Here is a 47,507-nt window from a genome sequence, read left to right on the forward strand (position 1 = left end):
TCACCGCACTGGCACGCCTTGGGATCGGCCACCCGCACCCCCGGTACGGCGAAGCGCACCTCGGCGTCGTACGCCGCGTAGGCCTCCCGCATCCGCAGCGCGGAGTGCGCGATGAACCCCAGCCCGCGCCACTCGAAGTGTGGCCGCAGCTCCATCACCCGCGAGATCGCCGACAGCGCCCGCGGGTTCCCCTCCCACGGCACCACCCGCGTGTACTGGTTCTCCACCTCGGCCCGCCCCTCGGCGAGCTGGCGGAGCAGCATGTAGACGGACTGCAGGACGTCCAGCGGCTCGAACCCGGCGCACACCAGCGGCTTGCCGTAGTCGCGGGCGATGAAGGAGTAGGGCGTGCAGCCGATGACGGTGGAGACGTGGCCGGGCCCGATGAACCCGTCGATCCGCTGGTCGGGCGAGTCGAGGATGGCCTTGATCGCCGGGATGATCGTGACGTGGTTGCAGAAGACGGCGAAGTTCGGGATGTTCTCGGCGGCGGCCCGCAGCACGGTCATCGCCGTGGACGGGGCCGTGGTCTCGAAGCCGATGGCCATGAAGACGACCGTGCGGTCGGGGTGCTGCCGGGCGATCTTGAGCGCGTCCAGCGGCGAGTACACCATGCGGATGTCCGCGCCCGCGGCCTTGGCGTCGTAGAACGAGCCCTGGCCGCCGGGGACCCGCATCATGTCGCCGAACGACGTCAAGATCACGCCGGGCTCGCGGGCGATGGCGATGGCGTCGTCCACCCGCCCCATCGGGATGACGCAGACCGGGCAGCCGGGGCCGTGCACCAGCGACACCGGCTCGGGCAGATGGTCCTCAAGGCCGTGCTTGTAGATGGTGTGCGTGTGGCCGCCGCACACCTCCATGAACGTGTAGCGCCGCCCTGGCTCGCACAGGTCGCTGATCCGCGCCGCCAGCCGCCTGGCCTCGCCCGCGTCGCGGTACTCATCGACGAACCGCACTGTCCCGCCTCTCAGGTGATGTCGGATTCCGCGAGCGCTTCGAGCTCGTCGGTGTACGCCTGCCCGAGACCGCGCAGGAGCGCGAGCGTGGCCGCCGCCTCCCGCTCGTCGATCTTGGACATGGCGAAGCCGACGTGCACGAGCACCCAGTCGCCAGGACGGATGCCGTCCTGGTCGACCAGCCCGACGTTGATGACCCGCCGCACGCCCGCCACCTCGACCTTGGCGAGTTCGGGCTGTCCGGGGATGAGTTCGACGATCTCGCCGGGAATGCCCAGGCACATCGGCCGCCTCGCTCCTCTCACATTCGTCGCATGGTGATGTAGCGCTTCAGGGCGGGCAGTTCCCGCCAGATCATCGCGATGACCGCGGCCCCCGCGAACAGGGCCAGCAACTTGCCTAGCTGCCGCATGTCGGCTTTCACCTCCTCTCGTGTCTCAGCTGGGAGACAGGTTCGGCATGGTCCGCGCGATCGGGTTCGCGTGACGGGGACGTACGCCGGTCGAGCGCCGCGCGTCGGCGGTGCCGTCCTTGTGGTGGCCCCGCTGACGGCGGTAGGAGCCCTTCGCGTTGCCCTGGGGCACGCCCTTGACGTGCGAAGGCGTGTCGGGCACCACGTCGGGTACGCCTACGCGAATCCGTGCCATGTCGTCCTCCTCATCGGTCGAGTTCGGCGAAGAAGGCCGCGATCCGGTCCCAGAGCTGGGGACCGCCGGACATGCCCGTCCATTCCTGGCGTACCAGGGCGACGAGCCGGTGACAGTCGTCGATCGGGACGACCCAGCGCTCGTCCAGGCCGCGCACGACGGCGACCAGGAACGCCTCCACCGCCGGCCGCATCGACGCCAGTTCCGCGTAGTGGCCGGCGAGCCGCTCCCATGCGTCGGTGTCCACGTCCCAGCGGGTGGCGCCCACCGGGCTCGGATAGTGCGCCACGACCGTGCCGTCGGAGCGGCGGACGAAGAACGCCAGGCCCACGGGCACGCCCAGCTCGGACGGCGGCGGCCCGGTGAGGCGCAGCCGCCGGTCGGGCACCAGCAGGAACCTGCCGGGACCGTTCGTCCCGTGCTCGAACAGCAGCGCGCAGGCGCGGCAGGCGCACAGCACCAGGTCCTTGCGCTCCTCCAGCAGATGGGCGTGCGTGTCTCGCAGCGGCTCCCCGCACAGCTCACACGGCTCGGCCGCCCGCCGCCCACCGACCGGCCGCCTGACCACCCGCCCAAGCGCCCCCGCCCCGACCGCAGGGCCGGTCACAGCACCGGTCGCAGCGCCGGTCACAGCACCGGTCACAGCACCGGTCACAGCACCGGTTGCGCGGCTGGTCACGGGGCCGGGCGCGGCGCCCGTCCCGGAGGCGGTCATGGGGCCGCCCTTGAGGTGGCGGGGCGGCGGGTGAGCGCGTCGAGCGGGATGAACGCCGCACGACCGGCAGCCGCCGCACTCCCCTGGGCGGCGGCGCCGCTTCCCTGAGCCGCGCCGACGGACACCCCGTGCAGCACGAACAGGTGCGCCAGCAGGACGTCGTCCGCCAGCGCCGCACCCACCTCGGGTGCGGCGGCGACGACCCGCTCGGCGATGCGGGCGAGCGCCTCCCCGTACACCCCGGCGAGCGTGGCGAGCGCGTCGAGCGCCAGGTCGGCCGTGGGCCCGGAGGCCGACTCCAGCTCGCTCAGCAGCTCGTCGAGCAGTTCCAGATGCCCGGCGACGGCCCGCTCGTCCAGCCTCGGCCGGCCGTCAGTCATGGCCGCCGCCGAACATCGGCGAGTGCAGCTTCCGCACCGTACGCCCCTTACCGACGTACATGTGGACGCCACACGGCAGGCAGGGGTCGAAGCTGCGCACGGCGCGCATGATGTCGACGCCCTTGAAGTTCTCCGGCCCGTTCTCCTCGAAGATCGGCATGTCCTGGACGGCGTCCTCGTACGGCCCAGGAGTGCCGTAGCGGTCACGCGGGCTGCCGTTCCACGGCGTCGGCGGGTACGGGTGATAGTTGGCGATCTTCCCCTTCTCGATCACCAGGTGGTGCGACAGCACGCCGCGCACCGCCTCGTGGAACCCGACCCCGATCGCCTGCTCGGGCACGTCGAAGTCCTGGAACACCTTGGTGTCCCCGCCGCGCACCCGCTCCAGCGCCCGCTCGATGAACCACACCGCCATGGCGGCCGCGTAGGCCACGAAGTACACGCGGGCCCGGTTGCGCTCGAGGGCGTTGGACCACTGCGGGATCCGCCACTCCAGCGTCACCTCGGGCAGCTCGGGCCCCTTGGGCAGGTTGATCTGCACGCTCGACCCGGTGGACTTCACGTACGGCGTGTCCACGAGCCCGGCCAGCGCGGTGGTGTAGAGGCGCGCGAACGGGCCGCCGCCGGTGTCCAGCGCCAGGTGGTCGCCGGTGCGCGGGTCGAGCCAGCGCGGGCTCATCACCCAGCTGTAGTTGCCGTCGAAGTCGCGCTTCTGCGGGGCGGGCAGCGTGGTCTGGTTCCACGGGTGGCGCATGTCCACCGGGTTGCCGAGCGGGTCGTGGGTGACGAACGGCTCCTCGTTCACCCAGTCCTCGTAGTAGGAGCTGCCGAGCAGGATGCGGATGCCGAGGTTGATGTCCACCAGGTTCGTCGTGATGAGCTCGCCGTCCACGACGATGCCGGGGGTGACGTACATCGCCCTGCCCCACTCGTTCATCGTCTGGTAGCGGTAGTCGACCACCTCGGGGTCCTGGAACGCGCCCCAGCAGCCGAGCAGCACCCTGCGCCGGCCGACCTCCTCGTAGCCGGGCAGCGCCTGGTAGAAGAAGTCGAAGACGTCGTCGTTGAGCGCGACGGCCTTCTTGACGAAGTCGATGATGTTCATCAGCCGCGACAGGTAGTCGGTGAAGACCGACGGCGACGGCATCGTGCCGACGCCTCCCGGATAGATCGTCGAGGGGTGCACGTGCCTGCCCTCCATCAGGCAGAACATCTCCCGCGTGACCCGGCTGACGGTCAGCGCCTCCTTGTAGGCGTCCCCCTCGAACGGGTTGAACGCCTGCATGATGTCGGCGATCGTGCGCTTGCCGTGGATGGCGGCGTTCGGCGCCTCGGTGGTGGTGGCCCGCTTGAGCACGCTCGGGTTGGTGCCCTTGACCATCGCCTCGCAGAAGTCGACGAACACCAGGTTGTCCTGGAAGAGGGTGTGGTCGAACATGTACTCGGCGGCCTCGCCGAGGTTGATGATCCACTCGGCGAGCTTCGGGGTCTTGATCCCGTACGCCATGTTCTGCGCGTAGACCGAGCATGTCGTGTGGTTGTCGCCGCAGATGCCGCAGATGCGGCTGGTGATGAAGCCGGCGTCGCGTGGGTCCTTGCCCTTCATGAAGACCGAGTAGCCGCGAAACAGCGAGGACGTGCTGTGGCACTCCACCACGCGCTGGTTCTCGAAGTCGATCTTGGTGTAGATGCCGAGGTTGCCGATGATCCTGGTGATCGGGTCCCAGGACATGTCGACGAGCTGGCCCTTCGTGGGCGCCGCTTTCTCCTGCTGTTCGATGGCCATCGGCCGTGCTTTCCTCTCTCGTCGGAGCCGACGGCTCTACGGGCGCCAGCGCGGGTCGTAGCCGGTGGTCAGCGCCTCACGGTTGTGCCGCCACCGGGGTTCCCTGTTGACGGTGTGGTTGGTGATGCCGCGCATCCGGCGGATGAACGCGCCGTACGGCTTGATGAGCATCGAGGACAGGCCACCGCCGGGCGGCATGTCCATGAACGGCATGAACTTGTCGGGGAAGCCCGGCATGGTGCAGGCGATGCAGATGCCGCCCACGTTCGGGCAGCCGCCGATGCCGCGCATCCACCCGCGCTTGGGCACGTTGCAGTTCACCACCGGGCCCCAGCAGCCCACCTTCACCTGGCACTTCGGCGAGTTGTAGTCATGCGCGAAGTCGCCCTGCTCGTAGTACGAGCCCCGGTCGCACCCCTCGTGGACCGTCTTGCCGAACAGCCACTGGGGACGCAGCAGCTCGTCCAGCGGAGGCGGCGGCGCGCTGCCCGCGGCGTGATGGAGCACCCAGGTCAGGGTCTCCATGAAGTTGTCCGGCTGGACCGGGCAGCCGGGCACGTTCACGATCGGTAGCCCGCCGGTCGAGCGGAAGTCCCAGCCGAGGTAGTCGGCCAGGCCCATGCAGCCGGTCGGGTTGCCGGCCATCGCGTGGATGCCGCCGTACGTGGCGCACGTGCCGATGGCGACGACCGCCCACGCCCTCGGCGCGAGCCGGTCGATCCAGGAGTTCAGGGTCAGCGGCTGCCCGGTGCTCGGGTCGTTGCCGAACGACGTCCAGTAGCCGTCGCCGTTGATGTTCTCGTTGGGCACCGAGCCCTCGATGACGAGGATGAACGGCTCCAGTTCCCCGCGCGCGGCGGCCCTGAACGGCGCCAGGTAGTCCTCGCCGCCGAGGCTGGGCGAGAGCACCTTGTTGTGCAGGTGCACCTTGGGCAGGCCGGGGATGGTGCCGGCGACGACGTCCTCGATCGCGGGCTGGGTCGCCGCGGTGATGGACACGGTGTCGCCGTCGCAGCTCATGCCCTCGGATATCCACAGGATGTGCATCTCGTCGTAGCCGGCGGCCTGACCGCTCTTCTGCTCCGTCTGCGTCATGCGCGCACCTCGTCCTGCTGGTAGGTGATCGACTCGACGACGACCCCGGTGTCGGGCGCGAGCTCGACGTCCACGCCGCCGCAGCGCGGGCAGGCGACGAGCGCGAGCGCGTCGGTCGCGGGTGTCCGCGCGCCGCAGCCGCCGCAGCTCACCGCGGGCGGCTCGGCGACCAGCTCGACCCGCGCGTCCTCGGCCGGGGTGCCGGCCGCGGCCACGCGGAAACCCTGCTCGACGACCGCCGGATCGGGCCGGTGCCCGGCGAAGGGGGCGCGGACGCGTACCGCGGCCACCTGCCGTCCCTCCGCTTCGCGCAGGACCGCCTCCACGATCTCGTCGCACATCCCTGTCTCATGCATCGGCGCGCTCCCTGTCGGTTCGTCGGTACGCCTCGTCACGCGCCAGCGCCGTCACCGCCGCCACCGCGCCTTCGACGGCTGCGGCCACCGGCTCCGACAGGCCCATGACCTCGTCGACGGTCTGGGGCCTGCAGCCCACCAGCAGCACCCTGGGCACCCGGCCGCCCAGCCGGGCGAGCAGGTCGAGGACGGCCTGGGGATGCATGCCGTGCCCGTCGACCTGGGCCACGTCCACCGGCTCGTCGTCGATCTCCAGCACCGCGACGGTGCCCGGCGGGCCGTCGATCTCGACCGCGTCCACCATGATCAGCGTGTCGTACGCGCCGCCGAGCAGCTCGTACGCCAGGTGCACGCCGCGGATCCCGTAGTCCGACACCGACACCGAGCCGGGCAGCGCGGCGGCGTCCATCCGCCTGACCACCTCGACGCCGAACCCGTCGTCGCCCAGGAACACGTTCCCGATCCCGGCCACCAGCACCCTGTTCATGCGGGCTCACCCTCCAATGGCTCGGTCTCCTCGGGGGCGAAGTAGCGGTAGCGGCCGTACCACTGGTTCAGCTCGGCCGCCGGGTCGTCCTCCAGGGTCACGGCGAGGTGGCGGGCGCCGTCCACGTCGAGCAGCACCGCCTCCACCACGGCCGTCCTGCCGTCGAGGAACATGTCCTGCGGGTCGGTGCCGCGCAGCCGGGGCCGCAGCCGCACCCTGCTGCCCTTGCGGACCAGCGTCCCCGCCACCTCGACGACGTCCGTGCCCGCTTCCGTGTCCTGATCCCTGATCGTGCCGTGCAGGCGGGCGAGGTCCTCAGCGGTCATCGCCTCGACCCGGTCGATGATGTCGGCGGCGCGCGGGTCCGTGGCGCGCGCCTCGCGCTTCTCCGCGTCGGTGAGCGTCAGCGTCCGCAGCGACAGGATCTCGTCGATCTCCGCCGCGTCGTGCAGGTCGCCGTGGCTCTCCGGGGCCACGCGCGGGTTGTCGTAGAGCAGGATCGGCGACGACAGCACCACCTGGTCGCCGCTCAGCACCGGGTACGTGTGCGCGTTCACGCACTCGGCCGCCGCCTTCTCCGCCCAGTCAGGCGGGTCGAGCAGCGAGACGAACCGGCCGCCCGGCACGGTCAGCAGGGTGTGGCAGGCGATCAGGGCGTGCCGGAGCGCCTCATCCCTGGACGTGTCCGGCGACGGCTCCCGCGCGGCGTTCTCCGTGCGTACGCGGAGCCTGAACAGCGACTCGTCCTCGCACGGGGTCAGCGACAGCGTCACCCGGGCGGTCAGCGGCCACGTGCGGCGGCGCGTCCGGCCGGCCGAGCCGGGCAGCGGGGTGACCGTGTCGGAGCCGGGAACCCGCAGGTCGAGCCGCTTCTCACCGGACAGGAGCTCCGCCACCGACGCCTGGACGTCCAGCTCGCACGGCACCCCCTCGTCGAAGCTCAACGCCTCACCGACCCGATCCGCCGCGCGGTGACCGCCGTCGGGCAGCCGCTCCTCGGGCGTACGGCGGCGCAGCTGCAGGAAGCGGAGCCTTCCGCTGACGACGGCGTCGGAGGGCGCGACGAGCAGGCACTCGGTCTGCTGCCACCACGACTCGGCGGAGCCCGCGACCCCGCCGCCCTCCAGCCCGTGCGCCCTGGCCCACCGCTCCGGCAGCAGCACCCCGAACTGCCACCTGACCTGGTTCTTCGGCGAAGATCGCCGGTAGGGGTAGAGCAGGTAGCCCTCGTACAGGACGGAGTCAGCCACCGCCAGCGCCGCGCGGAAACCGGGCGCGGCGTCGATGCCGTTCGCGTCCACGGCGAGTGGCCCCCTTGCTGCCCTGGTCGTACGTGACCCTTTCGGTATAGCCACGCCGTCCCAGGCCAAGTAGGTGGGCCACTCCCCTAGGTGCGGACCGCACTTAGCGGCTCTTGGTGCTCCACCCGGGCGGGCACCGGCACTCGCGCCGCCAAGCCCCGCTCAACCCCAACAGGATTTGAACGTCGCCTTGCCGAGACCGGCTCACAACCACGTACGCAGGTCGTCGATGTCGACCAGGGGCAGGCCCCAGCGGAGCGCGGAAGCCTCCAGATCGGCCGCGCCGGCCATCGTGCCGTCGCGGCGCATCACCTCGCAGCACACGCCCACCGGCGGCAGGCCCGCGGCCAGGCACAGGGCGACGGTCGACTCCGTGTGACCGGCGCGCTCCTGGAGCAGGCCCGGGCGGGAGGCGATCGGGATGACGTGGCCGGGTGCGGTGAAGTCGGCGGGGGTGGAGTCGGGGCGGGCGAGGTGGCGTACGGTGGCGGCGCGCTCTGCGGCGCTGACCCCGGTACCGGTGGCGGCGGCCAGGTCGACGGGCGTGTGGAAGGCCGTGCCGTGGCGGTCTCCCGTGCCCTGCAGTGCCGGGATCTCCAGCCGGTCGAGGACCTCGGGCGCGCACGGGACGCACGGGTAGCCGTACACCTCGGTCAGCAGGAACGTGAACGCGGCGGGACGCAGGTCCGCGCCGGCGAAGATGACGTCGCCCTCGGCCTCGCGCGCCGGGTCCCACACCATGACACCGCCGCCGGCGGCGAGCTGGCGTACCACCTTCTCCACCCCGACCCGGCCCGGCAGATGCCCGGCCCAGCCCAGCGCGGCGACCGCCTTGGCGACGTGCGCGCTCGCGGAGGCGGGGCCGCCCGCCGCCAGCCGGCTCACCAGGTCGGACTCCAGGTTGACGCGGTCGCCCACGGACAGCGCGGCCAGGGTCGTCCCGGCGAGCGTGGACGGGATCAGCGCCACCGAGAAGCGGTCCTTGACGACCTCGGCCACGGTCAGGCTCACGCCGTCGACCGCGATGGAGCCCTTGGCCATGACCTTGCCGATGAACCGGTCAGGCGGCCTGATCCACAGCCGCCGCCCCAGCCCTGGGTCGTCGTCGACGCGCACGACCTTGCCGACCCCGTCGACGTACCCCTGGACCAGGTGCCCGTCGAGCGGGTCGCCGACGGCGAGCGGCGTCTCCAGGTTCACCCGCCGTCCCGGCTCCCGCATCTCGTCGAACGTGGTGTCGAACGTGGTGCGGCGCCGGGTCTCGGTGCTGACCGACACCCTGATGAGGTCGTCCTCGACGTGCTCGGCGGTCAGCTGGACGCCCGCGACGTTCAGCGAGCCGCCCTTCGCCAGCCGTTCCGCGCTCTTGGCCGCCCGGATCTCGACGGCGTTCGCGCCGACGGACTCGATCAGGCCGATCTCGTGGATTCTGCCGGTGAACATGCCCTTCCCCTTCGCACAAGTGGCTGATGGCGTCAGGGACCCGGTCTTCGGAGTCCGAGAAGGGGCGGGGTATCACCGCATGGCTCCGGAATCGCACCGGATCGTTCCTCCGCGGGGAGGAACCGGCGGGCTGTCACCGCCGCACCTGGCTTCGCACCACCGTCCACGATAACCGCCCCGGCCGTACTGAGGAAGGGGCCTCTTCCACGCCGGGAAATGTCCGCTGAATGCCCTGCTTATTACCTGACATTATTTCGCGGCGCCCATTAGCGTTTCCAGAACAACGACGAGAGGATGTGCGAAATGAAACGGAAAGTCGCCGGAAGAATCGCCGTAGCCGCGGTCGGCGGGCTCGCGGCCCTCGTGGTCTCCGTCAGCCCCGCGCAGGCCAAGGAGGCGGCGGGCCACTGGTACGGGCCCTACTCCACGCAGGGCATCTGCGAATACTGGAGAAACGGCGTGCAGGCGGGCGGGACACAGACCCATCCCTGCTTCTATGACATCGGCTGGTATTTCTGGGCCGCGGCCTGATTCCGGCATCTCCGCGCTCGCCCCCCGGCTCCTGGTGCTCGTGCTCGGGCGGATCGTGATGGGGGTGGGCGCCGCCGGGTACTCGGACGCGTTCCTGGCCAGGACCGCGGTCGTCGTCCTGGCGACGATCGCCGCGTCGAGAATGCGGGTCAAGGCGCTTTTGTAGCATGGCCGGATGTTGCGCTTCCCGGTTGTGGCGGCCTTCTTACTGGTGCTCGCCACGGGTTGCACCACGGCCGCCGACCGACGGGCTCTGGTGTGGGTAGCGGCGCCGAGCTGCCCGGCTGGAAGTTGACCGGCGTCATCCGTGCGCTCTCCGGTGCGGGCGACGACCGTCACCTCGTCCTGAAGCGTCTCGATGCGCTCGCCGAGGTGGAGGACATGAAGGTGACGGTGGTCGTCGGCTTCAGGAAGCCGATGCAGGAGGACGACGTACGTCGATTGTGGGAGAAGGTCCCCGACGTGGCGCTGTTCTCACCGCCCGAGCCTGACGGCCTGCCGACGTCATGGGATTACTCCGGCTATTGCCACGCCCGCGGCTTCGACGACTGCGATCCCGATGTCCGTTCCTCCCTCACCTCGTCGTTCCGCCTGTGGACGAGCCTGCTGCGGGAATCCGACAGAGAGGCGCTGGCCGCGTTCGGCGTCGACCTGGACGACGTCCGCATGAGGGCGGAACAGGGTCTCTGGTACGGGATGATCACCACCGCGTGGCCCGAGGACGCGAAGGAGATCGTCGAGGACCCGCGGGTGGGCTTCTTCGCGATCGGGCAGGTGGCGCTCTGAGCTGACCCGCCTCAAGAGGCCGGCAGGCGCTGGACGACGACCTTGCCCTTGGCATGGCCCGCAGCGACGTGGTCGTACGCGGCGGCGGCGTCCGTCAGCGGGACGACGCGGTCGACGACGACCTCCAGGCCCGCCGCGGCCACCTTGGCGAGGCGGGCGGCGTCCGTCTCGTGGTGCACGAACGCGGCGCGCAGGCCGTGGGCGGCGGCGCGGTCCGCGTCCGGGGGGACGTTCAGGGCGAGCAGCAGGCCGCCGGGGACGAGGACGTCGAGGGAGGCGGTCTCCACGTCGCCGCCGATCGGGTCGATGACCACGTCCACCCGCGAGGCGCGCTCGCGGAAGTCGGTCGCGGTGTAGTCGATCACCTCGTGGGCGCCCAGCTTCCCAGCGAGCGAGGCGCCCGCCGGCGAGGTGGTGGTGAGGACGTGGGCGCCCGCCTTCCTGGCCAGTTGCAGGGCGAAGCCGCCCACTCCCCCGGCGCCGCCGTGGATCAGCACCCTCTGGCCGGGCCGGAGCCCGGCCACCTCGTGCACCGCCTGCCAGGCCGTCGCGGCGGCGGTCGCGAGCCCTGCGGCGAGGCCGAGCGGGAGCGCCGGCGGCGCGGCGGTGAGATGGGTGACGGGGACGGCGGCGTACTCGGCGACGGCCCCGCCCGCCGTCGGATCCGTACGGGCGAGCACCGCGTCGCCGACGCGCGGGCCGGTGACGCCCGGCCCGAGCCGGACGACGGTGCCGGCGAGGTCGGTGCCCACCACAGAGGGGAAGGTGACCGGGAAGAAGTCCTTGACGAGGCCGTGGCCGATCTTGACGTCCAGCGGGTTGAGCGCCGCCCCGGCGATCTCGACCAGGACCTCGCCTGGGCCGGGCTCCGGCCGGTGGATCTCGGTGACGACCGGGCGGACGCCGTACGCGGTGTACTGCAGTGCTTTCATGCGACTCACGCTCGCCTGGCCAGGGTCCTTACGGGAAGGCGGAGCTCACACTGGTGATGACGGCGCCTGTCTCCACCCCGGCCGTGGAGCGACAATGAAGGCATGGATCTGCAGGAGTTCGGGGCGTTCCTGAGGTCGCGGCGCGACCGCATCAAGCCGGGCGAGGTGGGGCTGCCGCCGGGGACGCGGCGCCGGGTGCCCGGGCTGCGCAGGGACGAGGTGGCGGTGCTGGCGGGGGCGTCCACCGACTACTACAACCAGCTGGAGCAGGGGCGCGGCGCGCAGCCGTCCGAGCAGATGGTGGCGGCGCTGGCCCGCGCGCTCCGGCTCACCGCCGACGAGCGCTCCCACCTCTACTTCCTCGCGGGACGCCCGGTGCCGCCGCGGCACAGCCTGTCCGCCCACGTGCACCCCGGCATGCTCGACCTCCTGGAACGCCTGCCCGCGACGCCCGCCGCGGTGATCACCGACCTGCACGCCGTCCTCGTCCAGAACCGCCTGGCCACCGCGCTCCTCGGCCCGATCCCGCCCGTTCAGGGCCGCGCGGCCAGCTTCGTCCACCGGTGGTTCACCGACCCGGACGCCCGCTCCCGCTACCACCCGGACGAGCACGATCATCAGTCGCGCGTGTTCGTCGCCGACCTGCGGGCCGTGGCGGCGCGGCGCGGCGGTGACGAGCAGGTGAGCGGGCTCATCGACGAGCTGCTCGCGACGAGCGCCGAGTTCGCCGGGCTGTGGGCGCGGCAGGAGGTGGCGGTACGCCGCGCCGACCGTAAGCGGCTCGTCCACCCCGAGCTGGGCGTCATCGAGCTCGACTGCCTCAGCCTGCTGAGCGAGGACGGGTCGCAGCGCCTGCTGTGGTTCACCGCTCCGGCCGGGGGCGACGCGGCCGAGAAGCTCGCCCTGCTCGACGTCCTCGGCAGCCAGGAGGTCGGAGCCTAGGCCAGGTCGACGGGACGGATGCGCAGCTTGGCGGCGATGCGGGCCAGCGCCTTCTGGTCGGCGGCGGTGAGCGGGTCGAGCACGAAGCGCCGCACCGAGCGTACGTGCGTGGGCGCGGCGGCGACGACCACCTCATAACCGGCGTCGGTGAGCGCGGCGATCGTGTAGCGGCCGTCCTCGGGGTCGGGCGAGCGCTCCACCCAGCCGCGCTGCTCGAAGCGCTTGACCACGTTGGACAGGCGCGAGAGCGAGCCGTTGGCCAGGTAGGCCAGCTCGCTCATGCGCAGGCGGCGGCCTGGTGCCTCGGAGATGTGGCTGAGCGCCAGGTATTCGAACAGGCTCAGGCCGGAGTCGTGCTGCAGGGGCGCCTCCAGCCTGCCGGGCAGCAGGAGGACGAGGGAGACGAGCCCGGTCCACGCCTCTTTCTCGTCCGGGGTCAGCCACAGCGGCTCGTCAGGGGTGCTGGCCATGAGGTTCAGCCTATCGGGGGATCGTCACTTCACGCTTGAAGTGAATAGGTGGTAGCTTTCACTTCAAGGATGAAGTAAATCAGTGAGGAGTCGTGATGAGTGAGCCGGAGTTCTTCGCCACCCCCGGGTACGGCGATCGGCAGCTGACCACCATGCACTACAACCAGGCGGTGCGCATCGGCGACCGGGTGGAGATCTCGGGGCAGGGCGGGTGGGACGACGACTTCCGCTTCCCCGAGTCCCTGGAGGACGAGATCGTGCGGGCCTTCGACAACGTGGAGCGGACCCTCGCCACGGCCGGCGCCACCTGGCGCGACGTCGTGGCGGTGGACTCGTACCACATTCCGGACTCGCCGGACTTCATCGGCGAGGTGCACAACCGGGTGATGGTGGAGCAGTTCCGCAAGCGCATGGGCGACCGCGCCCCCATCTGGACGGAGATCGGCGTCGCCGCACTCGGCGCCCCGAAGATGCGCGTCGAGATCCGCGCCACCGCCGTGGTCGGAAGCGGCGCCTGAGCGAGCTCATCGCGGGGGAGGCGGGGCTGCCGTATCGTACGCGTGCATGATCGGCTTACCCCGGCCCCTCGCCCTCGGGCTCACGGTCGTCGTGCTGCTCGGCGGGCTCGCCTCCGACGCGCGGCGCGCGGACGAGAGCTACTTCTGCGGTTTCGTCGGCGACACGGTGTCCTGCGGCACCCCCGAGCGCGACGCCGCCATGGCCGCCGCCGTCCTCACCCCCGACGAGGCCCTCTCCGTCGGCTGCCCACCGCTCTACGTGGGACGACAACCGGACTCCGGCGGGCCGCCGCAGGGCCCCCAGCCCGTGTACACCGCACGAGAGCCCGACCCGGCGCTCGCGGAACGGGTGGGCGTGGCATGGGAGCGGATCGAGCGGTGGCTGGCCGCGTACGCCTCGGCGTCCCTGCGCAAACTGCACGCCGGCGCCGAGCCCGAGCGGCTCGCGGCCTGGGAGCACCACGCGGGCCGCCTGCCCGACGACCTGTACGCCTCGTTCCTGCGCCACGACGGCGCGGACGGCAACCTCGGCGACGGCTTCAGGCTCCCCGGCGGGTACGGCCTGCTGGACGCCGGCGGCATGGCCTCGGTCAAGGCGTACAAGTGCCACGACCTCGTCATGGGCGGCGACCTGGCGAACGCCGATCCCGAGCGCGGCACCTGGCACGGCAGCCTGCTGCCCATCGGCACCGCCGCCACCGGCGGCGACCTGTTCGTCGAGCCGCGCACCGGGCGGGTGGGCGAGATCGCCGTACGCGAGAAGATCCGCTACGACGGCCCGATGAGCTTCCCCTCCCACGTGGCCCTGCTGGAGGCCCTGGCCACCGCACTGGAGAGCGGCACCCCGCTGGCGGGCACGTACCCGGCGGTGACGCGGGGCTGCGAGCTGCACTGGTCTGCCGAGAAGGCCCCGCTCCCGGGCGGCTGCGCGGGCCAGGCGACCCCGACACCCACGCCCACGCCCACGCCGACGCCGACGCCGACGCCGCAGTAGCCCACGAACGCGGAGAAGCGCGCCACCGGCTGCCTGCCCGCCCGCCGCGAACCGGTCGTCCGGGTCCCACCGGCCGCCGTGACGGCCGAGGTGAACGCCGCCTGGCGGCGCATCGAACGCTGGCTCAGGCGGCACGCGCCCGCCTCGACGACCCGAGCATGAGCCCGTACTACTGGCATGGCCGCCTGATCCCCATCGGCTACGACGGCACGGGCGGCACGCTGTTCATCGACCAGGAGAGCGGCCGCACCGGCAGCTATCACAACGAGGACGGCGTGCACACAGGCGAGTCGCACGTCTGGCCGTCGTACGGGGCCCTGCTCGAAGCGACCGCCCGCGCCCTGGAGCGGGGCGAGCCGGTGCGCGGGCTGCGTGCCGACGTCGAAGCCGGCCGGCTGGCCTGGCGGGCGGTGGATCAGGCGCGCAACGTGGAGCCGCGTTCGACCAGGGTGGGGGCGATGAGCTGCTTCAACGGGCGGGCGTTGCGGCCGCCCGCGATCTCCTCCAGGAGCAGGTCCACCGCGATGGTGCCGATCTCGTCGGCGGGCAGGCGCACGGTGGTCAGCGGCGGGGAGAGGAAGGCGGAGAAGGGGTGGTCGCCGAAGCCGATCACCATCATGTCGTCGGGCACCTTGAGCCCGTGCTCCTCCAGCGCGCGGTAGAGACCGAGCGCGAAGTAGTCGTTGCCGACCACGACCGCGTCGGGCAGCCGGGAGCGGCGCAGCATGCGGCGGGCCACCTGGTACGCCTGCTGCGGCTGCCACGGCAGCGCCACGTGCTCGTGCCGGCGGGTGGGGACCCGCATGATGCTGCCGCGCGGCACCGGCAGCCCCGCCTCCGCCATGGCGCGGCGGAAGCCGGCGATGCGGTGGTCGATGGTGGTGATGGGCAGGTCCTCTTCGAGCACCACGATCGAGCGGGCGCCACGGGCGATGGCGTGCGCGGCGGCGCGGTGGCCGCCCAGCTCGTTGTCGGTGCCGACGAAGCGGTAGCCCAGGTCGGGCAGGTCACGGTTGATCAGCACGGTCGGGACGCCGACCGAGCCGAGCCGCCGCCACGCGTCGGCCCCCGCCTGGACGGGCACCACGATCGACCCGCTGACCGAGGAGCGCAGCAGCGACTCGGCGGCGCGCATCTCGTGCTCCTCCGACTCCTCGGTCACCGTCAGCAGCAGCGAGTAGCCCTGGGCGCGGGCGCGCAGCTCGATGGTGGAGATGAGCTGCGCGTAGAAGGGGTTGGACGGGTTGGTGATGACCAGGCCGAACGTCATCGCGGAGCCCAGGACGAGCGACCTCGCCATGGAGTTGGGGACGTAGCCGACCCGTTCGGCCTCTGCGCGTACGCGGGCCCTGGTCTCCTCCCCTATGCCGTCCTTGCCGGAGAGGGCACGCGAGACGGTGTTGACGGAAAGGTTCAACGTCGCGGCGATGTCCCGCAGGGTGTGACGCCGAGCCCCAGCCATTCGCATGCCCTCTCTCGTTGGAACTCCGCTAGAAGTCCGCGGCCGTTCTCAGCTCTTGACCGTGAGATAGATGCGCAGTTTGGCGGACGGGTCGGCCCCCGTCACCGTGCCGCGCAACCGTAGCCATTGTCCGAAATGATCGACCGGCCATGTGACCAAACCGGGTTCTGTGATGACATGTTCTTCGCCGTCCAGGTCACACCAGGTCAGGCCGTCGGGCGAGATCTGGGTGACCAGCCGCACCTCGGCGTCGTCGCCGGACGTCGCCAGGGTGTGGACGAACCACCGCGCTTCGCCGGCCCACGCCACTTCGTAGGGCTCCGTCGCGAAGTCGGAAACGAACGTCGTGTCCCGTTCGAGGACCGCCGTCTGCACCTGCCGCATTACGTCACCACTCCGTGGAAATGAGGACCGAGTCAAGGAAGAGGAAGTTGCGGACCTTCGAGTGGGTCCGTACGGAGAAGTAGAAATTCAGGAGGTTCTCCAGAGAGTCGTACCGCTCCTTGTACGGCGGGACCGGGACGTCCGACATGTCCATGACCCGATCGTTGATCTGCAACTCGACGTTACGCCGGGCCTCGGTGTCGATGACCCAGCGCAGGTAATGCCAGTTGACCTTCGTCGGCACCTCGTTGTAGCAGAGTTCCTGCGGTTCACCGAACGGGTGCCAGTCATCGGGATTGGGCGCGGTGAAGTCGGCCCCGTACTTCAGCTTGATCTTGCCTTCGAGGTGCTCGCGCGGCGTCGGCTCGGGGACGCTCGGATAGACCCACTGCCGGGCGAGCTTGTTGTCCAGCGACGTGTTCAGGTAGCGGGCCACCGTGTGATAGCGCAGGCCGCCGTCGCCGCACAGGTCGGTCGCGACGGTGAAGCAGCCGAACTGCGCCTCGGAAGGGTGCAGGTTGCCGTCCCAGGTGACGTCGCCGAACTCGTCGCTCGCGCTGCCGTCGATGGTCGCCTCGGCCTTGTAGGTGAAGTACGCCTCGAGCTGCAGCAGGCCGCGCCCGCTCATGGTGAGCCGGCGGATGGCGGTGGCGGTGTGGCCCTGGTAGGGCCGGGTGGCGAGCTTGAGCGCGTACGAGCCGGTCATCGCGCCGTGGCTGCCGATGTCGAAGAACGTGCAGTTCGACAGCTGCGGGGGCCGGAAGTCCCGCATGTGGTCGTCGACCGTGGACAGGTCGCCGTTGCCGTTGTAGTTGCCCAGCAGCTCCGTCCAGCCGTGGGTGCCCGAATTGAAGTCGTCGTACGCGAGAATGCGCCGAAGCGGGTTGAACTTCGACAGCCTCGGATCCGCCGACAAAATGGCGGAGCGAAGTTCTGCGGCCAGGTCGGGCCGCTCCATCGTGGTCATTGCCGAATGCTCCTGAAAAGGTCTTGGCAAAAGAAAGTAGCGAATGCCTACGCCTGACCGATCGACCGGAGTGAGTCATGCGGTCGCAGTCGGACGTTAACGTTAATGTTTCGCGGCAGTCAACCCCGCCGCCTACCGTGCAGGGGGTGCGCCACCCCCTGCCGACAGTCGTTACGAACCGTTACGATGCCACGTTCATACAGGTCAAGACCCTAGAACCAGGTTCGGAAGAGCCGCATGAGCGGCAGGAGATGTCGGCGGGACCCTTGACGCTCAGGGCCGGTCACCCTAGCATCGGCGATCAATCGCATTAACGTTAATGTTCCCGGCGCGAAACCCGGCCGCCACACCGGTGACCGACGATCCGCCGCCTCCGCACCGCTCCCCCTCACGGCCGGACGGCCCCGCCGCCGGCCCCGCCCACCCTTCGAAACCCGAAAGCCCCCGCCATACGCCCACGGGCGTCGTGGCTCGATCAGGAGTTGCCTGTCGATGCTGAAACGGGATGCCGACCGACAGCGATCGGGCCGGCCATGACCGCGTACCTCATCCGGCGCACGCTCTTCGCCGTGTTCGTGTTGTGGGGCGCCGTCACCATCGTCTTCCTGGTGCTGCGGCTGGTGCCCGGCGACCCCGCCCTGCTCATCCTCGGCTCCGACGCCACACCGGTCGAGATCGCGGAGCTGCGCGAGCAGATGGGCCTCAACCAGCCCATGCTCGTGCAGTACGGGATCTACCTGGCCGACGTGGCCCGCTTCGACTTCGGCGACTCCTACCGCTACCACGCCGACGCGATGGGGCTGGTGCTGGACAGGTTCCCGCTCACCCTGCAGCTGGCCGTCGTGGCGATGGTGATCGGCATGGTGCTGGGCATCGCGCTCGGCGTCGTCGGCGCGCTGCGGGTGAACCGGCTGGCCGACCGCATCGTGTCGGTGTTCGCGCTGCTCGCCCAGTCGATGCCGTCGTTCTGGATCGGCATCATGTTCATCCTGGTCTTCGCCCGGCAGCTGCACATCTTCGCGAGCGGCGGTCACGGCGGGCTGGACAAGCTGATCATGCCGGGCATCACGCTGGCGCTGCCGCTGATCGCGATCCAGATCAGGCTGACCCGCAGCGGCCTGCTCGACGTCGTGCACGAGAACTACATCCAGACCGCGCGGGCCAAGGGCCTGTCGGAGCGGGTGGTCATCTTCCTGCACGCCATCCGCAACGCGATCATCCCGATCGTGACGGTGGCCGGCCTGGAGTTCGGCAAGCTGCTCGGCGGCGCGGTCATCGTCGAGACGGTCTTCTCCTGGCCCGGCGTCGGGCGGCTGCTCATCGACTCCATCTCGGCCCGCGACTACAACGTCGTGCAGGCCTCGATCCTGCTGATCGCCGGCGGGTTCGTCCTGATCAACCTGGTCGTGGACGTCCTGTACGGCTACCTCGACCCGCGCATCCGGCTGGGACGGTGACCATGGACAGGCCAATGGACCAGGTGCTCGCCGACGGCCCGATCGCGCCGGCGGACACGCCCGCGCCCCGCCCCGGCAAGACCCGGGTGAAGCTCGGACGGCTGCGCATCATCGTCTCGCTGTCGGTGATCGGCTTCTACGTGCTCGCCGCCATCGTGGGCCCGATCCTGCTGAAGTACGACTCGGTCGCGACGAACCTGAGCGCCCGGCTGAAACCGCCCGGCACCACGCTGCCGAACGGCCAGCTCGCCCTCTTCGGCACCGACCAGGTCGGCCAGGACGTGCTCGCCCAGATGATGCAGGGCGCGCGGGTGTCGATCACCGTCGGCGTGGCCACGCTGGTGCTGGCCGGCGTCATCGGCGTCGCCGCCGGCATCGCGGCGGGCTATTTCGGCGGCTGGCTCGACATGGTGCTCATGCGCCTCGCCGACGTGCAGCTCACGTTCCCGTCGATCCTGCTCGCCATCCTCATCGCGGCGATCCTCGGGCCGAGCGTGGTGAACGTCGTCATCGTCCTGTCCATCTCGAACTGGGTGACGTTCGCGCGGGTGACCCGCAGCCAGGTGCTCGGGCTCAAGAACAGGGACTTCGTGGACGCCACCCGCACGCTCGGCGCGCGGACCTGGCACCTGCTGACCCGCAGCATCCTGCCGTCGATGATCGCGCCGATCCTGGTGGTCGCCACCGTCGAGCTCGGCCACGTGATCCTGGCCGAGGCGTCACTGAGCTTCCTGGGCCTCGGCACCCCGGCCAGCACGCCGAGCTGGGGCATGACGATCGCCAACGGCCGGGACTACCTGTCCAACGCGTGGTGGATCTCCACGATCCCCGGCATCGCCCTGGCCGTGCTGGTCATCAGCTTCGGCGTGCTGGGCGACGCCCTGCGCGACCGGTTCGACCCGCGGCTGAGGAGCATGTGATGGCCGACCCCCTGCTGTCGGTGCAGGACCTGACCGTACGGTTCCGCACCAGGGCGGGCACGATCACCGCCGTCGACAAGGTGAGCTTCGACCTCGCCGAGGGCGAGACGCTGGCCATCCTGGGCGAGACGGGCAGCGGCAAGAGCGTCACCGCCCAGGCCCTGATGGGGCTGGTGCCGCGCCCGGCGGGCGAGGTCGCCGGCGGCCGGATCGTCTACGCGGGCCGGGACCTGCTGGCCCTGCCCCGCTCGGAGACCCGCAAGCTCAACGGCACCGACCTCGCCATGGTCTTCCAGGACCCGCTCAGCTCGCTCAACCCGGTCTTCCGGGTCGGCGCGCAGATCGGCGAGCTGTTCCGGCGCCGCCAGGGCCTGTCCAGGGCCGAGGCGCGGCGCAAGGCGATCGAGCTGATGGACCGGGTGGGCATCCCGGCGCCCGACCACCGCGTGGACGACTACCCGCACCAGTTCTCCGGCGGCATGCGGCAGCGGGTGATGATCGCGATGGCGATCGCGCTGAAGCCGCGCGTGCTCATCGCCGACGAGCCCACCACCGCCCTCGACGTCACCGTCCAGGCCCAGGTCATGGCGCTGCTCGCGGAGCTGAAGGCGGAGCACCGCATGGCGATGATCCTCATCAGCCACGACCTCGGCGTGGTGGCCGGCGTCGCGGACCGGGTGCAGCTCATGTACGCCGGCCGGGTGGTCGAGACCGGCGACCTGCGGGAGGTCTACGAGACGACCGGGCACCCGTACACGCGGGGCCTGATGGCCTCGATCCCCGAGCTGGACGGCCCGCGCGAGCGCCTGACGCCCATCAAGGGCTCGCCGCCCGACCTGACCCGGCTGCCGTCGGGCTGCGCGTTCCTGCCCCGGTGCGGCTTCGCCACCGACCTCTGCGGCGCCGACCGGCCCGAGCTGGCGCCGGTGCCGGGCCGCCCCACTGCGCACCGCGCCGCCTGCCACCACGCGAAGGAGGTCGTCACCGATGTCGTCACCGGCTGAGCCGCTGCTGTCGGTCAAGGACCTGCACACCAGCTTCCCCGTACGCTCCTCCCTGCTGCGCCGCAAGATCGGCGCCGTGCACGCCGTGTCGGGCGTCTCGTTCGACCTGCCCAAGGGCCGTACGCTCGGGCTGGTCGGCGAGTCCGGCTCGGGCAAGACGACGCTGGCGCGCACGGTCATCGGCCTCGCGCCGCCGGAGTCGGGCCAGGTGCTGTTCGACGGCCAGGACCTGCTGACCCTCTCGGGCGACGAGCTGCGACAGGTGCGCAGGCAGATCCAGATGATCTTCCAGGATCCGTACGCGTCGCTGAACCCCCGCCTCACCGTCGAGCAGATCATCAGCGAGGCCTGGCTGGTCAACCCCGGCGTGCTGCCCCGCGACAAGTGGGCGTCCGAGGCGCGCGAGCTGCTGGTCAGAGTCGGGCTGAACCCGGACCACGCCGACCGCTACCCCCACCAGTTCTCCGGCGGGCAGCGCCAGCGGGTCGGCATCGCGCGGGCGCTCGCGCTGCGGCCCCGGCTGGTGATCTGCGACGAGGCGGTCTCCGCGCTGGACGTCTCGGTGCAGGCGCAGGTGCTGAACCTGCTCGTCGACCTGCAGCAGGAGATGGGGCTCAGCTACCTGTTCATCGCCCACGACCTGTCGGTGGTGCGGCACATCAGTGACGAGGTGGCGGTGATGTACCTCGGCAAGGTGGTCGAGCGGGGGACGACGGAGGAGATCTTCGCCGCCCCCGAGCACCCGTACACGCAGGCGTTGCTGTCAGCCGTGCCGGTGACCAGGCCGTGGGCCGCGCCGCCTCGGGAGCAGATCATCCTCACCGGCGACATCCCGTCACCGGTGTCGCCGCCGTCCGGCTGCCGGTTCCGTACGCGGTGCTGGAAGGCGCAGGAGCGGTGCGCCACGGAGGAGCCGGCGCTCACCGACCGGCTGAGCGCGCACGTCTCCGCCTGCCACTTCCCCGAGCTGCCCGCGGCCTCGGCAGGTGCCCGATGACCGCCCCCGTACGCCTGGTGCTGGTCCGCCACGGCGAGTCGCACTGGAACGTCGAGGAGCGCTACCAGGGCCAGGCCGACTCCGGGCTCACCGGCACCGGAAGAGAGCAGGCCGAGGTGGCCGCGGCGGCGCTGCTCGCCCGCTTCCCGAAGCCCGACCTGGTCGTCTCCAGCGACCTGCCGAGGGCGTGGGACACCGCGCAGGCGTACCTGCGCCACCTCGACATGGAGGCCGAGAAGGACGCCCGGCTGCGCGAGGCCGACATCGGCACCTGGGTCGGCCGCACGTTCACCGAGATCGCCGCAGAGCACCCGGACGTCCTCGCCGAGGCCGCGCGCGGCGGCGACCCGCGCAGGGGCGGCGGCGAGACCTTCGCCGACCTGCGCCGGCGCGTGTGGGCCGCGCTCGTCGACGCCGCCGCCAAGGCCGGACCCGGCGCGACCGTCATCGTGTTCTGCCACGGCGGGCCCATCAGGGTCGCCGCGGCCGCCGCGCTGGGCCTGCCCGAGCCGGGCCACCTCAGCTTCGCCCCGCCGGTGAACACCTCGCTGACGGTCATCGGCTACGCGGGCGAGCGGGGCAACGCGGTGGCCGAGTACAACGCGCCGACCGCGTGGGCGGCGCACGCCACGCGTACCGACTGATCGGAAGGACCTTCCCAGCATGCTGACCGGATCGTTCACCTTCGTCGCGATGACCTACAACCTGTGGGGCGACGCGCACCTGGAGCAGCGAGAGCCGGCGATCCGCGACCTGTTCGCCACCCGGCCGCCCGACCTGCTCGCGACCCAGGAGCTGCGCCCCCGCTCGCGCGCGGTGGTGGACGAGATGCTGCCGGGCCACGCGCGGGTGCACGACGACTTCCCCGGCTGGGGCACGCAGAGCAACCTGTGGTGGCGGGAGGAGCTGTTCGAGCTCGTCGAGTACGGCACCCGCGACGTCGGCATCCTCGCCGAGCACGCCGAGCTGTTCTGGGTGCGGCTGCGGCCGAGGACCGCCGGCGCCGAGCCGCTGGTGTTCTCCACCGCGCACCTGACCTGGCCAGGCCACCCCCAGGAGCGGGCCGACGGCCGCAACCTGCGCGCCGGCCAGGCCGAGCGGGTGGTCGCGGCGCTCGACGAGATCGCCGGAGACGCGGCCTGCCTGTTCACGGTGGACATCAACGACATCGGAGCGCCGCTGTGGGCGCTCGGCAACGGCGGCTTCCTCGACTCGTTCACCGCGCTCGGCCGCACCTCGCCGGTCACCCACCCCGTCTCGCCGATGCCGTGGGTCGCCGAGCGCGGGACACGGCTTTCACCGCTGATGTCACCGTCGAAGGCCATCGACTGGATCTTCTCCCGTGGCCCCGTGGTCACCAGGGCCAGCGAGGTCGTCGACTTCTTCTCCGCCGGGAACGCGCCGTCGGACCACAAGCCCGTCGCGGCGACCTTCACCCTGTCGCCCGCCGCGGCTGTAGCCAGAACGAAATGAAGGAGAGAGGCAATGATCTCACGATCCCGGGCCATGGGCTGTCTCGTCGCAGCCGCCCTGGCGCTCGGCCTCGCGGCCTGCGGCGGCTCCGGCGGCACCGGTGACTCCGCCGGCGGCGAGCAGGTGCTGCGCTACGCGCCGCAGCTGTTCCCCGTCTCGCTGGACGTCCAGCAGTACCCGGCGGAGGAGGCGGTGCAGACCACGGTCCAGCAGAGCCTCGAGACGCTGACCGTCATGAAGGACGGCAAGCCGGAGCCGAAGCTCGCCACGTCGTGGGAGAGCCCCGACGACAAGACCTGGGTGTTCCACCTGCGCGAAGGGGTGACCTTCACCGACGGCACCCCGTTCACCGCCAAGGACGTCAAGGGCTCGGTCCAGCGGCTGATCGACCTCAAGGGCTCGCTGACCCCGCTGCTCACCGGCATCGAGGAGATCGAGGCCACCGACGACCACACGGTGACGTTCAAGACCTCGTCGCCGCTCGGCACCCTGCCCAGCACGCTGTCCCTGGTCTTCATCGGCCAGGGCGACAAGGTGACCAGCGACGCGTACTGGCAGAAGCCCATCGGCACCGGGCCGTTCGTGTTCGACTCCTTCAGCCCCGACGACAAGGTCGTGCTCACCCGCAACGACAAGTACTGGGGCGCCAAGGCCAAGGTGAACCGGCTGGAGATCCTCAACATGCCGGAGGTCTCGGCCAGGATCACCGCGCTGAACAACGACGAGGTGGACGTGCTGGCCGCGATCCCGCCGGACCAGGTGCCCGAGGTGCAGGACGTGCCCGGCATCGCGTACGGCAACGGCCCCAGCTACAACTACTACTTCCTGTGGTTCAACCAGAACAACAAGCCGTTCGACAACGTCAAGGTCCGCCAGGCCATGCTGCACGCGGTGGACGTGAAGAGCATCGTCGGCGACCTGTTCGGCGACCTCGGCGCGGTCGGCCAGGCGCCGATCACGCAGGCGGTCTTCGGGGCGGCGCAGCTGGAGCCGTACTCGTACGACCCTGAGCTGGCGAAGAAGCTGCTCGCCGAGGCCGGCTACCCGCAGGGCATCACGACCACGGTCCAGTGGCCGCTGGAGGGCGGGCCGAACATCAGGCCCATGGCGCAGGCGTTCATCTCGGCCTGGGAGAAGGTCGGCATCAAGGTGCAGCCGCAGGAGAAGGAGCGGGCGACCTGGCTGAAGGACCTCAACTCCCTCAACTGGGACATGAACCTGCAGACCAACACCACCGGCACCGGCGACGCCGACTTCACCCTCAACCGCCTCTACAACTGCGACGCCAAGCGCATGGGCTACTGCAACAAGGACCTGGACAAGGTGCTCGGCAAGGCGCGCGAGTCGCTCGACCAGGAGGAGCGCAAGACCCTGTACGCCCAGGCCGCCAAGATCATCTGGGATGACGCGGTCGGCCTCTACCCGGTGGACCTCAAGAACAACTACGCCGTCCGCGACGACGTCAAGGGCCTGGAGATGCCGGCCAGCGGACGGCCGGACTTCTCGCAGGTATCCGTCGGCTGACCTTCCCCATCTTGGAGACCCCCCATGCCTCGTAAGCGTTCCCTCCTGATCGCCGGCCTGGCCGCCGCGGTGACCCTGTCGGTGCAGCCGACGGCGGCGCAGGCCGCGCTCCCCGAGCCGGCCCGCAGCGCGTGCCGCAACGCCGCGACCGTGCCGGTCGAGACCGGCGCCGCCTTCAACGACCCGGTCGCGGGCACCGCTACCGCCGTCGTGGAGCGCCTCTGCTCGCTCATCAAGCAGGCGCCCGCCGGATCGTCCATCGAGATCGCCGAGTTCGTCATCTCGGGCGACGCCGGCGCCGACTACGTGGCCGTGCTGCTCGACGCCTACCGCCGCGGCGTCGAGGTGCGCATGGTCATCGACGGCTACCAGATCGACAACCCGGCCGCGCAGGAGCTGATCACCACGCTCGGCACCGACAAGTCGGCCACGTCGTGGGTGCACGTCTGCGGCCACCTGAGCCCGGAGGGCAACACCTCCTCCTGCCAGGGCACCAAGGGCATGCACAACAAGTTCTCGCTGTTCTCGGAGACCGGCGGCCGGCGCGACGTCGTCGTCCAGGCGTCCAACAACATCACCGACGTCAACTCCACCAGTTACTGGAACAACCTGGTCGTGCTGCCCGGCAACCGGGGGCTCTTCCAGGGCTACGGGAAGTACTTCGACGACCTGGCCGCCGAGGTACAGAACCCCGACTACGACACCACGGTCGTCACCGGCGGGCCGGCCGGCAAGGTCACCGCCCAGTTCTACCCGGTCGCCGACCGCGACCCGATCGCGCAGCGGCTCGCCGAGGTCGGCTGCAAGACCGAGGGCCGCACCAGCGTCGAGATCGGCCAGTCCGAGTGGGACGGCACCCGCCTGGCCATCGTGGACGAGCTGGCGAAGCTGGTGGCGGCGGGCTGCGAGGTGCGGGTGGTGCACGGGCTCGCCGACGCCGAGGTCACCGCCGCGCTGGACGCCGCCGGCGTGCAGCGGCGGGTGCTCGACGGCAAGACGCCCGCCGGCCGCATCCACTCCAAGTACATGGTGGTCACCGACTCGACCGGCCCCGGTTCCGGCCGAGGCTGGGTGCTGACCGGCAGCCACAACTTCAACGCCACCTCGCTGCGGCGCAACGACGAGGCGATGGTCGAGCTGTCCGAGCGCGGCGTCGTCGCGGCGTACGCGGCCAACTTCGCCCGGCTGTGGGAGGCCGGGGTGACGCCGCAAGCCTGAGCGTGCCCGCCGGCTCGTTCCGCCGCCCCCTCCCGGCGGGACGAGCCGCGGCGGGGTCAGCGGCCGTAGGCTTCGAGCAGCCGCAGCCAGACCTCGCTGACCGTGGGGTACGACGGGATCGCGTGCCAGAGCCGGTCCAGCGGCACCTCGCCGACGATCGCGATGGTGGCGGCGTGCAGCAGCTCGGCGACGTCCGGCCCGACGAGGGTGAAGCCGACGATCACCTTGCGGTCCTCGTCGACGACCATGCGGGCCTGGCCCCTGAACCCCTCGGCGTGCAGCGCGGAGCCGGCGACGGCGCCGAGGTCGTAGTCGATGACGCGGGTCCTGATGCCGGCCGCCTCCGCGGCGGCGGCGGTGAGGCCCACGGAGGCGATCTCCGGCTCGGTGAAGATCACCTGAGGCACGGCGCGCTCGTCGGCGGTGGCGGCGTGCCGGCCCCAGCGGCCGTCCTCGACCCGCTCGCCCTTCGCCCTGGCCACGATGGCGTCGCCGACCGCGCGGGCCTGGTACTTGCCCTGGTGGGTGAGCAGGACGCGGCGGTTGACGTCGCCTGCCGCATAGAGCCAGCCGTCCCCGACCGGGGTGCCGCCGGCGCCGAGGACGCGCAGCGTGTCGTCCACGGTGAGCCAGGAGCCCGGTGTCAGGCCGACGGTGTCCAGCCCGATGTCCTGCGTGTTGGGGACGCGGCCGGTCGCGACGAGCACCTCGTCGGCCTCGACCTGCTCGCCGTCGGTGAGGGTGAGGTGCACCTTGCCGTCGCCGTCGCGCTTGACGGAGGCGGTCTCCGCGCCGATCCGTACGGAGACGCCCGCCTCGCGCAGCGCCTCGGCCACCCGCTCACCGGCGAACGGCTCGGCGTGGGGCAGCACGCCGTCACGGGCCAGCACCGTCACCGACGAGCCGAACGCGGCGAACGCGGTGGCCAGCTCCGACGCCACGACACCGGCGCCGATGATCGCGAGCCTGCCCGGCACGGCGCTCGCGGCGACGGCCTCGCGGCTCGTCCACGGGGACGACTCGCGCAGGCCGGGAATGTCGGGGACCAGCGCGCCGCTGCCGGTCGCGACGACGACGGCGTGCCGCGCGGTCAGCGTCGTGACGGTGCCGTCGCCGCGCACCTCGACGGTCTTCTCCCCGGTGATCCTGCCCTGCCCGCGATGGAGCGCGATGCCGGCCTGGCCGAGCCAGGCCACCTGGCCGTCGTCCTGCCAGTTGGAGGCGAAGGAGTCACGGCGGCGCAGGACGGCGGCCACGTCGAGGTCGCCGGTCACCGCCTCGCGTGCCCCCGGCACCTGCCGGGCCGCCCTGAGTGCAGCGGCGCTGCGCAGCAGCGCCTTGGTGGGCATGCACGCCCAGTAGGAGCACTCGCCGCCGACCAGTTCGCGCTCGACGATGGCGGCGGTCAGCCCGCCCTGGACGACGCGGTCGGCCACGTTCTCCCCTACCGGGCCCGCGCCGATGACGATGACGTCGTACGTGGTGGTGGTGTCCATGTCACTTTCCCTTCGCGGCGCGGCCGAGGCGCAGGGCGGAGATCAGGAAGAAGATGCCGCCGAGGACGGCGTAACCCGCGATGTTGGTGAGCATCGGGTTCGGCGCGGCGGCGCCCATGAAGAACGAGGCGCCGGCCAGGACGGAGATGCCGCCGCTGAGGATCATCGGCCACTGGCCGCCCATCTTGCGCCGGACGACGCCCACGACGAGCTGGACGATCCCGGAGACGATGGCCCAGACACCCCACACCCGCAGGATTCCGGGGACGCCGGCGGTGCCGGCGACGCCCAGGCCGATGGCGGCCAGGGTGCTGATGGCGATGTTGACGTACAGGCCGTAGGGGGTGCCCGCGGCCTTGGACGAGCGGGCGTCCACGATGGCCGCGCCCACGTCGAACAGCGGGTAGATGACGACGAGGGCGATGCCGAACGGGCCGAGCTGGGAGGCGGTGGCGAACACCAGGCCGGCCCAGACGAGCTGGAAGGCGAAGCGCACGAAGTAGAGCTTGCGCAGGGCCTGGGCGACGCTGCTGGTGGTGGCGGGCGTGTCGACGGTGGTCACGATGATCCTTTCAGGGGGTCGGATGGGAGAGGCGGCCGGGCCGGTGGGTCCGTCACGGCCCGGCCGCCGGCTTCATGCGACGGTCGCGTCCACGGTGACCGGGATGTTGCCGCGCGTGGCGTTGGAGTAAGGGCAGATCGCGTGGGCGGCCTCGACGAGCTGGTCGGCCACCTCCTGCTCGATGCCGGACAGCTCGGCGTGCAGGGCGGCGCTGAGCGTGAACCCGCCCTCCGGGGTCGGGTGCACCTGCACCTCGGCGATCACGGCGGAGTCGGTCACCGGGGTCTTCCGCTGCGCGGCGACGGCCTTGAGCGCCGAGTGGAAGCACGAGGCCCAGCCGGCCGCGAACAGCTGCTCCGGGTTGGTGGCGCCGCCGGGGCCGCCCATCTCCTTCGGGATGGCCAGGGTGACGTCGAGCAGGCCGTCGCTGGTCCTTGCCTGTCCTCCCGCCCTGCCGTCGCCGGTGGAGGTGGCGATGCCGGTGTAAAGGGTGTCGCTCATGGTGTGCCTCGGATTTCGGTAGACCGAACGTTCTATCTCCCACATCATGCACCCCGGGGAGCCGAGACGTCAAGACCGAACGTTCTACTTCTCTGGAAGTGGCCGCGCGCGACGTCCAGGCCGCCGCGCCCGGGCAGTCTGGCGCAATGTTTACCGAGGTCAGGCATCGAGGACGACGCTTTCGGTAAGGACACCTGGCAAACGCATGACACCGTCCGGGGGAGCCAGTGCCTGACATGCCGCCTGAGAGGGAAGCGCCGGGACGGCTCGCGCGGTGGTGGCGGACGGGACCGCCGGGGCCGTTCCGTCCGGGGTTCTGGCGCAGCCCGCTGCGCGGGCCGTGGCTCACGGCGGTGTTCGGGATGGTGCTGCTGGTCGGGCTGGCCGTCGTCGTGGTCACCGGGCTGTTGTCGTACGCGGCGTACGAGCCGCGGCTGCCGGGCAACGACACCACCCCGGGTAGGGGGCTGCTGGGTTTCTACCTGTTCGAGTGGCCCACTGATCCCGCCTGGCTCTACCGGGTCACCCAGGGGGCGCACGTCATCCTCGGGCTGACGCTCGTGCCGGTGTTGCTGGCCAAGCTGTGGTCGGTGATCCCCAAGCTGTTCGACTGGCCGCCCGCGCGGTCGGTGTCGCAGGCCGTCGAGCGCATCAGCCTGGTGCTGCTGGTCGGTGGGGCCGTCTTTCAGTTCGCCACCGGGATACTCAACATCCAGCTCTTCTACGTCTTCCCGTTCTCCTTCTATCCGGCCCACTTCTACGGGGCGTGGATCTTCCTGGCGGCGCTCGTCGTGCACGTCGCCGTGAAGCTGCCCACCGCCGTGCGCGCCCTGCGGTCCAGGGACTTCCGGCGTGAGCTGCGTACCGGGCTTGCCGACACCCGGCCTGAGCCGCCCGACCCCGACGGGCTGGTGGCGGCCTCCCCGGCCGAGCCGACGATGTCGCGGCGCGGGATGCTGGCGTTCGTCGGTGGCGGGTCGCTGCTGATCTTCGGGCTGTCGGTGGGGCAGACGCTGGACGGGCCGCTGCGGCGTACGGCGTTGCTCGCGCCGCACGGCCGCGTCTACGGGCCAGGGCCGAACGACTTCCAGATCAACAAGACCGCCGCCGGCCTGGGGGTGACCGCTGCCGACACCGGTGACGCGTGGCGGCTGACCCTCGCGGGGTCTCGTCCCGTGGTCCTGACCAGGGCCGAGCTGCTGGCGATGCCGCTGCACACGTACGCGCTGCCGATCGCCTGCGTGGAGGGCTGGTCCACCGAGCAGGAGTGGACGGGCGTCCGGCTGGCCGACCTGGCCCGGCTGGCCGGCTTCGCGCCGGGGACGGTCGGGGTCACCGCCACGTCGGTGCAGCGGGTCGGCTACTTCGGCTCGGCGTCCTTCAGCCCCCGCCAGGTGGCCGACCCGCGCTCACTGCTCGCTCTGCGCGTCAACGGCGCCGACCTCTCACTCGACCACGGCTTTCCCGCCCGGATCATGGTGCCGAACGCGCCCGGCGTGCACACCACCAAGTGGGTGCACAGACTCGACTTCCACCAGGAGCTCTCGTGACCGGCCCCGGCCCCGACCGGCGGCGGGCCTCCGGCGGTCAGTGGCGGCGGGTTTACGGTGCCTCGCCGTGGCATCTCGTCGGGCTCGCGGCCTGCTTCGCGTTGGCGGGGTACGCCCTGACGCGGGTGGTGGGGGCGGGGATCCTCATGGGGTTCGCCGTGTGGTTCGTCGGCGCGATCATCCTGCACGACCTGGTCATGTGGCCGCTCTACACCGCCGCCGACGGTGCGCTGCGCGGGCGGAGGCGTCGCCCGTGGCTCAACCACGTGCGGGTGCCCGCCGCGCTGTCGCTGCTGCTGTTGCTGGTGTGGTTCCCGCTCATCCTGGGCGGGGCCGAGGCCAACTATCGGACGGCGGCGGGGCTGAGCACCGCCCCCTACCTGCTGCGGTGGGCGATCGTCACGCTGGTGCTCTTCGCCGGCTCCGGCCTGCTCTACGCGATGCGGCGGCGGGCCGCGGGACGGCCGGATCGTTGAGCGGCCGCGCGACGAGCGCGAGCCACGAGGACGGCGCAGCGGCATGATCGGCGCCTTCTACGAGCACGGCCTGCGCGGCGGGTACGTCGAGGTCGAGTACGCCGACGGCCGCGTCACCCCGCTCGGCGCCGAGCGGTGGCTGCGTCCCATCGAGGGCGACGAGGGCGTGCTGGCCCGCTGCGGCGGCCCCACCCTGGACGTCGGCTCCGGCCCCGGCCGGCTGACCGTGGCGCTCACCAGGCGCGGGGTGTTCGCGCTCGGCATCGACGTCACGCCGCTCGCCGTCGAGCTGACCCTGCGGGCCGGCGGTCTCGCCCTGCAGCGTTGCGTCTTCGGCCCGCTCCCCGGCGCGGGCCGGTGGGCCGAGGCGCTGCTGACGGACGGCAACATCGGCATCGGCGGCGACCCGGCGGCGCTGCTGCGCCGGATGCGGCAGCTCGTCAAGCCCGGCGGGACGGTGCTGACCGAGGTCTGCCCGCCCGGCTCCAAGAGCTCCGTCGACCGGATCAGGCTGCGGTACGGCGGGCGGGCCGGCGACTGGTTCACCTGGGCCACCGTCTCGGCCGACGACATCGGGCCGCTCGCCGGGCGCTGCGGTTTCCCGCACGTCGAGCAGTGGAGCGTGGCCCGGCGATGGTTCGCCGCCCTGTCATGACCGGCTCCTGCGGACGACGGCTCCCGTCACCACGGCGATCGCCGCCAGCGCGTACGCCACCGTACCGACGTCTTGCTGGATGCCCAGGTAGGCGGCGGCCCCGGCGAGCGGGACGCCCAGCCACTCCCACCGGCCGTCCAGCGCGACCAGCGCCACGACCAGCAGGGCGTACCAGGGGTAGCCCGGCGTGAACGCCAGGAACGCCACCCCCGTCACCACCAGCGCCCCCTGCCACGGCCGGTCGGGGTCGGCGCGGCGGAGCACGAGCAGGGCCGTGACCGCGAGGACCGCGAGCGCCGCCGCCGGCGCCGCCGCGTCGGGCAGGAGCAGGCGCAGCAGCGCGTACCGGGTGCCGCCGCTGCTCGCGTAGCCCTCCTCGTCCAGGTAGCCGGACAGGTAGCCGAGGACGGAGGCGCCGGACGTGAGCGCGTACGGCAGGTAGGCGAGGGCGACGACGAGCGCGGCGGGGACGAGGACCGCCGCCGCGTCGCGTACCCGCCGCCGCAGCGGCACTCCCCCGGCGAGCAGCCCGGACAGCGCGCCCGGCACCGCCAGCGCGGGCACGAACTTGACCGCGATCGCCGCCCCGAGCAGCGCGCCCCTGCCGCGCGTGACGACCCCCAGGGCGAGCACGGTGAGCAGCACGCCGAGCACGTCCACGTGGGCGTTGTTGACCGCTTCGAGCGGCACGGCCGGGCACCACGCCCAGCACGCCGCCGTGACGGGATCCCGCCCGCGCCCGCGCAGCGCCGCGAGCAGGGCCAGCGACGTCCCCACTGCCAGCAGCGCGCCGCCTGCCTGGAGCGCCTTGGGGCGGCTCGCGTCGGGCGAGAGCAGGTGCACGACCAGGAAGTACGCCTCCGCCAGGGGCGGGTAGACGGTGTGGACGGCCGGACGGTTGATGCGGGTGCAGCCCTCGGGGTCGTGGACCGGGTACCGGTAGGGGTGGTGGCAGGCCGTGCCCCTCGGGAACAGCCAGGGGTCGCGCAGCGGGGCGAGGGCGGGGTCGCCGGGCGCGTGCGCGTACGGGGAGATGCCCGCCGCCTGCACCCGCCCGTCCCAGACGTACCGGTAGGAGTCGGTGCTGGTGGTCGGCGGCGCGAGCAACCCCGTGGCGGGTACGAAGACGGCCCCCGCGACCAGCAGGAACACCGCCCACCGCCCCGGCACCTCGCGCACCGCCCACACGGCCGCCGCGAACAGCACCCAGGACACCGCATACCAGCGGATATGCCGCGAGAAGTCCCCCGTGAGCGACCCCGCCGTAACCGTCAGGACGAGCGCACCGACCAGCCCGAGCAGCAGCACCCCCGCCCCCACGCCCCACCCCCACGACACGGCGCCGCGCGTCGCCTTCCCCCGCCGCCCTCTCCTCAGGTGGGGCTCGTTCGGACGGATCGCATACTCCTCCACGGTCGGGCCTCAGGCGAGGGGGGCGGTGGCGAACTCCTTCATGCCTTCCGTGAAGCCGATGCGGGCCTGGAAGCCGAGGTCGGTGGCGGCGCGGCGGGGGCTGGCGACGATGTGGCGGACGTCGCCGAGCCGGTACTCGCCCGTGACGACCGGTGCGGGGCCGCCGCGTTCGGCCGCCAGGGCCTCGGCGAGGTCGCCGACCGTGTGCGGGACGCCGCTGGCCACGTTGTAGGCCGTCAGGGTGCCGGGAGTGCCGCCGCCGAGAGCGGCCACGTTGGCGTCGGCGACGTCGCGGACGTGGACGAAGTCGCGCGTCTGGCCCCCGTCCTCGAACACGCGCGGCGCCCGCCCGGCCTCCAGCGCCGACCGGAAGATCGCCGCCACCCCCGAGTACGGCGTGTCACGCGGCATCCCCGGCCCGTACACGTTGTGGTAGCGCAGGGCCACCGCCGTGCCACCGGTCTCGCGGGCCCAATTCGCGGCCAGATGTTCCTGAGCCAGCTTCGTGCTGGCGTACGCGTTGCGCGGGTCCACCGGCGCGTCCTCGTCGATCTCGGCCAGGACAAGCTGGTCACCGCAGCGGGGGCAGCGCGGCTCGAACGACCCCCGCGCCAGGTCGTCGGCCGAGCGCGGGCCGGGGCGCACCCGGCCGTGCCGCGCGCAGTCGTACGCGCCCTCACCGTAGACCACCATCGACGAGGCCAGCACCAGCCGCCGCACCCCGTGCCTGGCCATCGCGGCGAGCAGGACCGCGGTGCCGTACACGTTGACCGACGCGTAGTCCGGCAGGTCGGCGACGTCCACGCCGAGCCCCACCTTGGCCGCCTGGTGCACGACCGCGCCGACGCCGGGCAGCAGCCGGTCGAGCCGTTCCGCGTCGCGTACGTCGTCGCCCGACCGCAGGTCGAGCCCGGTCACCCGGTGGCCCTGCGCCTCCAGCGCCGCCACCACGTGGCCGCCGATGAAGCCATCGGAACCGGTCACCAGCACCGTCGTCATCGTCGTGCTCCCATTCCGGCGAGCGCGGCCGCGTACCGGGAGCCCCGGGCCAGCGCCGCCACCTCGATCGCGTCCTCCATCGTGTCCACATCGGTCAGACACGGCATCAGGGCGACGCTCATCCCGGCCTCCCAGAGTCTGCGCAACTGGACCTCGCCCGTGATGGGCGCCGACATCGGCACGCCGACCAGCAACCCCGGGTCGGGCGCGCGCAGCCCGAGCAGCCAGAAGCCGCCGTCGACCGCCGGGCCGAACACCGCGTCGTACTTGTCGAGCAGCGCCAGGGCGTCGGCCAGCAGGCCGGGGCCGACCTGCGGGGTGTCCATGCCGATGAGCACCATGGGGACCGGCCGCAGCCGGTGCGCGTCCTCGAAGGCCGCCGCCAGCCGCTCGTCCAGCCCGTCCCCACGCTGGGGAAGCACGGTGAACCCGGCGGGCAGCCAGGAACCCGGCGCCCCGTCGAGCGCGAGCACCCGCCCGGCGCCGGGGACGCGGGCGACCGTGCGCAGGGTGTCCTCCAGCGCGGCCCCGGCCAGCTCGGCCGCCTCCTCAGGCGTGAGCGGCGGCACCAGCCGCGTCTTCACCCGCCCCGGCACCGGCTCCTTGGCGATCACGATGACCTGCCCGTCAGGCGGGGTCATGCGGCGGTGCGGTGGCGGGTCATGACGCGGCGCATGTCGCCGACCGCGCGGAGCGTGCCGCGTACCGTGCCGGTCACCTTCGAGCGGCCCCTGCGCGGCAGGTAGGCGACGTCGGTCTCGCCGATGCGCCAGCCCGCCGCGCCGGCGCGCAGCACCATCTCCAGCGGGTAGCCGAAGCGGCGGTCGATCAGCCCCAGGTCGAGAAGGGGTACGCGGCGGGCCGCGCGCATCGGGCCGAGGTCGCGCAGCGGCGCCCCCGTACGCCGGCGCAGCACCGAGGCCAGCACCGCGTTGCCGAGCCTGGCGTGCACCGGCCAGGAGGCGCCGGGCGCCAGAACGCGGCGGCCCAGCATCAGGTCGCGCTCCCCGGCCAGGACGGGCCCGGCGACGCGGGGCAGCTGGGCGGGGTCGAGCGAGGCGTCGGCGTCCATGAAGCACACGACGTCGGAGGCGGCGGCGGCCAGCCCCGCGTGGCAGGCGGCGCCGAACCCGCGCCTGGGCTCGCTCACCACCGTCGCGCCCAGCTCGGCGGCGATCCGCGCGGACCCGTCGGTCGAGCCGTTGTCCACCACGATCGGATGGAAGTCATCCGGCATGCGCCCGAGCACCCACGAAAGGGCGGCCGCCTCGTCGAGGCAGGGCAGCACCACGTCGATCTTCATGCCGCCGACGCTAGGCCGACCGGCACCCGCACCCCACGACGGGACGTGGCGGTCTTCCCGAGAAATTACCTGCTATGAGGGCATTGCTGGGGCCGAGCGGGCGCCTAGGACTCGTCCTCGGCCGTCTCGCCGAACGCGTACGACAGGGCGACCGCGAAGCACATCGCCATGGACAGCCCCAGCAGCAGGTTGTCCACGGCAAGCCCGAAGCCGAAGCCGATGGCCACACCGGTGGACAGGCCGAGCGTCCAGTTGGGGGAGGTCTTGTTGCTCTTGGTCATGGCACCATCCTGGCCGGGCGGGCCGGTGGCGCAGTAGAGGACATCATCACGGAAGTCGAATGACAGGTGTCATGTGGTGCCGTGGGCGTGCATGGCCGTCTGGGCGTCCGGGTGGATGTCGAAGGCCGGCCAGGCGCCGGAGATCCGCAGCACGCGCGCGGGCGCGTCCTGGACGGCCGCCAGGCGCAGCGCGCCGCCCCGCTCGCGCACGGCGGCGTCGAGGCGGAGCAGCAGGTAGAGCCCGCGGCTGTCGATGAAGGTGAGCCCGCCGAGATCGAGGATCAGGTCCTGGCCCAGGCGGTGGTGCTCGTGGACGAAGGACTCCAAACCGCGTTCGTTGGTGGAGTCGAGCTCGCCCGCCACGGTGATGAGCAGGCCGCCGGGCAGGTCACGGCGATCATAGGTCAGAGGCGACATGGCGGTGCGGGTTTCCGTTGCAGCTAGGGCTCCGTGGTGCTCGTCGTTTCCTTACCGTCCACTGTCGTCCCGGTTCGGGGGCAGGTCAGCACGTCAGGCGAAGCGCCGAGTGGCCCGCCGTCCACGGAACGAAGGCCGTGCAGGGTCTCGCTCGGCGTACGGCCGTAGACGGCCCGGTAGGAGGCGGCGAAGCGGCCGGGGTGGAAGAACCCCCAGCGGGCGGCGACCGACGTGACGGTGAGGGTGGCGGGGTCGCCGGCACGCAGCTCCTCATGGGCCCCGGCCATGCGGACCTGGCGCAGGTAGCCGAGCGGGGTGGTGTCGAGGTGACGGCGGAAGGCGTATTGGAGCGCGCGGGGGCTGACGCGGGCGGCGGCGGCGATCTCGGCGATGCCGAGCGGCGCGTCGGCGTGCTCGTCGATGAAGGCGACCGCGCGGCGCAGCGTCTGGGTGTGGGCGTCGCGGCGGTCGGCGGCGACCTCGTCACCGGGCAGCGCGGCGTTGCTGGGCAGCGTGGTGAGCACGGTGGCGGCGAGCAGCTGCCCGGCGCCGGCGGCCACGAGCGGCTCCGCGGCCAGGCCGGGGTCCGACAGGACGTCGTCGCGTACGTACGTCAGCGTCCTGTACAGGTGGCGCGCGGCGGCGGCGGAGACGGGCCGGTGGCCGAGCACCTGGACCGGCCCCGGCGGCCGGCCCGGCAGGACGGCCGCCACCTGCTGTAACAGGCCGGTGTCGAACATGATGATGGTGAAGCCGGCCCGGCTGATGAGCCCCCTGTAGGGCCGGTCGGGCGGGGTGATCAGCACCGCGTCACCCGGCCGGAAGACGTCCTCCTCCGCGCCCTCGACCCGCTGGTCGATGCGGCCCGACTCGACCACGCACAGGCACACCTTGCCGAGCGGGTCGACGGCGTAGCTCATGTGGAAGTCGAACTCCACGTGATCGACGCTCACCGGCCCCGCGACGTGGCGCGAGACGCGGGTGTGCGGGCGGTCGACGTCGGAGCCGATGCTCATGCTGGCGTACGCCCTGCTGAGGAACTCCTCGGCCTGGCCGAGATCACGGCTCTCGAAGGTCAACGGCTCCATCGGTCGCTCCGCTCGTCAGCCCCTTAACGAGATGGTACGGCGCGCCTCGGTCACGGATCACGCGTGTTCCTGTCACAGACCGGCGCCGGACCGCGCACTTAGCGTCGCCGGCATGGTGAAGAGACTCGACCGGCGGTGGCTGTGGCTGGCCGCCGGAACGTTGTTGTGGTTGTTCTCCGTGCACGGGCGGTTCGACGTCCCCGTGGCGGCCTGGCTGTCGCCGGTCTTCCTGCTGCGGTTCGTCAGGACGGGTCCCGCGCTCACCAGGCTGCTCGCGGTGTGGGCGGCGTCGGTGATGTCGGGGCTGTTCTGGCTGGTGGAGACGGCGGTGCCGATGACGCCGCTGGTCGTCGTGGGCATCATCGCCCTCGGCACGCTGACCGTGGTGCCGTACGTCGTTGACCGGCTCGTCACCCCGCGCGCCGGTCCGCTGACCGGCCTGCTGGCCTTTCCCGCGGCGTCGGCGGCGTGCGCGTTCCTGATGACGGTGCTCAGCCCGTTCGGGACGGCGTTCGGGGTGCCGGCCGCCACCCAGCACGGCAACCTGGCGCTGCTGCAGGTGGTGGCCGTGACGGGGCCTTATGGGATCGGGTTCCTCATCGGCTGGTTCGCGACCGTGGTCAACCACGTGTGGGCGCGCGGGGCAGCGAAGCGGGTCGTGGGCTCGTACGCGGCCGTGCTGCTCGTGCTGCTGCTGGCGGGCGGGGCGCGGCTGGCGCTCGCCCCGGTCGGCGAGCCGAGCGTGCGGGTGGCCGGGATCAGCCCCGACACCTCGGTGACCCGCGAGCTGCGCGGCGTGATCGGTGACGACTTCACCGCGCGCGGCGTGGTGGAGCAGGACCGGCAGGCGGTGCGCGCGGCGTTCGCGAAGGCCAACGACAACCTGCTGACCAGGACGCGGGAGGCGGCCCAGGCCGGGGCGCGGATCGTGATCTGGTCGGAGCAGGCGGCCAACCTGCTGGAAGGGGACGAGGAGGCGTTCCTGGGGCGGGTCGCGGCGCTGGCCAGAGAGCAGCGGATCTATGTCCAGGCCGCCGTGTACCACTTCCTGCCGGCCGAGCCGTACGCGGCGAACCGCACCTACCTGTTCGGCCCCGACGGCGCCCGCTTGTGGCGGTACGACAAGTCGCACCCTATCCCGGGGCTGGAGTCGTACCCGGCGGGGCCTGGTGTGGTGCCGGTGGTGGACACCCCGTACGGGCGGCTCGCCACCGTGACCTGCTTCGACGCGGACTTCCCCGAGCTGATGCGGGTGGACGCGGACATCATGATCGTCCCCGCCCGCGACTGGGCGGAGATCGGCCCTGTGCACAGCCAGAAGGCGAACCTGCGCTCGATCGAGAACGGCTACGCGATGATCAGGCAGGCGGAGTTCGGCGTGTCGGGCGCCTTCGACGCGCGCGGCAGGAGTCTGACCATGCACGACCACGGCGGCTCCGAACGGCACGTGGTCTTCTCCGACGTGCCCACAGGCGGCGGCGCGACGCCCTACCGGCTGATCGGGGACGTCTTCGCCTGGGCGTGCCTGGCCGGCGTGGCCGTCATGATCGCGCTCGCGGTCCGGAAGCGGCGAGTCCGGACGCAGTGACTCCGGAAGCGGTGGGTCCAGAAGCGGTGAGCGCGGCACGGTACTCGCCCGGCGGGCGGCCCGTCCAGCGCGCGAACGCCCGGCGGAACGCGCTGGGCTCGGAGAAGCCGAGCCGCCGTGAGATCTCCTCGACCGACGCGCCACCGAGCCTCAGGTCCGCGACGGCGAGGTCGCGCAGCACCTCCTCCTTGATGCGCTGAAACGAGGTGCCCTCCTGGCGCAGCAGCCGCCGCAGGTGCTGAGGGCTGATCGACAGCCGGGCCGCCACGTCGGCGGCCTGGGTGCGGCCGGCGGCCTGCGCGCGTTCGATGATCGTGCGTACGCGGTCGGCGGTCGTCGTACCGTAATCGCGGTGGTGGATGAGGTCTGCGGGCGACCTGCAGAGATACGCCAGCAGGTCGCCCTCCTCGCGGACGACGGGAGCGCTCAGCTCGCGGGCGTCGAACTCGATGGCCGCCACCGGCGCGCCGAAGGCGGCCACGACCCCGAAGACGGACACGTACTCGGCGCTGTGGCCGGGCTCGGGAAAGGGCAGCTCCAGAGCCGTCAGCGGCACCCGCCGCGCCGCCAGCCACGCCGCGAACCGATGCACGAGAGCGAGCATCAGCTCGGCGGCGAGCGGCCTGACGGCAACGCCCGGCTCGGCGGCGATCTCGATGCGGCACGTCCCGCCGCCGACGACGAGCCGGCTTCGTGAGAACCCGGTGGTGAGCGCAGCGAACTGGACAAACCGGTCGAGCGCCGTCCCCAGGTCAGGAGCGTGAATCACGCCGAGAAAGATCATCCGAAACGTGCCCGGAGGCACCGGACGCGGTCCGAGGGCCAGCAGCTCGTCACCCGTGCGCTGCCAGAGCTCCCGCACCAGCTCGATCGCCTCGTCACACGCGACGCGGGTGGCGCCGGGCCGCCACGGCGAAGGCAGATCCGCCTCCGCGGCGGCCACCGCCTCACGCACGAACTGCACGGCGACCCCACAATCCGACGCCATGTCGGCCGCAGCGCGAACGGCGGTCCCGTGATGCGGCACCGCGTCTGCCGCCGCGCGGACGGCGCTCCCCTGACCCGGCACCTCCGTCAGCCCCAGAGGGCGGCGACCTTGGCGGCGATGGCGCGGCCCTGGGCGTGGCCGGCCTTGGCGCTCGGGGTGCGGGAGGAGGGGGCGAGCGCGTTCGTGCCGAAGGCGGCCAGCGAAGCCTCGTCGGGCTCGATCACCTCGACCGCGCCCGTCAGCCCGGACCAGGCCGGCTCGCCCATCTCGGGCGTGGGCGCCAGCACGAGCACCCGCTCGAACCCGGCCGCCAGGTCGGCGTTGGTGCTGGAGCGGATGCCGCCGTCCATGTAGCGGGCGCCGCCGATGGTCACGCACGGCCACACGGCCGGCACCGCGCAGCTGGCCGCCACCGCGTCCACCAAGGGCACGCCGTCGTCCGGCCCGAACAGGCGAGGCTCGCCCGTCCGCGCGTCCACGGCGACGACGACGAGATCACGCTCGGGCCAGTCGTGCACGGGCAGCCGCGCCTCGATCACGGCCCTGCGCTCCGCCTCGGCGACGGTCTCGGCGGCCAGCGCCTGCGCGCCGATCTCGCGCCGCTGCGCCTCGGGGTCAGGCGTGCTCTCGGCGATCTGCTGGAAGCGAGCCCACAGCTCCTCCATCGGCACCCCGGAGTCCAGCTCGGGCGTGTGCAGGGCGGGATCGATCTGCCGGGCGAGCAGATCGGGCAACGGAACACCGCTGGTGATCTGCGCGCCCACCGTGGACCCCGCCGACGTGCCGATGATCCGATCGGCGCCCAGCACGTCGACGCCCTGCTCCGCCAGCCCGGCGATCACCCCCGTCTCCCACGCGATGCCGGCGATCCCGCCGCCGCCCAGAACCAACGCCCGCCCGTTCCCGCTCATCCGTACCTCCATAGATCGGTCAACCCAGGCGCCCCCGGTTCTCATCCCGTGTCGAGGCGCAAGGTGACGGTCACCGACCCGCCCTCCAGGTCACCGAGCCGCTCGAAGGTCAGCGTCCTTCCCGAGTACCGGGCGGGTCCGCGCAGCAGCCCGGTCACCGGAGCCGCCCAGGTGACGGCCAGTTCGGCGAGGTCGCGGCGGGGGTCGGCGACGGTCAGCGTCGCGGTGCCGTCGGCGTGCTCCTGGGCCAGGACGGCGCACGGTGCGGACGCGGTCAGGCCGCCTGCGGTGCCCGCGTTCCAGAAGCAGGCGGCGGTGAGACGCCGCGCGGGCACGTGGACGGCCTGGAGCCGGGCGGTGTTGGCGAGCACCCGCACCCGCCCGGGGTCCGCGGCCCAGGCGTGGGTCCGCTCCAGGTCCGCGCCGGGCAGCAGGGTGTACTGGTAGGAGGCGGCGCGCGGATCGACGCCGTGGTCGAGCCAGAGCGTCACGTAGTCGCGCCGGACTCCGCCGCCGGACCGGCTCTCGCGCAGTGTGCGGAGCTGCTGCCCCGGAATGACGTAGCCGCCGTGGCCCTCAAGGTGGGCCCAGCCGTCGGCGGCGGTGAGGGGGGCGGTGGTTCTGCGGTTGTCCACGATCGTCTCGACCGGTACGCCGTCGCGTGCGGTGATGCCGGCCCCGAGGCAGATCACGGCGTCGTCGAGGAAGAACCACGACTTGAACGCCTCCATCGTGCTTTCCAGCCCGCTCAGGTGCTGGCCCACCGCCGCATACGTGCCGTCGGTCGCGCCGCCCACCCACCGCCACGGCGTCCGCGTGCCGCCCCACGCCTCCCCCGCCCCGTCGGGCAGCCGCCGGGTGGAGACCGTCGTGCCGGGCAGCCGGTAGGGGTCGACGGTCGCCCAGAAGCCGTCGGAGTAGTGGTCGCCGTGCCCGTCCGCCCACCAGTAGAGCAGGCCGGAGCCGGTGTGCCAGCCGCGCGGGTTCTCGCCGTTGCCGTGCTCGTAGTGGCCGATGCGGTCGGAGGCCATGCTGAGCGCGGCGCACCAGCCCGGCCTGCGGTGCACGGCTCGGGCGCTCATCGGCAGCAGCCGGTGACCGACCGGCTCTGGCGCGGCGGGCACGGCGGCGTCGGACATGATCGGCGCGAGCCGGGCGTGCAGGGCCGGCGCGGCGTGCTCCAGCATCGGCCGGTACGTCCCGCGCACCGCCCACCCCTTGACCATGGCCTGCCACCGCTGCCGGTACGCGGCCGGCGCGCTCTCGCCCAGCAGCAGCACGGCGGCGGCGATCTCCCTGCCGCGCTCGTGGTCGCCCCACGACCTCCTGCTGATCCCCCGGCCGCGTACGAGATCCATGCACGCCCCGTCACGAACGAAGGGCGCGAAGGACCGCTCCACCAGGTCGAACACCCTCCCGTCCGCGAGCTCCCACGGCGTGCCGCGCAGCACGGCGTACAGGGTGGCGAGGCCCGACAGCAGCGTGACGCCGTAACCGCCCTGGTAGGGCACGGACGTGTGCTGCACGAACGAGCCGTCCCGGTAGAAGCCGTCGCCCTCCGACACCGGCACGAGCACCGGCGCCAGCGCCGAGACGGCCAGCTCGGCGCGGGCGTGGTCGTCGGTGAGCATGGCGCGCAGCAGCGTCACCAGGCACAGGTCCACCCGGTTGGCGGCGGTGCTGGTGCCGGTGTAGTGGCGCAGCCGGCGCGGCGGCACGAAGTGGTCCGCCGACTCGGCCAGCGCCGGATCGTCCGCCCCGGTCAGGACGACGGCGTCGAGCAGCGCCCGCGGGATGCCGATCTGCCAGTGCCACCAGTTGCCGACCGGGTCCGCGCCGGCGGCGTAGACGTGGCGGCGGTAATGGGCGACGCCCTGCTCGACCGCCGCGGCGAGGGCCGGGTCGCCGGTCAGGCCGGTGCCGTCGATCACGTACGCGTGCGCCATCGTCCGCAGCCGCCCAGGCGTGACCGTGGACGAGGGGAAAGGCTCGTCGGGCCAGAGCGAGGAGGAACGAGGGGCCATCGTGGCGAGGTGGCGGGCGGCGGCCCGGCCCAGCGCCCGGTAGGGGCGGGCCCGCGGATCGTGCGGCGGCCCCGCCGTCACCTCCCGCCAGCGGCGGCGCAGCAGCACGAACGCGGTGTCCGGCGTGTACGCCGCCCGCGCGGGCGCCAGCGCCCCGACCGTCCCGGCCGCGGCCACGCCGCCGAACCGCAGTAAGGAACGCCTCGATGGCCGCAGCACGCCTCGATTATCACGCCGCGGATCACCGCCAGGTCAGAGCCCCGCCCTGATCGGTACGACGTTGCCCGCCGCCCCCTGGCGCGGGATCGCGAACCAGGTGGCCTTGCCGACCAGGTCGGGCCGGGTGACGTAGCGCTGGGGATGGCAGCCGTAGAAGCCGTCGGACAGCCGCGCCACGATGCGCAGGCCCCGCCCGTGCTCGGCGGCGAGGTCGTGCGGCGCGGGCGCGGGCAGCACGGGGCTGCCGTCCACGACGACGCACATGACCTCCCTCGGGTCCACCAGGAGCAGCAGCTCGTACGGGTCGTCGCCGTACATGAGGGCGTTGGTGACGAGCTCGCTCACCATGAGCACCGCGTCGTCCACCAGGGAAGGAGGGAGGGCGAGTTCCGACAGCTGTTCCCGCATGAGGGCTCGGGCGTGGCCGGCCGTCCGTGCGTCCTCGCGCAACGGCCACGCATACTGCTGACGGCTCCGGCGAGTCGATCGCAGCCTGGTCATGGCGTCTCTTTCCGATGCTGAGGGGCGGCTGACGCGCTTGTCGCTCAACAAGAGGACCTGCCTAGGGGTTGACGTACACGGCCGTCGAAACGTGTACGTACGAAAGGCCGCAACGGGTCAAAGTTTCGGGGAGAAATCGGCAGGGATTTGCCTGTCGCCGCGCACGGCGGCGACAGGCCGGGTACGCACACCCGCATGAGCAGTGCAGACCACAACGCACCCAAGAACGACGCCAAGCGCCGCAAGCGGCCGGAGGCCGAGCACAAGCCCGCCGGCCGGCAGGCGCTGGAGCGAGCGCTGTCGGAGTCGGGCAAGGCCCTGGAAGACCTCATCGGCGGCCCGGCTCCGGCCTGACGCCTCAGGACCGTTGGAGGAGCGACCAGACGGTGGACGGGGTGAGCGGGACCTGGGTGATCGCGCCGGCGATCTCCGGGAGGGCGTCGGCGACCGCGTTGGCGATGGCCGCGGGCGGCCCGATCGTCCCGGACTCACCCGCGCCCTTCATGCCACCGGGCGTCACCGGCGACGGCGTCTCCATCATCACGACCTCGATGTCGGGTATCTCGCGCGTCGTCGGCAACAGGTACTCGGTGATCGGCTGCCCCTCCTCGGTGTAGACGATCTCCTCGGTCAGCGCCTGCCCGATGCCCTGGGCCACGGCGCCGCGCAGCTGCCCCTCGACGACGGTGGGGTTGACCAGCACGCCGGAGTCGTTGACCACCCAGTAGCCCTCGACCTCGACGGCCCCGGTCTCGGGATCGACGGCCACGGCCGCCGCGTGCGCGCCGTACGCGAAGGTGTAGGCGGGCGGGTCGTAGCTGACCCGCTCCTCCAGGCCGGGCTGCATGCCGTCGGGCAGGTCCCAGCCGCGCCAGGCCGAGGTGGCCAGCTCGCGCAGCGTCAGCGCGGCCCGCGGGTCGCCCTTCACCCGCACGGCGCCGTCGGCGATCTCCAGGTCGTCGGCGGCCGCTTCGAGCCGGTGCGCGGCGATGGCCAGCAGCTTGCCGCGCAGCCGGTCGGCGGCCTGGGTGAGCGCGCCGCCGCCGAGCGGCAGCGAGCGGCTGGCCACCGACCCGACCGACGAGTACGGGGTCGCCGCCGTGTCGCCGAGCACCACCCGTACGGACTCGATGGGCACGCCCATGCGGTCGGCGGCGAGCTGGGCCAGCGTCGTCTCGATGCCCTGGCCGATCGAGACGACGCCCGAGGTGACGACCACGGAGGCGTCCTGGTCCATGCGCAGCACGGCGCTCTCGTAGCCGGCGGCCAGCATGCCGATGGCCTTCATGTCCATCGAGGGGCCCAGGCCGGTGGACTCGACGTGGCAGGAGTAGCCGATGCCGCGCCTGCGCCCGTCGTCCTTCACGACCGGCCTGACCAGGTCCTTCACCGTGCTCAGGGCGCGCGGGTAGTCGCCCGAGTCGTACGTCTGGTACACCCGGGTCGTGCAGGGCAGCTCGTCCGGCCGGTACATGTTGCGCAGCCGCAGCTCGACGCGGTCGATGCCGAGCCTGCGGGCCGCCTCGTCGATCAGCCGTTCCCTGGTCAGGGTGGCCTCGGGCATGCCGAAGCCGCGGTAGGAGCCGGTCGGGGTGGTCGTGGTGAGGACGCCGCGCACGCGGACGGCGACCCGGTCGAACCGGTACGGCCCCGGCAGCAGCGTGGCCGTCACCGCGAACGTCGAGCAGCCCACGTTCGACGGATGGGCGCCGAGGTCGCCGAGCACGTCCACGTACATCGCGACGAAGCGCCCGTCGTCGTCGAGCGCCAGCCTGGCCCGGTGCACGGCCTGCCGGGCGGGCAGCGTGGCGATCACCCGGTCGCCCGGCGACTCCGTCCAGCTCACCGGGCGGCCGGTGCGCATCGCGGCCAGGCAGATCAGCGCCTCGTCCGGATAGACGTGCTCCTTGCCGCCGAAGCCGCCGCCGGTGTCGCGGCTGATCACGCGTACCCGGTCGTGGATCATGCCGAACGCGTCGGCCAGGTGCTCGCGCACGTGGTGGGGCGCCTGGGAGGAGATGTGCACGGTCAGCTCGTCGCCGTCGTACGCGGCCACCACGCCGCGCGGCTCCATCGGGTAGGGCGAGACCCGGCCCATCCTGAACGTCATCTCGACGACGTGCGCGGCCCCGTCCACGGCGGCCCGGCAGTCGTCGTCGCCCACGGTGTAGTCGGCGAGCACGTTGCCGCCCAGTTCGGGGTAGATGGCGGGCGCGTCGTCCTCCAGGGCGCGTTCGACGCCGACGACGGCGGGCTGCTCGTCGAGGTGGAGGTCGAGGAGGTCGGCGGCGTCCCTGGCGGCCTCCGGCGTGCGGGCGACGACGACGGCGAGCGGCTGGCCCGCGTACCTGATCGTGTCGTCGAGCACCGGGTAGGAGTCGAGTCGCTGCCCGGGCGTCACGCTGACGCAGGGCAGGCGCAGGCCGGCGGCCTCCTCGGAGGTGATGACGTCGATCACCCCCTCCACGGCCCTGACCGCCTTGGCGTCGCAGCCGAGGAACCGGCCGTGGGCGATGGGGCTGCGCAGCACGTACGCGTGGAGCGTGCCGGGCAGGCGCACCGCGCCGACGTAGCGTCCCTTTCCGGTAAGTAGCCTGGCGTCTTCCCGTCGCGGCGTCCGAGCACCGACATAGGCGTCTCCCATGGCTCGATTGTGAGCGCCGGGCGGCGGCCGGTCTATACGATCCGCGAGGAGGGGCACGTCAGCGGGGGGACCGATGCAAACATTCCTGCCTTATCCGGATTTCGCGGCATCGGCGGCGGTTCTTGACCCGCTACGGCTGGGCAAGCAGCGCGTCGAGGCGCTCCAGGTGCTGCGCGCCCTCACCGTCCCCGGCTACGGCTGGCGCCACCACCCCGTCGTCAAGATGTGGACCGGCTACGCGGAGGGGCTCGTCCGCTACGGCCTCGAGGTGTGCGTGCGCTGGTGCTCCCTGGACCGCTCCGACACGTGCGCGGGCACGATGACGACCGAGCTGGCCGCGCATCTCGGCAGGCCGGGCGTACGCGACCAGAGCGAGCTGGCGGCGGCCGGCGAGCTGCCGCCCTGGCTCGGCGACGAGGCCCTGCACCTCAGCCACCGCTCGGCGCTGCTGCGTAAAGACCCGGACTTCTACCGGCCGGTCTTCGGCGACGAGCCGGACGACCTCCCTTACGTCTGGCCGCGCTCCGACCGCCTGCCCGACCCCGCGCCCTGACCCCGCGCCCTGACCCCGCGTCCTGACCCCCGCGCGTCGCCGGCGACCATCGGTGCGGATCGTGGTGAAATGGTCTCGGGAGGCGGACAGTGGCCATCATTTCGCGCGGTTTCACAGGTAGACACAGGGACGAGAGCGAGCGGCTGCCGCCCGGCCAATACCTGGTCGAGGACTTCCCCGTGCTGTCGGCCGGCCCGACGCCGCGGATCCCGCCCGACCGGTGGGAGTTCGCCATCGACACCGAGGACGGGCAGACCCACCGCTGGTCGTGGCCGGAGTTCATGCAGCTGCCCACCGAGACGCCGACCGTCGACATCCACTGCGTGACCAAGTGGTCGAAGCTCGACACCACGTGGGAGGGCGTCTCGCTGGACGTGCTCTTCGAGGACGTCGAGTCGGCCGCCGAGTACGCCCTGGTCTACTCCTACGGCGGCTACACCACGAACCTGCCGGTCGAGGACCTGCTCGACGGCAAGGCGTGGATCGTGCACCGCTTCGACGGCGAGGAGCTGGAGCCCCGCCACGGCGGCCCCGCCCGGCTGATCGTGCCGCACCTGTACTTCTGGAAGTCCGCCAAGTGGGTACGCGGCATCCGCCTGCTCAACGAGGACTGGCCGGGCTTCTGGGAGACCGCCGGCTACCACAACTACGGCAACCCGTGGCGCGAGCAGCGCTACGAGGGCGACTGAGGTGCGCCGCCGCCTCATCTGGCGGCCGGCGGAGCTGGTCGCCGCCACGGCCGAGACCCCGAGCGCGCGCACGCTGCGCCTCCGGGTGCCCGACTGGCCTGGACACCTCGCGGGCCAGCACGTGGACGTGCGGCTGACGGCCGAGGACGGCTATACCGCGCAGCGCAGCTACTCGCTGGCCGCGCCGGCCGACGGCGACATGATCGAGCTGACGGTCGAGAGCGTGCCCGACGGCGAGGTGTCCCCGTACCTGACCGAGGTGATGGAGGTCGGCGACCAGGTCGAGATCCGCGGCCCGGTGGGCGGCTGGTTCGTCTGGCGTACGGAGAGCAAGCCGCCGGTGCTGCTGGTCGGCGGCGGGTCGGGCATCGTGCCGCTGATGGCGATGATCAGGGCGCGGCGGCAGGCGGGCAGCCGCGTGCCGTTCAGGCTGGTGTACTCCCTGCGTGCACCCGACCGCCGCTACTACGCCGACGAGCTGCGCAGCCCCGACCCCGGCCTCGACGTCTCCTACCTCTACACCCGCTCGGCCCCCGGCGGCGCGTCCCGCCCCGCCCGCCGCATCATGCTGGACGACCTGGCCGAGGGCGGCTGGCCGGCCACGTTCGAGCCCGACTGCTACGTGTGCGGGCCGACCGGGTTCGTCGAGGCGGCGGCCGACCTGCTGCTCGCGCTCGGCCACGCCCCCGAGCGCATCAGAACCGAACGATTCGGTCCCACCGGAGGCTGACTTGACATCCTCCCCCTCGTAAACGAGGCGGATTCCCACGGTCGCCCGTGAGGGTTCCTGCTTCACAGCCGGTCGCCCCGTCCGAGAGGACTCTCGTTGAGGTCTTACACCCGCTCCACAGGCGTTTCAGCTCTCCGCCAGCCCGGCGGCGAGCACGTTCCTGGCCGCGTT

Annotated in this window: 53 protein-coding genes (1 of these 53 running past the window's edge); 22 read left to right on the top strand and 31 right to left on the bottom strand. The window is 72.1% G+C overall.

Features of this window, described 5'->3' with window-relative positions:
• The 11 genes from hypD to AB0K28_RS11120 all read right to left on the bottom strand — a co-directional run.
• Nucleotides 1-959 carry the 5' portion of a hydrogenase formation protein HypD gene (hypD, locus tag AB0K28_RS11070; protein WP_345392730.1) on the bottom strand. Its footprint begins 181 nt before the window's first position, so the window shows 959 of its 1,140 coding nt (coding positions 1-959); the start codon lies at nucleotides 957-959; the stop codon falls past the left edge of the window.
• Between the two features lie 11 nt (nucleotides 960-970).
• Entirely contained in the window at nucleotides 971-1,243 is a 273-nt protein-coding gene (locus AB0K28_RS11075) for a HypC/HybG/HupF family hydrogenase formation chaperone (protein WP_345392733.1), read from the bottom strand.
• Between the two features lie 153 nt (nucleotides 1,244-1,396).
• Nucleotides 1,397-1,606 (bottom strand): hypothetical protein, encoded by a 210-nt coding sequence (locus AB0K28_RS11080; RefSeq protein ID WP_364367906.1) that lies wholly within the window; start codon nucleotides 1,604-1,606, stop codon nucleotides 1,397-1,399.
• A gap of 10 nt (nucleotides 1,607-1,616) precedes the next feature.
• The gene (locus tag AB0K28_RS11085; protein ID WP_364367909.1) at nucleotides 1,617-2,213 is read right to left on the bottom strand and encodes a DUF5947 family protein; all 597 of its coding nucleotides are present in this window, start codon (nucleotides 2,211-2,213) and stop codon (nucleotides 1,617-1,619) included.
• Nucleotides 2,214-2,317: 104 nt separating this feature from the next.
• Complete coding sequence (locus tag AB0K28_RS11090; RefSeq protein WP_345392742.1) at nucleotides 2,318-2,701, bottom strand: hypothetical protein; 384 nt, start codon at nucleotides 2,699-2,701, stop codon at nucleotides 2,318-2,320.
• On the bottom strand, nucleotides 2,694-4,487 hold the full coding sequence (locus AB0K28_RS11095; RefSeq protein WP_345392745.1) for a nickel-dependent hydrogenase large subunit: 1,794 nt from the start codon (nucleotides 4,485-4,487) through the stop codon (nucleotides 2,694-2,696). Before AB0K28_RS11095 ends, AB0K28_RS11090 begins: the two co-directional genes overlap by 8 nt.
• A 36-nt stretch (nucleotides 4,488-4,523) precedes the next feature.
• Nucleotides 4,524-5,582, bottom strand: coding sequence for a hydrogenase expression protein HypE (locus AB0K28_RS11100; RefSeq protein ID WP_364367912.1), 1,059 nt, complete (start codon nucleotides 5,580-5,582; stop codon nucleotides 4,524-4,526).
• Complete coding sequence (locus tag AB0K28_RS11105) at nucleotides 5,579-5,938, bottom strand: hydrogenase maturation nickel metallochaperone HypA (RefSeq protein WP_345392751.1); 360 nt, start codon at nucleotides 5,936-5,938, stop codon at nucleotides 5,579-5,581. Before AB0K28_RS11105 ends, AB0K28_RS11100 begins: the two co-directional genes overlap by 4 nt.
• On the bottom strand, nucleotides 5,931-6,425 hold the full coding sequence (locus AB0K28_RS11110) for a hydrogenase maturation protease (protein WP_345392754.1): 495 nt from the start codon (nucleotides 6,423-6,425) through the stop codon (nucleotides 5,931-5,933). The genes AB0K28_RS11105 and AB0K28_RS11110 overlap by 8 nt, the downstream gene beginning before the upstream one ends.
• Nucleotides 6,422-7,726 carry a hypothetical protein gene (locus tag AB0K28_RS11115; RefSeq protein ID WP_364367915.1) on the bottom strand — a complete coding sequence of 435 codons (1,305 nt, stop codon included), beginning with the start codon at nucleotides 7,724-7,726 and terminating at the stop codon, nucleotides 6,422-6,424. Before AB0K28_RS11115 ends, AB0K28_RS11110 begins: the two co-directional genes overlap by 4 nt.
• Nucleotides 7,727-7,930: 204 nt before the next feature.
• A complete protein-coding gene (locus AB0K28_RS11120; protein WP_364367918.1) occupies nucleotides 7,931-9,169 on the bottom strand; it encodes a riboflavin synthase in 1,239 nt (412 codons plus the stop codon).
• A 303-nt stretch (nucleotides 9,170-9,472) separates the two neighbouring features.
• Between AB0K28_RS11120 and AB0K28_RS11125 the strand changes: the two genes are divergently transcribed.
• From AB0K28_RS11125 to AB0K28_RS11135, 3 genes are all read left to right on the top strand, one after another.
• On the top strand, nucleotides 9,473-9,700 hold the full coding sequence (locus AB0K28_RS11125) for a hypothetical protein (protein ID WP_345392763.1): 228 nt from the start codon (nucleotides 9,473-9,475) through the stop codon (nucleotides 9,698-9,700).
• Between the two features lie 40 nt (nucleotides 9,701-9,740).
• A complete protein-coding gene (locus AB0K28_RS11130) occupies nucleotides 9,741-9,866 on the top strand; it encodes a hypothetical protein (protein ID WP_345392766.1) in 126 nt (41 codons plus the stop codon).
• Between the two features lie 92 nt (nucleotides 9,867-9,958).
• Nucleotides 9,959-10,486: a hypothetical protein gene (locus tag AB0K28_RS11135; protein ID WP_364367921.1), complete on the top strand. Its 528-nt coding sequence runs from the start codon at nucleotides 9,959-9,961 to the stop codon at nucleotides 10,484-10,486.
• 11 nt (nucleotides 10,487-10,497) lie between these two features.
• Here AB0K28_RS11135 and AB0K28_RS11140 read toward each other — a convergent pair whose 3' ends face one another.
• Nucleotides 10,498-11,418 carry an NADP-dependent oxidoreductase gene (locus AB0K28_RS11140; protein WP_364367924.1) on the bottom strand — a complete coding sequence of 307 codons (921 nt, stop codon included), beginning with the start codon at nucleotides 11,416-11,418 and terminating at the stop codon, nucleotides 10,498-10,500.
• A 102-nt stretch (nucleotides 11,419-11,520) separates the two neighbouring features.
• Here AB0K28_RS11140 and AB0K28_RS11145 point away from each other — a divergent pair, with 102 nt between their 5' ends.
• Nucleotides 11,521-12,360: a helix-turn-helix transcriptional regulator gene (locus AB0K28_RS11145; RefSeq protein ID WP_364367927.1), complete on the top strand. Its 840-nt coding sequence runs from the start codon at nucleotides 11,521-11,523 to the stop codon at nucleotides 12,358-12,360.
• Here AB0K28_RS11145 and AB0K28_RS11150 read toward each other — a convergent pair.
• Nucleotides 12,357-12,830 (bottom strand): MarR family transcriptional regulator, encoded by a 474-nt coding sequence (locus tag AB0K28_RS11150; RefSeq protein WP_345392775.1) that lies wholly within the window; start codon nucleotides 12,828-12,830, stop codon nucleotides 12,357-12,359. The two genes, AB0K28_RS11145 and AB0K28_RS11150, sit on opposite strands and share 4 nt — an antisense overlap.
• A 95-nt stretch (nucleotides 12,831-12,925) precedes the next feature.
• Between AB0K28_RS11150 and AB0K28_RS11155 the strand changes: the two genes are divergently transcribed.
• Nucleotides 12,926-13,348, top strand: coding sequence for a Rid family hydrolase (locus tag AB0K28_RS11155; RefSeq protein WP_364367930.1), 423 nt, complete (start codon nucleotides 12,926-12,928; stop codon nucleotides 13,346-13,348).
• A 46-nt stretch (nucleotides 13,349-13,394) separates the two neighbouring features.
• Nucleotides 13,395-14,342, top strand: coding sequence for a hypothetical protein (locus AB0K28_RS11160; RefSeq protein ID WP_364367933.1), 948 nt, complete (start codon nucleotides 13,395-13,397; stop codon nucleotides 14,340-14,342).
• 415 nt (nucleotides 14,343-14,757) lie between these two features.
• Here AB0K28_RS11160 and AB0K28_RS11165 read toward each other — a convergent pair whose 3' ends face one another.
• Genes AB0K28_RS11165 through AB0K28_RS11175 form a run of 3 tightly spaced genes read right to left on the bottom strand, consistent with a single transcriptional unit; the run spans nucleotide 14,758 to nucleotide 17,155 of the window.
• Nucleotides 14,758-15,810, bottom strand: coding sequence for a LacI family DNA-binding transcriptional regulator (locus AB0K28_RS11165; RefSeq protein WP_364367936.1), 1,053 nt, complete (start codon nucleotides 15,808-15,810; stop codon nucleotides 14,758-14,760).
• Between the two features lie 42 nt (nucleotides 15,811-15,852).
• Complete coding sequence (locus AB0K28_RS11170; protein ID WP_364367939.1) at nucleotides 15,853-16,188, bottom strand: hypothetical protein; 336 nt, start codon at nucleotides 16,186-16,188, stop codon at nucleotides 15,853-15,855.
• A 4-nt stretch (nucleotides 16,189-16,192) separates the two neighbouring features.
• The gene (locus tag AB0K28_RS11175) at nucleotides 16,193-17,155 is read right to left on the bottom strand and encodes a DUF6772 family protein (RefSeq protein ID WP_345392790.1); all 963 of its coding nucleotides are present in this window, start codon (nucleotides 17,153-17,155) and stop codon (nucleotides 16,193-16,195) included.
• A 533-nt stretch (nucleotides 17,156-17,688) separates the two neighbouring features.
• On the opposite strand from AB0K28_RS11175, the gene nikB reads away from it, so the two are divergent.
• Genes nikB through AB0K28_RS11215 form a run of 8 tightly spaced genes read left to right on the top strand, consistent with a single transcriptional unit; the run spans nucleotide 17,689 to nucleotide 25,748 of the window.
• On the top strand, nucleotides 17,689-18,612 hold the full coding sequence (gene nikB / locus AB0K28_RS11180; RefSeq protein ID WP_345392793.1) for a nickel ABC transporter permease: 924 nt from the start codon (nucleotides 17,689-17,691) through the stop codon (nucleotides 18,610-18,612).
• Between the two features lie 2 nt (nucleotides 18,613-18,614).
• Entirely contained in the window at nucleotides 18,615-19,532 is a 918-nt protein-coding gene (locus AB0K28_RS11185) for an ABC transporter permease (protein ID WP_345392796.1), read from the top strand.
• Complete coding sequence (locus AB0K28_RS11190) at nucleotides 19,532-20,536, top strand: ABC transporter ATP-binding protein (RefSeq protein WP_364367944.1); 1,005 nt, start codon at nucleotides 19,532-19,534, stop codon at nucleotides 20,534-20,536. Before AB0K28_RS11185 ends, AB0K28_RS11190 begins: the two co-directional genes overlap by 1 nt.
• Complete coding sequence (locus AB0K28_RS11195; protein ID WP_364367947.1) at nucleotides 20,520-21,533, top strand: dipeptide ABC transporter ATP-binding protein; 1,014 nt, start codon at nucleotides 20,520-20,522, stop codon at nucleotides 21,531-21,533. The genes AB0K28_RS11190 and AB0K28_RS11195 overlap by 17 nt, the downstream gene beginning before the upstream one ends.
• A complete protein-coding gene (locus AB0K28_RS11200) occupies nucleotides 21,530-22,177 on the top strand; it encodes a histidine phosphatase family protein (RefSeq protein WP_364367950.1) in 648 nt (215 codons plus the stop codon). Before AB0K28_RS11195 ends, AB0K28_RS11200 begins: the two co-directional genes overlap by 4 nt.
• A gap of 19 nt (nucleotides 22,178-22,196) precedes the next feature.
• Nucleotides 22,197-23,006, top strand: coding sequence for an endonuclease/exonuclease/phosphatase family protein (locus AB0K28_RS11205; protein WP_364367953.1), 810 nt, complete (start codon nucleotides 22,197-22,199; stop codon nucleotides 23,004-23,006).
• Nucleotides 23,007-23,018: 12 nt separating this feature from the next.
• Complete coding sequence (locus tag AB0K28_RS11210) at nucleotides 23,019-24,530, top strand: ABC transporter substrate-binding protein (RefSeq protein ID WP_345392808.1); 1,512 nt, start codon at nucleotides 23,019-23,021, stop codon at nucleotides 24,528-24,530.
• A gap of 24 nt (nucleotides 24,531-24,554) precedes the next feature.
• Nucleotides 24,555-25,748 (top strand): phospholipase D-like domain-containing protein, encoded by a 1,194-nt coding sequence (locus tag AB0K28_RS11215; protein ID WP_364367956.1) that lies wholly within the window; start codon nucleotides 24,555-24,557, stop codon nucleotides 25,746-25,748.
• 56 nt (nucleotides 25,749-25,804) lie between these two features.
• Here the strand turns inward: AB0K28_RS11215 and AB0K28_RS11220 are convergent, their stop codons facing one another.
• From AB0K28_RS11220 to AB0K28_RS11230, 3 genes are all read right to left on the bottom strand, one after another.
• Complete coding sequence (locus AB0K28_RS11220) at nucleotides 25,805-27,244, bottom strand: NAD(P)/FAD-dependent oxidoreductase (RefSeq protein ID WP_364367959.1); 1,440 nt, start codon at nucleotides 27,242-27,244, stop codon at nucleotides 25,805-25,807.
• Nucleotide 27,245: 1 nt separating this feature from the next.
• Nucleotides 27,246-27,806 (bottom strand): hypothetical protein, encoded by a 561-nt coding sequence (locus AB0K28_RS11225; protein ID WP_364367962.1) that lies wholly within the window; start codon nucleotides 27,804-27,806, stop codon nucleotides 27,246-27,248.
• 72 nt (nucleotides 27,807-27,878) lie between these two features.
• A complete protein-coding gene (locus AB0K28_RS11230) occupies nucleotides 27,879-28,307 on the bottom strand; it encodes an organic hydroperoxide resistance protein (protein WP_345392820.1) in 429 nt (142 codons plus the stop codon).
• Between the two features lie 236 nt (nucleotides 28,308-28,543).
• Between AB0K28_RS11230 and AB0K28_RS11235 the strand changes: the two genes are divergently transcribed.
• The 3 genes from AB0K28_RS11235 to AB0K28_RS11245 are packed head-to-tail and all read left to right on the top strand — an operon-like array spanning nucleotide 28,544 to nucleotide 30,988.
• Nucleotides 28,544-29,857, top strand: coding sequence for a molybdopterin-dependent oxidoreductase (locus AB0K28_RS11235; protein WP_364367965.1), 1,314 nt, complete (start codon nucleotides 28,544-28,546; stop codon nucleotides 29,855-29,857).
• Nucleotides 29,854-30,333 (top strand): hypothetical protein, encoded by a 480-nt coding sequence (locus tag AB0K28_RS11240; RefSeq protein WP_364367968.1) that lies wholly within the window; start codon nucleotides 29,854-29,856, stop codon nucleotides 30,331-30,333. The genes AB0K28_RS11235 and AB0K28_RS11240 overlap by 4 nt, the downstream gene beginning before the upstream one ends.
• A 43-nt stretch (nucleotides 30,334-30,376) precedes the next feature.
• Nucleotides 30,377-30,988 (top strand): SAM-dependent methyltransferase, encoded by a 612-nt coding sequence (locus AB0K28_RS11245; RefSeq protein WP_345392836.1) that lies wholly within the window; start codon nucleotides 30,377-30,379, stop codon nucleotides 30,986-30,988.
• On the opposite strand, the gene AB0K28_RS11250 is transcribed toward AB0K28_RS11245, so the two are convergent.
• The 7 genes from AB0K28_RS11250 to AB0K28_RS11280 form a co-directional block, all read right to left on the bottom strand.
• Nucleotides 30,983-32,326, bottom strand: coding sequence for a glycosyltransferase 87 family protein (locus AB0K28_RS11250; protein WP_364367971.1), 1,344 nt, complete (start codon nucleotides 32,324-32,326; stop codon nucleotides 30,983-30,985). The two genes, AB0K28_RS11245 and AB0K28_RS11250, sit on opposite strands and share 6 nt — an antisense overlap.
• An 84-nt stretch (nucleotides 32,327-32,410) precedes the next feature.
• Nucleotides 32,411-33,400, bottom strand: coding sequence for an NAD-dependent epimerase/dehydratase family protein (locus tag AB0K28_RS11255; RefSeq protein WP_364367974.1), 990 nt, complete (start codon nucleotides 33,398-33,400; stop codon nucleotides 32,411-32,413).
• Complete coding sequence (locus AB0K28_RS11260) at nucleotides 33,397-34,041, bottom strand: TIGR04282 family arsenosugar biosynthesis glycosyltransferase (protein WP_364367977.1); 645 nt, start codon at nucleotides 34,039-34,041, stop codon at nucleotides 33,397-33,399. The genes AB0K28_RS11255 and AB0K28_RS11260 overlap by 4 nt, the downstream gene beginning before the upstream one ends.
• Nucleotides 34,038-34,703: a glycosyltransferase family 2 protein gene (locus AB0K28_RS11265; protein WP_364367980.1), complete on the bottom strand. Its 666-nt coding sequence runs from the start codon at nucleotides 34,701-34,703 to the stop codon at nucleotides 34,038-34,040. The genes AB0K28_RS11260 and AB0K28_RS11265 overlap by 4 nt, the downstream gene beginning before the upstream one ends.
• 104 nt (nucleotides 34,704-34,807) lie before the next feature.
• Nucleotides 34,808-34,984 (bottom strand): hypothetical protein, encoded by a 177-nt coding sequence (locus AB0K28_RS11270; protein ID WP_345392854.1) that lies wholly within the window; start codon nucleotides 34,982-34,984, stop codon nucleotides 34,808-34,810.
• A 69-nt stretch (nucleotides 34,985-35,053) separates the two neighbouring features.
• Entirely contained in the window at nucleotides 35,054-35,401 is a 348-nt protein-coding gene (locus AB0K28_RS11275; protein ID WP_364367983.1) for an STAS domain-containing protein, read from the bottom strand.
• A 23-nt stretch (nucleotides 35,402-35,424) separates the two neighbouring features.
• Nucleotides 35,425-36,489 (bottom strand): AraC family transcriptional regulator, encoded by a 1,065-nt coding sequence (locus AB0K28_RS11280; protein ID WP_364367986.1) that lies wholly within the window; start codon nucleotides 36,487-36,489, stop codon nucleotides 35,425-35,427.
• Nucleotides 36,490-36,601: 112 nt separating this feature from the next.
• Here AB0K28_RS11280 and AB0K28_RS11285 point away from each other — a divergent pair, with 112 nt between their 5' ends.
• Entirely contained in the window at nucleotides 36,602-38,077 is a 1,476-nt protein-coding gene (locus tag AB0K28_RS11285) for a nitrilase-related carbon-nitrogen hydrolase (protein ID WP_364367989.1), read from the top strand.
• Here AB0K28_RS11285 and AB0K28_RS11290 read toward each other — a convergent pair.
• The 4 genes from AB0K28_RS11290 to AB0K28_RS11305 form a co-directional block, all read right to left on the bottom strand.
• Nucleotides 38,031-39,041 (bottom strand): AraC family transcriptional regulator ligand-binding domain-containing protein, encoded by a 1,011-nt coding sequence (locus tag AB0K28_RS11290; protein WP_364367992.1) that lies wholly within the window; start codon nucleotides 39,039-39,041, stop codon nucleotides 38,031-38,033. The two genes, AB0K28_RS11285 and AB0K28_RS11290, sit on opposite strands and share 47 nt — an antisense overlap.
• A gap of 110 nt (nucleotides 39,042-39,151) precedes the next feature.
• Nucleotides 39,152-39,976 carry a patatin-like phospholipase family protein gene (locus AB0K28_RS11295; RefSeq protein ID WP_364367995.1) on the bottom strand — a complete coding sequence of 275 codons (825 nt, stop codon included), beginning with the start codon at nucleotides 39,974-39,976 and terminating at the stop codon, nucleotides 39,152-39,154.
• Nucleotides 39,977-40,017: 41 nt separating this feature from the next.
• The gene (locus AB0K28_RS11300) at nucleotides 40,018-42,219 is read right to left on the bottom strand and encodes a polysaccharide lyase 8 family protein (protein ID WP_364367998.1); all 2,202 of its coding nucleotides are present in this window, start codon (nucleotides 42,217-42,219) and stop codon (nucleotides 40,018-40,020) included.
• A 33-nt stretch (nucleotides 42,220-42,252) separates the two neighbouring features.
• Entirely contained in the window at nucleotides 42,253-42,669 is a 417-nt protein-coding gene (locus AB0K28_RS11305) for an ATP-binding protein (RefSeq protein WP_364368001.1), read from the bottom strand.
• 246 nt (nucleotides 42,670-42,915) lie between these two features.
• Between AB0K28_RS11305 and AB0K28_RS11310 the strand changes: the two genes are divergently transcribed.
• Nucleotides 42,916-43,074 (top strand): hypothetical protein, encoded by a 159-nt coding sequence (locus AB0K28_RS11310; protein WP_345392878.1) that lies wholly within the window; start codon nucleotides 42,916-42,918, stop codon nucleotides 43,072-43,074.
• A gap of 4 nt (nucleotides 43,075-43,078) precedes the next feature.
• Here AB0K28_RS11310 and AB0K28_RS11315 read toward each other — a convergent pair whose 3' ends face one another.
• Nucleotides 43,079-45,364, bottom strand: a complete 2,286-nt coding sequence (locus tag AB0K28_RS11315; RefSeq protein ID WP_364368004.1) for a xanthine dehydrogenase family protein molybdopterin-binding subunit — start codon at nucleotides 45,362-45,364, stop codon at nucleotides 43,079-43,081.
• Nucleotides 45,365-45,437: 73 nt separating this feature from the next.
• On the opposite strand from AB0K28_RS11315, the gene AB0K28_RS11320 reads away from it, so the two are divergent.
• From AB0K28_RS11320 to AB0K28_RS11330, 3 genes are all read left to right on the top strand, one after another.
• On the top strand, nucleotides 45,438-45,917 hold the full coding sequence (locus AB0K28_RS11320; RefSeq protein WP_345392884.1) for an MSMEG_6728 family protein: 480 nt from the start codon (nucleotides 45,438-45,440) through the stop codon (nucleotides 45,915-45,917).
• Between the two features lie 89 nt (nucleotides 45,918-46,006).
• A complete protein-coding gene (locus AB0K28_RS11325) occupies nucleotides 46,007-46,606 on the top strand; it encodes a sulfite oxidase-like oxidoreductase (RefSeq protein WP_345392887.1) in 600 nt (199 codons plus the stop codon).
• 1 nt (nucleotide 46,607) lies between these two features.
• A complete protein-coding gene (locus tag AB0K28_RS11330; protein ID WP_364368007.1) occupies nucleotides 46,608-47,336 on the top strand; it encodes a ferredoxin reductase in 729 nt (242 codons plus the stop codon).
• Nucleotides 47,337-47,507 lie beyond the last annotated feature (171 nt).

Source organism: Nonomuraea sp. NPDC049504, assembly GCF_040676845.1.
Lineage (GTDB): Bacteria > Actinomycetota > Actinomycetes > Streptosporangiales > Streptosporangiaceae > Nonomuraea > Nonomuraea salmonea.

Coding starts and splice junctions, on each gene's coding strand:
- AB0K28_RS11075 (WP_345392733.1), bottom strand. CDS start 1,243: ATGTGCCTGGGCATTCCCGGCGAGATCGTCGAACTCATCCCCGGACAG.
- AB0K28_RS11080 (WP_364367906.1), bottom strand. CDS start 1,606: ATGGCACGGATTCGCGTAGGCGTACCCGACGTGGTGCCCGACACGCCT.
- AB0K28_RS11090 (WP_345392742.1), bottom strand. CDS start 2,701: ATGACTGACGGCCGGCCGAGGCTGGACGAGCGGGCCGTCGCCGGGCAT.
- AB0K28_RS11095 (WP_345392745.1), bottom strand. CDS start 4,487: ATGGCCATCGAACAGCAGGAGAAAGCGGCGCCCACGAAGGGCCAGCTC.
- AB0K28_RS11100 (WP_364367912.1), bottom strand. CDS start 5,582: ATGACGCAGACGGAGCAGAAGAGCGGTCAGGCCGCCGGCTACGACGAG.
- AB0K28_RS11105 (WP_345392751.1), bottom strand. CDS start 5,938: ATGCATGAGACAGGGATGTGCGACGAGATCGTGGAGGCGGTCCTGCGC.
- AB0K28_RS11110 (WP_345392754.1), bottom strand. CDS start 6,425: ATGAACAGGGTGCTGGTGGCCGGGATCGGGAACGTGTTCCTGGGCGAC.
- AB0K28_RS11120 (WP_364367918.1), bottom strand. CDS start 9,169: ATGTTCACCGGCAGAATCCACGAGATCGGCCTGATCGAGTCCGTCGGC.
- AB0K28_RS11125 (WP_345392763.1), top strand. CDS start 9,473: ATGAAACGGAAAGTCGCCGGAAGAATCGCCGTAGCCGCGGTCGGCGGG.
- AB0K28_RS11140 (WP_364367924.1), bottom strand. CDS start 11,418: ATGAAAGCACTGCAGTACACCGCGTACGGCGTCCGCCCGGTCGTCACC.
- AB0K28_RS11145 (WP_364367927.1), top strand. CDS start 11,521: ATGGATCTGCAGGAGTTCGGGGCGTTCCTGAGGTCGCGGCGCGACCGC.
- AB0K28_RS11150 (WP_345392775.1), bottom strand. CDS start 12,830: ATGGCCAGCACCCCTGACGAGCCGCTGTGGCTGACCCCGGACGAGAAA.
- AB0K28_RS11155 (WP_364367930.1), top strand. CDS start 12,926: ATGAGTGAGCCGGAGTTCTTCGCCACCCCCGGGTACGGCGATCGGCAG.
- AB0K28_RS11160 (WP_364367933.1), top strand. CDS start 13,395: ATGATCGGCTTACCCCGGCCCCTCGCCCTCGGGCTCACGGTCGTCGTG.
- AB0K28_RS11165 (WP_364367936.1), bottom strand. CDS start 15,810: ATGCGAATGGCTGGGGCTCGGCGTCACACCCTGCGGGACATCGCCGCG.
- AB0K28_RS11170 (WP_364367939.1), bottom strand. CDS start 16,188: ATGCGGCAGGTGCAGACGGCGGTCCTCGAACGGGACACGACGTTCGTT.
- AB0K28_RS11175 (WP_345392790.1), bottom strand. CDS start 17,155: ATGACCACGATGGAGCGGCCCGACCTGGCCGCAGAACTTCGCTCCGCC.
- nikB (WP_345392793.1), top strand. CDS start 17,689: ATGACCGCGTACCTCATCCGGCGCACGCTCTTCGCCGTGTTCGTGTTG.
- AB0K28_RS11185 (WP_345392796.1), top strand. CDS start 18,615: ATGGACAGGCCAATGGACCAGGTGCTCGCCGACGGCCCGATCGCGCCG.
- AB0K28_RS11190 (WP_364367944.1), top strand. CDS start 19,532: ATGGCCGACCCCCTGCTGTCGGTGCAGGACCTGACCGTACGGTTCCGC.
- AB0K28_RS11195 (WP_364367947.1), top strand. CDS start 20,520: ATGTCGTCACCGGCTGAGCCGCTGCTGTCGGTCAAGGACCTGCACACC.
- AB0K28_RS11200 (WP_364367950.1), top strand. CDS start 21,530: ATGACCGCCCCCGTACGCCTGGTGCTGGTCCGCCACGGCGAGTCGCAC.
- AB0K28_RS11205 (WP_364367953.1), top strand. CDS start 22,197: ATGCTGACCGGATCGTTCACCTTCGTCGCGATGACCTACAACCTGTGG.
- AB0K28_RS11210 (WP_345392808.1), top strand. CDS start 23,019: ATGATCTCACGATCCCGGGCCATGGGCTGTCTCGTCGCAGCCGCCCTG.
- AB0K28_RS11215 (WP_364367956.1), top strand. CDS start 24,555: ATGCCTCGTAAGCGTTCCCTCCTGATCGCCGGCCTGGCCGCCGCGGTG.
- AB0K28_RS11220 (WP_364367959.1), bottom strand. CDS start 27,244: ATGGACACCACCACCACGTACGACGTCATCGTCATCGGCGCGGGCCCG.
- AB0K28_RS11230 (WP_345392820.1), bottom strand. CDS start 28,307: ATGAGCGACACCCTTTACACCGGCATCGCCACCTCCACCGGCGACGGC.
- AB0K28_RS11235 (WP_364367965.1), top strand. CDS start 28,544: ATGCCGCCTGAGAGGGAAGCGCCGGGACGGCTCGCGCGGTGGTGGCGG.
- AB0K28_RS11245 (WP_345392836.1), top strand. CDS start 30,377: ATGATCGGCGCCTTCTACGAGCACGGCCTGCGCGGCGGGTACGTCGAG.
- AB0K28_RS11255 (WP_364367974.1), bottom strand. CDS start 33,400: ATGACGACGGTGCTGGTGACCGGTTCCGATGGCTTCATCGGCGGCCAC.
- AB0K28_RS11260 (WP_364367977.1), bottom strand. CDS start 34,041: ATGACCCCGCCTGACGGGCAGGTCATCGTGATCGCCAAGGAGCCGGTG.
- AB0K28_RS11265 (WP_364367980.1), bottom strand. CDS start 34,703: ATGAAGATCGACGTGGTGCTGCCCTGCCTCGACGAGGCGGCCGCCCTT.
- AB0K28_RS11270 (WP_345392854.1), bottom strand. CDS start 34,984: ATGACCAAGAGCAACAAGACCTCCCCCAACTGGACGCTCGGCCTGTCC.
- AB0K28_RS11275 (WP_364367983.1), bottom strand. CDS start 35,401: ATGTCGCCTCTGACCTATGATCGCCGTGACCTGCCCGGCGGCCTGCTC.
- AB0K28_RS11280 (WP_364367986.1), bottom strand. CDS start 36,489: ATGGAGCCGTTGACCTTCGAGAGCCGTGATCTCGGCCAGGCCGAGGAG.
- AB0K28_RS11285 (WP_364367989.1), top strand. CDS start 36,602: ATGGTGAAGAGACTCGACCGGCGGTGGCTGTGGCTGGCCGCCGGAACG.
- AB0K28_RS11295 (WP_364367995.1), bottom strand. CDS start 39,976: ATGAGCGGGAACGGGCGGGCGTTGGTTCTGGGCGGCGGCGGGATCGCC.
- AB0K28_RS11310 (WP_345392878.1), top strand. CDS start 42,916: ATGAGCAGTGCAGACCACAACGCACCCAAGAACGACGCCAAGCGCCGC.
- AB0K28_RS11315 (WP_364368004.1), bottom strand. CDS start 45,364: ATGGGAGACGCCTATGTCGGTGCTCGGACGCCGCGACGGGAAGACGCC.
- AB0K28_RS11320 (WP_345392884.1), top strand. CDS start 45,438: ATGCAAACATTCCTGCCTTATCCGGATTTCGCGGCATCGGCGGCGGTT.